Consider the following 49510-nt stretch of genomic DNA (forward strand, 5'->3'; position numbering starts at 1 on the left):
AGCTTTTTATGAACAGGCTTTCCGGCCTGTTCCACAAGAAAATTCACTCTTTGTGGAACAGGCCGGAAAGCCTGTTCCTGAGAATGGTGCAAGATGTGATATTTAACGGATTTAACAGAAGGAAATCTATCCAATTCTACTTGCCCAAACAAAAAGCGCCCCTATTTCTAGGAGCGCTTTTTGTTAATCAAAAGCTAAATTTAGCCATTGATAGAAGGAGCAACCATTGCTACGGGAGTTGTTTCACCAGCAGCCAAGTCGAGGGGGAAGTTGTGAGCGTTGCGCTCGTGCATTACTTCCATACCCAGGTTAGCGCGGTTGATGACATCAGCCCAAGTATTGATCACGCGACCTTGCGAGTCGATAATCGATTGGTTGAAGTTGAAACCGTTGAGGTTAAACGCCATCGTGGAAATACCCAAAGCGGTAAACCAGATGCCGACAACAGGCCATGCACCTAACAAGAAGTGCAGAGAACGGCTGTTGTTAAAGCTCGCGTATTGGAAAATCAAACGACCGAAGTAGCCGTGGGCTGCAACGATGTTGTAGGTTTCTTCTTCTTGACCGAATTTGTAACCGTAGTTCAAAGATTCAGTTTCGGTTGTTTCGCGAACCAAAGAAGATGTTACCAAGGAACCGTGCATGGCGGAGAACAGAGCACCGCCGAAGACACCAGCTACTCCCAACATATGGAAGGGGTGCATCAGGATGTTGTGCTCGGCTTGGAACACGATCATGAAGTTGAAGGTGCCGGAGATACCCAAGGGCATACCGTCAGAAAAGCTGCCTTGTCCGATCGGGTAGATCAAGAATACTGCGGTTGCTGCTGCAACTGGTGCAGAGTAAGCGACGCAGATCCAAGGACGCATACCTAAACGGTAGGACAGTTCCCATTCACGACCCATGTAGCAGAAAATGCCAATCAGGAAGTGAAATACTACCAATTGGTAAGGGCCGCCGTTGTACAACCACTCATCCAGAGAAGCTGCTTCCCAGATGGGATAGAAGTGAAGCCCGATCGCATTCGATGAAGGAACAACAGCACCAGTAATGATGTTGTTGCCGTACATCAAGGAACCAGCAACTGGTTCGCGGATGCCGTCGATGTCTACTGGAGGAGCAGCGATGAAGGCGATGATGTAGCAGATGGTGGCACTCAGCAAGGTAGGAATCATCAAGACGCCGAACCAACCGATGTAAATCCGGTTTTCCGTGCTAGTTACCCACTCGCAGAACCGTTCCCAAACGTTGCCGCTTTCGCGACGCTGTACGGTTGTTGTCATTTGGTTTATGATGGCTTAATTGAATTTTCAAGGTTCGTTGTGGGGATGCCCCACGCTTATATTAGTAACACCATTCCCTAAAGTTTGCCAAGGGATTTCTGCTGACAATTTAAACATTTTACAAACTTTTACAAAAACTGGATTATTGGTAAATATTTGTAGTTTTTTACAAAGCAATATTACCCACATAACAGGTTAAATATAGCGACCTGAAGAACTGAATTTATTAGCTGTAGATGGGTTCAGCAGTTTTAGTAAATTATTTTTGTTCAGGTCGATTCTCTTTCTGTTTAAATATCTCTTAATTACGTCTGGGGTAGAGAATTTTTAATATTTATTCACATATACCCTGTGGATTCTGCGAGGAAAAATTTTTATCGGGAGAATAGTGAAAACCGGGTTTCTAGTGCGGGCTGCATTCTCAATAATCTCCAATCAACCGGGTTTATTGACGAAAAAAGAAACCCGGTTTCTGAGGCGCTTGGCAATAGAAATCAACCGGGTTTCTGAGGATGAGTCCGCAAGTTCGGCGTAAAAATTAGGATTTAGCCTGGGGGCCAGTTCATCTGCCGACCGCCGAGAATGTGAAGGTGCATGTGGTCTACAGTTTGGCCGCCGTCGCTCCCGCTATTAATGACGACGCGATAGCCGTTGCTAAGTCCGAGTTGTTGTGCTACCCGCTTGACAGTCAGCAGCAGGTGTCCCATGAGAGCATGATCTTCCGACTCGGCATCGGCTAATTTGGCAATAGGCTGTTTGGGAATGACGAGGATGTGGACGGGTGCTTGCGGATGGATATCGCGGAACGCGAGGGCCAAGTCGTCTTCATAAACGATGTCTGCGGGAATCTCTTTGCGGATGATTTTGCTGAAAAGCGTTTCTTGAGTTGTCATGGGTGTTAATGAAGTTCGGCAACGGATTGTGTAACGGATGTAACGGATTTAACGGATGGAGTTTGACGGAAGAGGGCAGAAGGAAGAGGGCAGAAGGCGGAAGGGAGAAGGGGAAGAGGGAAGAGGGAAGACTCAGCAGGAGAGAGGGAAGAGGAGAAAAAGAAGAGGCAAGGAAAAGTTTTTCTTGCCTCTCCCGATATTCATTAGTCATTGTTAATCATAATAGATGATGAATCAAGGACAGGCAAATTAAGGATAAAGAAAAATGCTTGCTAGGGTTTGGAGTGCATCGATCGTTGGAATTGACGCGGTAAAGGTGGGTGTTGAGGCTGATGTGTCAGGGGGGCTACCGAAAATCGTCGTTGTGGGGTTGCCCGATTCTGCGGTGCAAGAAGCTAAAGAAAGGGTTAAGGCTACGCTGAAAAATTCTGGATATGCTTTTCCGATGCGGAGTATTGTGATTAATTTGACTCCGGCGGATTTGCGGAAGGAGGGGCCGAGTTTTGATTTGCCGATCGCCATTGGGATTTTGGCAGCATCCGAACAAGTCAGCGCTGAACTTTTGGGAGATTATTTGTTTTTAGGGGAACTTTCTTTAGATGGGAGTTTGCGGCCTGTGGCTGGGGTTTTGCCGATCGCCGCTGCTGCTCAAAAAATGGGTATTTCAGGGTTGGTTGTACCGGCTGGTAACGCGCAAGAAGCGGCTTTGGTGCACGGAATATCTGTTTATGGTTTTGAGAATATTTTTGCAGTTACTGATTTTTTGAACAATCCTGAAGTTTATTCGCCTGTAGAAGTAAACGGTCGAGAAGAGTTAGCAAAAACGCGGTTTTCGGGTTTAGATTTAAAGGATGTAAAGGGGCAAATTCACGCGCGGCGGGCTTTGGAAATTGCGGCGGCGGGGGGGCACAATTTAATTTTTGTGGGGCCGCCAGGGAGCGGTAAGACTATGTTGGCGAGGCGTTTGCCTGGTATTTTGCCGCCGCTGACGTTTGATGAAGCTTTGGATGTGACTCAGATTCATTCGGTGGCGGGGTTGTTGAAGGATAAGGGAAGCTTGGTGGGCGATCGACCTTTTCGCAGTCCTCACCATTCGGCATCTGGCCCTTCTTTGGTAGGTGGCGGCAGTTTTCCCCGTCCGGGTGAAATTTCTTTAGCACACCGCGGCATTCTTTTTTTGGATGAATTAACTGAGTTTAAAAGAGATGTTTTGGAGTTTTTGCGGCAACCACTGGAAGATGGTTATGTGACGATTTCTCGGACTAGACAATCGGTGATGTTTCCGGCTCAATTCACTTTAGTTGCAAGTACGAATCCTTGCGCTTGCGGTTATTACGGGGACTCGATTCAACAGTGTACTTGTTCGCCGCAAAAGAGGGAGCAATATTGGGCAAAACTTTCGGGGCCTTTGATGGATCGGATTGATTTGCAAGTGGCGGTTAATCGTTTGAAACCCGAAGAAATTACGCGACAGCCGACGGGAGAGGAGTCGGAACCGGTGCGGGTGAGGGTGCAGCGGGCGCGAGAGCTCGCAACTCGCCGTTTTCAGTCGGAATCTAGTTTGCGCTGTAATGCGGAGATGCAAAGCAGTCACATTAACAGATGGTGTCAGTTGGATGATGCTTCTCGGAATTTATTGGAGATGGCGATTCGGAAATTGGGGCTTTCGGCGAGGGCTAGCGATCGCATTTTGAAGGTTGCTAGAACTATTGCTGATTTGTCGGGGGATGAAAGCTTGAAAACGAATCATGTGGCGGAGGCGGTGCAGTATCGGACGATCGATCGAATGCAGTAAGTCAATCGATTTTAGATTTTAGATTTTAGATTTTAGAGGCGACCCCACGGATAAATGCTCTTTCTTGAGGATTTTCGATTTTCGATTTGGGATTGATTCCACGGATAAATCACGTGGCGGGTACCACCTTTGAAATTCGCTTGTCAGCAGCGGCTCAAAAGACACAATCCCCCGATCCCCGACTTCTTAAAAAAGTTGGGTATTTAACAGTTGATTCGGCGATTTAAATTGCTTCTAAACATACGAAGTCGCAGCAGAGGGGGACGAAGGGATTAAGGGGGTATTGAAGCTCGATTGATGTTGTCCCATTATTTAATTGAGCCACTGAAACGCCCCGATGTTCCCATGTTTATTGTCTGATTTTGTGCTGCATGGTGCCAGTATCACTTGTGACCGAAAGCATCCAGGATACCCGCCACGTGATTCATCCGTGGAGAAATCAAAAACGTGTATCCGATAAGCAAGCCCCCGAATTTATCTCGCGCAAGTCAATGCTTCAATCTAAAATCTAAAATCTAAAATCTAAAATCGATTGACAGTTGCGTAAGTTCTGTTAGTGTTAGATTGGGTGAGGCGACAGCAAACCAAGGCAGCAGTTAAACTGGCGATCGCGGCAGCTTTAGACCAAGTACCCGAAAGCTAATCAACTGAAGTGTATCAGCCCAAATATCAAGAGGTTTATCAGCACGTCTAGGAATCTTATTCTGAGGCCACACGCAGTATTTAGACCACCGCAGCTTGAAGCTGGTGTCAATGCCACCCACCCACAGCTTTTGTCAAAAATCCCTCATAATTTCCTCAAAAATTCATCAAGTTTTTACCCACTTTTTGTCATTTTTACTGTAATTTATGATACCGATCGCCCAAGTTGCCCGAATCTCCACAACGGCAGAATTTTTAATACTTAATTTCCCGCTCTCGCTCTCCCTCGCTCTCCCTCGCTCTTCCTCCTTCTTTCTCTTTCCCTCGCCCCCTCTCTCTGTTTCACCCTAAAATTTGAAATTTTTGAGTGACGAATTATGGCACGATCGCAGCGCGTTTTGATACCATGCAATCAAGCGCAAGACAATCAGGGAATGCACTGGAGGTGTGTAAATGGAGCTTTTCGCAGAACAAAAACGGTGCTTGGATTGCTTGGTAAGCTCGATCGAGCAATTGGGAGGTCGAGTAGACATTCCAAAGCTGGAGCAGATAGCTGAGCTAATTATTCAAACGATGAGAGGGCCTTGGCGCTACTTTCACACGTCGGAACACATTTTTGAGGTCGGGGGGTCAGTCGATCCGATCGAGGTGCTGGCTGCCCTGTTTCACGACCTCGTGTACGTGCAAGTCGATCAGGGGGTTAGTTTCAATATTAGCAGCGCCCTTTGTCCTTTTGTCAAAGAAGTGCGATCACAGTTAGTTATTAGAGATGAAACCGAACTGCCCGACGATGCCATGTATCACCTAGTGGCCTCAGTATTTGGGTTTATTCCCGGCAAGACTCTCTCTCCGTTTGGCGGCCAAAACGAATTTTTGAGTGCCGTTATTGCTGCCAAATCTTTGGAGCCTTTTTTGCCAGCTAGTACGATCGCCGAAATCGCCGCTTGCATCGAAGCTACTATCCCTTTTCGCCCCGTTTCGCCCAGCGGTTTGAGTGCGATCGAACTTTTGTACCAGCGTTTGGTAAGTGCGAACCGCGATTTTAACTTGGGATGGAGCGATGCCCAAACCTTAGAAATTGTCAAGCGTGCAGTCAGGTTAGCAAATAGAGATGTCGAGAATTTTGCATCTCCAAATTCCTCTAATTTCTTAGACAATACCTGGAATTTGATGCCAGAAACCAACCACGAATTGACCAATGTTAATTCCTATACTGTTGCCGGATATCGCAGGTCTCTGCAAAAAATGGAAGGATTTTTGAACTTCCTCAAACCCGAGCTGGTTTTCCAGCAGTTTATGCAAGAGCCGGACGATGCAACCTACGCTAACCTGATTGCCCGAACTCGCAAAAATATCGAAGTTGCTAAACTTTATCTGGGTATCAAGCTAATTACCATCGCCATTTTAGAAGCTCTTTCCTACCGCTTGGGGCGCGATATTCCGCTTTCTACTATGATGGGAGAATTGCGCGCACCCGGATTTAAGACCTCAGTTTTGGAGGATTACTTGCCCAACAAACAGATTGCCTACCCATTAGAAACTCAGTTGGAAAAAGAGGTTTTAAATTTGTTAGCAATAGGACGAAATCAAGAATCTCCCTATGATATTAAAAACTCTCCCGTAGCTACGTTTATTATCAAATCTATCGGTTTTGCTGAAACTGAAAACTTTTTGAAGAAAGCTCAAGAGTTTTTTGCCGGTCATATTTCCTCGGAAGAGTTTCTCTCTTACTGTTCTCCCGATGTCATCGAGACCATCTCCTCCGGGGTGATGAAACTATTTGACAGCAGAAAGACGGCTTTAGGGAAAGTTAAATTAGTTCACCAAACAGTTTCTTAGGATAGGTTGGCAAAATCTTAAAACGTTTTCCATCGCAGAAACCTGGTTTCTTGAGTTCAGCCACAATGTGCGGTTAGTCTGAGATGTTGCATTATTCTCGCTTAACAGGCTTTCGAGCCTGTTCCACAACAAGTGCATTTTCTTGTGGGGAGTAGGGGTTGGGCAGGATATCCCGCCTATAGCAGGCTTATTGATAATGGTGCAAGATTTCACTTTAAACCCTAAAAAAAGTCCTCTTTAACTAATATGTTGCACCATTATCAATAAGCCTTTTATGAACAGGCTTTTCGGCCTGTTCCACAAGAAAATTTATATTTTGTGGAACAGGCATCTTGCCTGTTCTTGAGAATGGTGCCAGATATCAGCTTTAAAGGACTTTAGCTATGAGTCTGGGGTTTGAACCCCTGGCGGACTAATTCGACATCAAACTTTTATTGTGGTGAACCAGTCGCACCCTCTGCGCCGGAGTTGCTATCAGGTACAGCCGTATCCGTAGGATTAGAATCGCTCTGGCTTTCGGTATTAGTTTCGCCGCTGGTACCTGCTCCAGAAGCACCATCATTTTGAGTTGGAGATGGAGTAGCTGAACTCTCAGGTGCTGGAGTTGTTGGAGTGGAATCTGGCTCATTCTGCGGAGTCGGAACCGTAGTATTGGTATTATTTGACGGCGAAGATGGAGACGGCGCTGCTTCCTGAGCGGGTGCATCTTGCTGCTGTGAATTTGGAATTGTAATATTGATATTGGGAGCCGGACTTGTTTGAGGAGCCGGAGTTGCGTTTTGAGCTGGACTTGGTTGAGGATCAGGCGTAGCGTTTTGAGCTGGACTTGGTTGAACCGGAACCGGAACAATCTTTTGAATGATCGTTTTTTCTCTCTCTATAGTCCGAGTCGGAGCAGGTGTTGCTGAAGGCTGATTCGCTTTCGGTACAACAATCACAGGAGCAGAAGCCGGAGTAGGAGCCTCCTCACCCCGATTGAAGTAATATACACTGCCCAGAACTAAGCCTGCCAAAGAAGCAAGAAGAATTCCTAACAGTAACCCGCGACCAGCATTCTCATTATCGCGGACTTCTTGGACTCCAACTTGGCGGTGATTTTCCGCCATTTGACCCTGTACATAACCTTGGTGATGAGCTGCTTCTTTAGAAGCCTTCCCCGTTGTACTCGGAACACTTGTAGTGGTTCGCGTTGTACTGACGTGACCGTTAGTTGCATCAGTGTGAACTTCTTGATGAATTTCACGGCTAGAGCTATTTTCTTCGTTAGGTTTCATAATTATCTTCGCCACAACTATTCAAAAAATATTGTCTGTAGGAGATGCCCTTGTTTGAAAACTTGAGCTAAGCTGTTGAGCATTTAAATCACTTATTTCGATTTACTGTCAAGATTCAGGTGTAAGCGTTGGGTGTTTCGCTCATGAGTTTAAATGCTTAACAGCTTTTAGCTTAGGGAGTTTAGAGAACTTTTGGTTTTTCCTTCATTTGTATCCAATGTAACTCGTTAAGGTATTAACCAGGCTCTACCCTCAGAGTGATTCCCAAGTCCCCAAAGGCATAGAATTAGCCGTACTTCAACAAAGAATATCGGCTAAATGAGTTATTTATAATGCTTACTGTGCAAGCATATAGCAATCCTTGCAGGAGTCGTAAAAAATCACGACTCCTGCAAGGATTGCTATAGTAGTTGTAGGTTGCGTTGAGGAACGAAACCCAACTTGTTACTTTCATAGAGAGTTGGGTTTTGCTTAGCTCAACCCAACCTAGGAATAAGTACATAAATGACCGATCGCACTAAAGACAATTACCCACCGATTTGAGACATGGTGCGACTGTAATTTCCTTGAGTAGTTCCCGAATCCCGCTGTTTGAAATTAATTTCCGGTTTCATCTCTAATATGTGCCGCACTCGATCGCGCAATTCAACCGTAGACACCCCATTCCGCAAAGCAGTTTTCAAGTCAATTTGCCCGGTTTCGTTCAGCAGACAAGGCCGCAGCCACCCGTCAGCAGACAAACGCATCCGGTTGCAGCGATCGCAAAAACACTCGGACATTTGGCTGATAAATCCTAAAGTGCCCTTCGCCCCCGGAATTTGAAACACATCCGCCGGCCCATTTCCGCGAACACCCGACTCCGCTAACCCGTATTTGTCGCTAATTTGTTGCCGCAATTCGGCCGAAGCTACCCAACCTTTATCGCCAAATAAATCCCCATTGCCGATCGGCATAAACTCAATAAATCGAACGTGCCAATTCCGGTTAATTGTTAACGCCGCTAAATCCAATATTTCGCCGTCATTCACACCGGGAATTACCACAACATTCAGTTTCAGCGGGTCAAATCCAGCTTGATAAGCAGCTTGAATTCCCTCCCAAACCTGCGTCCATCGCGATCGTCCCCGACTACCAATTATCTTATCAAAAGTCTCTGGTTCCAAGGAATCCAAACTAATATTAATCCGGCGCAAACCAGCATTGTAGAGATTTTCCGCCATTCCCGCCAGCAAAAAGCCATTAGTTGTCATTGACAAATCTCGCGTTTCCGGCATCGAGGCGATCGACCTTACCAATTCCACCACCCCAGGCCGCAGCAGCGGTTCCCCTCCAGTCAAGCGAAACTTGGTAAATCCCACGGGTATAAAAACTTCCCGCAGCAGAGTTAGCAATTCCGAGTGAGTTAACAACTGCTGCTGCAATACATAGTCCAACTCGCTACCTTCCGGCATACAGTAGAGACAGCGGAAGTTGCAGCGGTCTATCAAGCTAATCCGAAGGTAGTCTACGGTATCCATGTCAATAGTTTGTAATATTATTTAATTATAAATGCTGACTCGATTTTCTGCAATTATTGATAGAGAGCAATAAACCTGCATCAAATTCTCTCTCTTCTCTTACTCTGCGCCCTCTGCGCCCTCTGCGGTTAATAAAAAAAATCTCATTCACAAATTTGTATATTTATGTTCTTTGAATTTGAAGCCGATTTTGTAGAAGCCCTGCGCTGCATCCCGATGCAAGTACGTCTCAAATTAGATACTTGCGGCATTAAATTAAAGTTGCAGGATTGGAATCATTTTAACCAAGCAGAACGTCAAATCCTTGTAGAGTTACCTTGCTTGACAAAAGCAGAAATTATTGATTACCGAGAACAGCTAAATCAAATATTAATTCAACAGACAGGCAAACCGGGAACTGATTTGGCGGTTGATGAAAATCCCCCGTGGATGGATGCTGCAACTGTACCAGAGTCGGTTTCTGCAAAAGCGCAAGAGCTCGGCGTGACAATTTCTTTGGCACAGTGGGCGAGTTTGCAGCCTCTACAGCGATTTGCTTTGATTAAGCTTAGTCGATCGAGCCACGAGAATAAAAATTTCATCCCGGCGCTTCAAGAGTTTAAGGTTATTGAATGAGCTCGAATTTGAATTAACTCTTGTAGCGCGCAGAGGCAGACAAGGGAGAGTTACCTCATCGATTCGGGCGATCGTCCTCTGTGACTTCTCACTAAGTGAGGCTTACTCAGTGAGAACAAAGAGAACAATGTGTAACCAAGTGCAGTGTGGCGGTGGGAGAGGTAGGGTGAGGTCGATCGGACATTTAACGGCTTGAGGTTTCCGAAGCGCCCGACACCAAATTCCGAAAATATGATTAATTTTATTTTAAGTATTGTTACCGCAGCGTGGTATTATTTTTCTGAGTTTGCAAAGCACTCGCCTGCTACCTGCATTAGTTTCTGAGCTTCGTGAACACGCAAAACACACCCACCGAACCCACACCAGCAACCGAGGATATTCCTCAAGCTGGCACTGTCTCGACAGTCTCGTCCGAGACAACGAATCCCATGCAAGACTTTTATCGCCTCCAACAAGAGTTGTTGGCGTACACCCTTGCTTTTACGGCGATTATTTTTATCTCCGTTTGGATTTTTTACTCCCTCAACATTGCCCTGAATTATTTGCTTGGGGCGGTCACAGGTGTGGTTTACTTAAAGATGTTGGCTAGAGACGTTGAACGAATCGGCAGCCAAAATCAACGCATCAGCAAGACAAGGCTCGGTTTGTTTTTCGCGGTGATGATAGTAGGAACACAGTGGAATCAGCTACAGATTTTACCGATATTTTTGGGATTTCTGACTTACAAAGCTGCGCTGATGGTTTACGTGATCCGAAGTGCATTAGCACTAGATTACAGGTAAGTCAGGTAAGAAGAGCAAAACTCAACTCATCGATTTGTATGGGGAAGCCCGTTGAATGGCAATGCTTGACGTTCTAAACACCTTTAATCGTTTCCCCCTCGCCAAATTGGAAGTTGGCCAGCAGTTGTACTGGCAACTGGGCAATCTGAAAGTGCACGGGCAGGTTTTTCTAACCTCGTGGTTTGTAATTGCCGTTTTGGTCGTAGTTTCGATTTTAGGAACCAGCAAAATCCAGCGAATTCCCAGCGGAATGCAAAATTTTATGGAGTATGCGCTGGAATTTATTCGGGACTTGGCTAAAAACCAAATTGGGGAAAAAGAATATCGCCCTTGGGTACCGTTTATTGGTACATTATTTCTGTTCATCTTTGTGTCAAACTGGTCTGGCGCTCTAATTCCTTGGAAGCTGATTAAGCTGCCATCAGGTGAATTGGGAGCTCCTACCGCTGACATCAACACGACGGTAGCATTTGCACTGCTGACTTCTCTAGCATATTTTTATGCAGGTCTCAGCAAAAGCGGCTTGGGGTATTTCGCCCACTATGTTGAACCGGTGCCTTTCATGTTGCCGTTCAAAATCATAGAAGATTTCACTAAGCCTCTGTCCCTGAGTTTCCGTTTGTTTGGCAACATTCTTGCGGACGAATTGGTGGTCGGAGTGCTAGTCTTGCTAGTGCCTTTATTTGTTCCTCTGCCAGTGATGGTTCTGGGACTATTTACCAGTGCAATTCAAGCTTTGATTTTTGCAACCTTAGCCGCAGCCTACATAGGTGAAGCTCTAGAAGGCGGTCACGGCGAAGAACACCACGATTAACTAACGATAAACGGCGAAGAATGAAGGAGGAAAAAAAAAATTCTGAACTCAAACTTTCTCCCGTTAAATCGGACAATTCTGTAGACTATCTGTTCTCAATTTTGTACTTTAGATAAGGAAAATCATCATGGACTCAACAGTTGCTGCCGCTTCCGTAATTGCCGCCGCTTTGGCAGTAGGTTTAGCCGCAATCGGCCCTGGCATTGGTCAAGGTAATGCAGCAGGTCAGGCTGTAGAAGGGATTGCCCGTCAGCCGGAAGCAGAAGGTAAAATTCGCGGCACCTTGCTGTTGAGTTTGGCGTTCATGGAAGCGCTCACAATTTACGGTTTGGTCGTAGCCCTAGTGCTGCTGTTTGCCAACCCCTTCGCATAATAATTTGAAATTTTAGATTTGAGGTTTTGGCGATTCTAATCCAAAATCTCAAATCTAAAATCGATTAAGCGAATTAGATGGAAGCCGTCAAAAAATCATGATGCACTGGACAGTATTACTAGCAGTTGAAGAAGCGGCTAAGGAAGGGGGACTGTTTGATATAGATGCTACGCTGCCTCTGATGGCGGTGCAGTTTTTAATTCTAGTCGCAGTCTTGAATGTAATTTTTTACAAGCCGCTCAGCAAGTCAATTGACGATCGCGCCGATTACATTCGCAACACTCAAGTCTCCGCCCAAGAACGCTTGGCAAAAGCTCAGCAACTAGCGCAGCAGTACGAGCAAAAACTGGGAGAAACTCGCAAACAGTCTCAATCAGTAATTGCTGCTGCTCAAGCTGATGCCCAAAAAATTGGGGCAGCAAAAGTAGCTGAGGCTCAACAAGAAGCTCAAGTCGCGCGAGAAAAGGCTGGGCAAGAAATAGAGCAGCAAAAGCAAGAAGCAATGCGCTCACTAGAACAACAAGTAGACGCGCTCAGCGGCCAAATTCTCGAAAAGCTATTAGGGCAGTCGCTGGCCAAATAGCGAGACCGAAGAGTTTTAGATTTTTGATAGAATCTCAAATCTAAAATAGCTTCACCCAATCTGCACGCGCAATTATGGAAGAGTATCATGGGGACTGTTTTATTGCTAGCCACAGAAGCTAGCGGCGAAGGTGGTTTCGGTTTAAATTTCGATATTTTAGAAACCAACCTGATTAACCTGGTCATTATTATTGCAGTGCTGTTTTATTTCGGGCGCGGATTTGTAGGTAAAATCCTGACAGAGAGGCGTTCGGCCATCCAAGAGGCGATTCAAGATGCAGAAAAACGCCAAAAAGATGCAGCAGCAGCTCTAGCAGAGCAACAGCAAAAATTGACTCAAGCGCAAGCAGAAGCCGAACGAATTCGTGCCGCTGCTGAAGAAACTGCCAAGAAAGCAAAAGAAGCAATTCTAGCTCAGGCGGCGCAAGACGTTGAACGGATGAGAGCAACAGCAGGTCAAGAGTTGGAAGCGGAGCGGGAAAGAGCGATCGCCCAACTGCGATCGGCGGTTGTATCTCTGGCATTAGCAAAGGTGGAAAGCCAGCTAAAAACTAGCTTGGACGACGGCGCTCAACACCAATTAATCGATCGCAGCATTGCGTTACTGGGAGGCTAAAACGTGAGTACAGTCAGCACAGAAGTCTTACAGCCTTACGCATCTGCCTTGATGTCACTGGCTCAGTCCAACAATCTCTCAGAGAAGTTCGGCGAAGATATTCGTTCCTTGCTGAGCCTGCTAGAAGGTTCGGAAGATTTGCGTCAATTTTTAGCCAATCCGCTGGTAAAACCGGATGCTAAAAAAGCCGTGATTCAGCAAATAGCGGGTGAAGAAATGAGCCCCTTGATGCACAGCTTTCTGAAGCTATTAGTAGACAAAGGAAGAATTCTTTTTTTAGAAGGGATTGGCAAACAATACTTGGCAAGGCTCCGAGAACTAAACCAAACAGTATTGGCTGAAGTTACATCGGCAGTCCCGCTTTCAGACGCTCAACAGCAGACTGTTCGCGAGAAAGTGCAGGCGATGACCAGCGCTAGAAGCGTAGAAATTGAAACCAAAATAGACGCAGATTTAATCGGCGGTGTGGTAATCAAAGTAGGCTCTCAAGTAATTGATGCCAGCCTGCGGGGACAATTGCGCCGTCTAGGAATTCGCTTGAATTCCTGAGAGTTAATAGCTGATGACTATTAGCTAATTTAATTAGCAGTTAACGGTTGGTAGTTTTGAACAACTGATAACTGACAACTGACAACAAACAACTGACAAAAAACAACTGACATGGCAGCAATCAGACCTGACGAAATTAGCAGCATTATTCGCCAGCAAATTGAGCAGTACGACCAAGACGTAAAAGTCTCTAACGTCGGTACTGTTCTGCAAGTAGGCGACGGCATTGCTCGGATTTATGGCTTGGATAAAGCCATGTCTGGGGAATTGCTAGAATTTGCCGACGGCACCGTGGGCATTGCACTGAACCTCGAACAAGATAACGTGGGTGCAGTGTTGATGGGCCAAGGCCTCGGCATTCAAGAAGGTTCGGCAGTTACTGCTACTGGCAGAATTGCTGAAGTCCCCGTGGGTGAAGCAATGTTGGGACGGGTAGTTGATGCTTTGGCCCGTCCGATTGACGGCAAAGGAGAAATTAAAACTACTGAATCTCGCTTGATTGAATCTCCGGCACCGGGCATTGTTTCTCGCCGTTCTGTTTACGAACCGATGCAAACAGGAATTACCGCTATTGATGCGATGATTCCGGTGGGAAGAGGACAGCGGGAACTGATTATCGGTGACAGACAAACCGGTAAAACTGCGATCGCGATCGACACAATCATCAACCAAAAATCGGAAAACGTGATCTGCGTTTACGTGGCGATCGGTCAAAAAGCTTCTACAGTAGCTAACATCGTCAACGTCCTGCAAGAAAAGGGCGCGATGGACTACACGATCGTAGTAGCAGCCAACGCTAGCGACCCCGCAACCCTGCAATACTTGGCTCCATACACAGGTGCTAGCTTAGCCGAGTATTTCATGTACAAAGGCAAGCACACTTTGGTCATTTACGATGACCTTTCCAAACAAGCACAAGCTTACCGCCAAATGTCCTTGTTGCTGCGCCGTCCTCCCGGTCGCGAAGCTTATCCCGGAGACGTGTTTTACCTGCACTCTCGCTTGCTAGAACGCGCTGCTAAATTGAGCGACGATTTAGGCGAAGGCAGCATGACTGCTTTGCCAATTATCGAAACCCAAGCTGGCGACGTTTCTGCTTACATTCCGACGAACGTAATTTCGATTACCGACGGTCAAATCTTCCTTTCTTCTGACTTGTTTAACGCTGGTTTGCGTCCTGCTGTAAACCCCGGTATTTCGGTATCGCGGGTAGGTTCGGCGGCTCAAACTAAGGCAATGAAAAAAGTAGCCGGTAAGGTGAAATTGGAATTGGCGCAGTTTGAAGAACTGGCAGCATTTTCTCAGTTTGCTTCTGACTTGGATAAAGCTACTCAAAATCAATTGTCGCGCGGCCAGCGCTTGCGGGAACTGTTGAAACAGCCCCAAAGTTCGCCTCTGCCGATGAACGAACAAGTGGCTGTAATCTATGCCGGTATTAACGGCTATATGGATGACATCCCAGTGGAAAAAGTCAGCAAGTTTACTGTTGGTTTGCGCGACTATTTGCGGACTAGCAAGCCGAAGTACGGCGAAATTGTTCAAGGCGGAAAAGCTTTGACTGATGAAGCTGAGAAGCTGCTGAAAGAAGGCATCACTGAATACAAGCAAAGTTTCTTAGTTTCTGCGTAATTAGCACGAAATCTGTAGGGACACGGCAATACCCCTTGGTATCAACTTAAGGTAAAACCCACATTCCGGCAGGGGTTGAAACCCCTGCCTCAAAGCGAAAGTCCTCTTAAGAGGACTGAATACCCAGAAGAATAATTTTTCAACTCATTAGTCCTCTTTTAGAGGACTTTAGCTATTAGACAGGGGTTTCAACCCCTGGCGGACTAGCGGGTGAGCGGAAAGACTGGCGGACTCAAAGCTTAAGTTGACACGCTTTGGGCTCTTGGAGTGTCCCTACTACCGCTGAGAACTCAGAATAAAGGCTAAGAAAAAAGGAGAAAATTATGGCAAATCTGAAAACTATTCGCGATCGCATTAAGTCGGTCAAGAACACTAAAAAGATTACAGAAGCAATGCGCTTGGTGGCCGCTGCAAAGGTGCGCCGCGCTCAAGAACAGGTGACTGCTACTCGGCCTTTTGCCGATCGACTGGCAGAGGTATTATACGGTTTGGCGGAACGGTTGCAGTTTGAAAACCTGGATTTGCCGCTGCTGAAAAAACGCGAAGTGCGATCGGTGGGACTGTTGGTAGTTTCGGGCGATCGGGGTTTGTGCGGCGGTTACAACAGCAACATCATCAGATACGCCGAAAATCGCGCTAAGGAAATCAAAGCTGAAGGCTTAGACTACAAATACGTGTTGGTAGGACGCAAAGCTACTCAGTATTTCCAGCGCCGCGAACAGCCGATTGATGCTACTTACGCTAACTTAGAACAAATTCCCACAGCACCGGAAGCCGCGCAAATTGCTGACGAATTGCTTTCTTTGTTCCTGTCAGGAACTGTGGACAGAGTTGAGCTAATTTACACCAAGTTTGTGTCGCTAATTAGTTCGCGTCCGGTAATTCAAACTTTGCTGCCCCTCGACCCCCAAGGTTTGGAAACTCCCGATGATGAAATCTTCCGCTTGACATCGCAAGGCGGACAGTTTCAAGTATCGCGCGAGAAGGTTGCTTCACCTACGAAGAGTTTGCCCAGAGACATGATTTTCGAGCAAGATCCGGCGCAAATTCTGGAGGCTCTTTTGCCCTTGTATTTGAACAACCAATTGCTGCGGGCTTTGCAAGAGTCTGCTGCTAGCGAGTTGGCAGCGCGGATGACTGCGATGAACAATGCTAGTGAGAATGCTAGCGATTTGATCGGTAGTTTGACGCTAACTTATAACAAGGCGCGGCAAGCGGCAATTACTCAGGAAATCCTGGAAGTTTGCGGCGGTGCTGAGGCTTTGAATGGTTAGGTTAGGGTTGATAATTTGTTGATTTTATGGTATGCGTCTGGGAGAGCTCAGGCGCTTTTTTTATTTATAAAGTTGTTACAATTGACCACAATGTACTAACAAAGCCAAACTCAAGATTTTTTGCAGAAACCGGGTTTATGAGCGTAAATCATACCTAAAGGACTTAAATTAACGCTCTGTAGCGTTTTTCGCGGAAAACGGCATTTTTTGCACTATTGCATTAGTATGCACTAAAGCATATAGTTACAACAATGCACCTGTATGCAAAAAGCTGGTTTTTAGGCAAACTACATAAAAATGTAAAAATGTATATGTTGTAAAGCCTTGAGCCTGTATGGATGAAAACAAGACTGTGGCTATTAGAGTAGAAATGCCGCCGGAGCTGCGGAACCGATTTAAGTCGGCTGTTGCTAGGGACGGTAAAAATATGAGGGATGTTTTGCTGGAATTTATGGAGCAATATGTCATGAAGGCTGAGCAACCAAAAATAGAAGCAAGTCAAAACCAAACCAACACATAGCTGCTGTGTGCAGTGGTGGAGCGATCGCATACAGGGCAAGACATTTAGTTTTTAAACTGTAAGGGAAGTCTGAAGTGAGGAGCGATCGCGTACCGAATCCAAAGCCAGAAAACGTACACCATGTTACAGATCCCGAACTCTGCGAAAAGATGGGCGAAAAATACCACTGGCGGTTAAAAGAAATCCGAGTGACTCGTAACACCCCCCCTGATGTGGCTTGCGTGTTTGACGGGGAACAAACCTCGTTTCAGGATATGTGGCAAGATTACCAAGATTAAAGGAAAGGGAGGAAAAATGGCAAAAAAAATCTGGATTGTCTACAAAACCGAAAGCATGAGTGCTCCGGGCTGGGAAAAACGTCAGCTTATGCCGAGGGGCGGTCTCACTAATATACTTTGGGAAAATTGGACTTGGGAAGAAAACCCAGAAATTCCTCAAGTAGGGGACAAAACCCGCGATTATGAAAATCTATCTGACCCCGGTAATGGAGTCACCCACGGGAAAGATGGAGATTGGGTAGTTACTCGCGTTCAGCAGTTTTCTGCTTCCGATACTGAGGAGCGAATTGTGGTGTGTTACTGTTCTTACCAACCTGTTACATCTGATTGGGAAGCGCTACAACGGGGTGAGTCTGTCAATCAGATGCTAGCAACTGTCGAGCAATATTGAGTGGATAATTAGTTCCTAAAAGCGATCGCTCACTCCTGCACAATTTCATACAAATCTTCGATCGACAAATCAAAAGTCCTTGCCAACTTATGCAAGGCTGTCACGTCAACAGTTGCTAATCCGGGCGATCGGGCATAGGTTCTGAGCGTACTGTAGACTACGCCCGATCGCTCAGAAACCTCTTTGATCGTCCAACCTTTCTCAGCAGCCAACTCTCGAACCCGCAATCTAATTAAACCCATTGACAAAAAACTAGATTTAGTCAGGGATAAAATTTTATCGTAACAAGCGATCGCTCACTCCTGCACAATTTCCACCAAGTCTTCAATCATTACATCAAAGGTGCGAGCCAATTTGTGTATAGAAATAAAGTCAATGGTGGACACTCCCGGACAGCGGGCGTAGTGTCTGACGGTGCTGTAAATTACTCCCGATCGTTCTGAAACTTCTTTCAGCGTCCAGCCTTTCTCGCTAGCTAGTTCTCTGACTTTTAATCTGACTAAACCCATACTTGACAAATGATGGTACACCATCATAAGATGGTTTTATCGTAAAAAGCGATCGCCCCAACGTCTGGAAAACTTAAAGACGATCGCCTATTCAAATCAAATTCCCATCAAGTGGGATGTATCAACCATTGAAAATTCCCATCAAGTGGGATGTATCAACCATGTTAGCAAGCTTTCGACCAAAATCAACCCCCAGACACAGATTGAGCCGGTTTGTGACGAAAGAGGCGATCGCGCGGCTGCTGAAAATCAAGGTAGAACAAATATATCGCTTCGAGTGCTGGGCGCATATCCTGTACGTGCACGCCAAAGGCATGAGTCGGTTTGTGAGTTATGCCGACTTTCCGCCAGTTTTGGGAGTGGAATCGCCCTCTGGTTTAGATTTTGGTTATTGGAAGCGCCGGATGGCGAGTCAGAAAGAGAGACACGCGCCGGATTTTTGGGTGGATTTCTATGCGGATAGATTTCACAAAGCTGTTTGTGTTTCTGAATTGTTGGAGTGGGGGGAATTGGTGGGGGTGATTAAATTGATGTTAAGTGCGATCGGGCTGGAGTCGCTGCGAAAGGTTTACGCCCAAGAAAAATCTCTGCTGCAACATTTTTAAATTATGACTAAAACACGGGTGATTAGAAACCGGGTTTTTTTGCGAAAATACGGCATCCCAGCCTTTAACTAAGTGAAAAACCCGGTTTCTTTGCTGTGCGTAACTCTCATAAATCCGATCTCTGCCACAAATATTCAAAAATTGGTTCAAGCTCGACTGCAACAGTTATAATTTCTCCATGCGTTTCCCTCTCTATCCCTTGTTAAGCCCATGAGTAACCTTTCAAACATCCCAGGCGATCGCGGGAATTACAGGCTAAGTCCGATCAGTCTGCGGTTATGCGTTTGGTGGGGTTGCCGCCGTCGGAGTCGAAGTAGGCTTTGATTGAGTTGGCTGATTATGTTTTTAGTCAACTTTATTGCGATCGCGCAGTTTTAGGGAAGATAATCGTGGTTTACATCTTACCTAAAAAGTTTTATATCAATTAATTGGAGTAATTTACAATGAGTGTTATTAGAAAATTTGTAATTTTGGAAGACCGTCAAAAAAGCTTGGAAACGACAATAGATTTTTTATTAAATTGTAAAGAATACTCTTGGGATAAAATTTATCTGTTTTCTGCTTTTGTTAGTGATGATGGGGTGAAAAAAGTAAAAAAGATTCTTGAACACCCTTATTTAAATGAAAATACGGAAGTTGTGATTGCGATCGGAACAAAAAATTATTTTAATAAACCTAGTGATATCGAAAATTTAATAAATTTTCTCGATAAAAAATCAATGAATGTTAAAGCTAAGTCTGTTCGTTTTATATGTCCCCCAAATAACTTTCATGTCAAAGCCTATTGTTTTTTAGGCCGTCATGTTAGAGACAATGACAATAGAGAAATTGGGTTTTCTATCATAGGGTCATCTAATCTAACCAAGGTAGGTCTTGAATGTGAGGGAGAATTATGTATTAGTATCCATAACTTAAATTTAACAAAAGGATTGATTGATCGTTGGTCAAATAAATATAAGAGTGAATCGCATCTGTGGAATCAACTAAGAATTAAGGAGTATGAAAGACAATATAATAAAGAACACTCTCGTAAAGATCAAGATGAAGTTATCCCACCGTCTCAAGAAAACTCTACGCCTGTAAATCAAGATCAACCGAGACCAAATGGTAAATTCATTAAACTAGGTGTCTTGAAAGATAATGATCCTATTACCAAGGCAATTAATCTCGCTAATGATAGTGAAAAGATAGATTGGTTTCACTTTTCACACAAAACTATAGAGCAAGCGAAAGTGGATTTTCCCGAACGTTCTTTATGCCTCTTATTAACAGAAAACAAGATATTCCAAATTGGTGAAATTAGGTCTCACAGTTCCTATCAAGAAGGATGTTTTGTAATATATACAAAAAAAGTAACTCATGAGCTTTCTGGTGATATTCGTGAAATCCTTGAGAAAGAAGAGTATAAAAAGATAAAAATAGCTGAGGAAGAGTATGAGGAATATATAGAAAGGTATCAATACCCTGAATTAGAGTATGCAACTCTAAATATGTTGGAAAACGCAGTTAAGGAATATCAGGAAATGCTGAAAGATCCCAATTATAAAAAAGGGCTAGAAAAAGCTAAGAAGATGCAATCAAAAATTGACATACTATTAAAAGAAATAGAAAAAATAGAAGAAATAGATCCCATCATTTTAAAGAAAAAGCTAAAAGAAATCAGAGAATCCATTTAATGTGCCATCATTGTGTTCTCAATACCAACTTAATTTTACAATGGTTATGGGATAAAATCATCGTCTTTACCGGCCATAATAGTAATAGCAGGCTACTTGCAAAAGTGCCATTAATTGTCAAAAAATCAAAGAGAATTTATTGTTTCAGAGTGTATACTTATCTTAAGTCTTTGCTAAAAGTTTAAGTAACTTCTTTGCTGGTAAGCCTGTAATATGGGATATAGAAGGAACTAGAGATAGTGTTAGTATTAGGGTAATAGTAGAACCTGATGGGAGAGGAATCATTGTATTGACTAAGTGAGAAACCCGGTTCTTTTTCTCAAGTGACTTGGCTCATAATGTGCGATAATTCACCAAAATTTTAAATAACCAAAAATGGTGAATAACGGGACTAAACAAACCCCTGAGCAAAATTCGCTTAATTGTGGCAGTATTGATGAATCAGAAAGAGCTTTTGGTGAAACCGAAAGAGCGATTGCTGAATTTCTGGAAAGAGAGGGAAAGAATGTTAAAGCCTTGGTAGAAAAAACCGATGGAGGTAGAAATCCCGATGCTGAGGTAGATGGAAAATTCACTGAATTCAAAAGTCTAGATGCCGGTGCTACAAGCGCGACAGTAAAAAATCAGATCAACAACTCGATTAGACGAGGCGGACAGGCTAGGGATATAATTATAGATGCTAGGGTGTCTGGGTTGATAGAGGCTGAGGCTGAACGAGGTTTGCAGAGGGCGAAAAATATTACACGCGGAAAAATTGATAGCGTCCGAATTATTGGCGATATCTATGACATCACTTTTACTGAGTTTCAATAAAGGAGATTTTTATGTCTCGCACACTAGATATTTTTGTAGACTTTCCACAGGACATCGAACATTTAATCAAAGAATTAGAGTTTATATTGGCTCTTAAATTAGAGCTGGTTTCTGATGGCATTGACCACTGGTATGAGTTTCGTAACTCAACAATCACTCTTACAGTAGGAAAGCATGATTTTGAAAATGATAAAGAGCTCAACTTTGAAGAATACCCTTACAACCTATCAATCAGAGCGCTGAACATCTCGAATGAACTTGATAGAAAAAAGTGGCGAGAGGAGTTTGCTAGTTATGTTCTCCACAAGTTGAAAACTACCGAAAGGTATCGTTTAATGCTGGTGGATGACTTACAAGTGAAGTTAGAGGAGTTTGCGCCATTGGTGAAGGTTTGATCGAACATCATACAGGCAAGTTCTGAAACCGATTTGTAAAAACGAGGAAATGACTATGGTCACTGCTACTGCTGTACAAGATAATTTTACTTTAGAAGAGTTCATCACCGAGCCGCCCGATAACATGGAATTGGTAGACGGCCAACTTGTGGAGAAAAATGGCATGACACTAAAGACGGGTAAAATTCAGTTAAGCCTGGGGGATGCTTGGAAAAATTACAAAGATTCTAGCGGACAAGGTGGAGAGGCTTATGTCGAGGTTCCTTGTCGCACTAACCGACAAATTCGCCGCCCTGATGTCGCTTATCTCACACCCGAATTCGTTGCACAGTTTGGCAATCTTGCCACTTTACCCCAAAGTTTTCCTTTAGTTGCCCAAATAGTTTCACCCACCGATATCGCTGAAGATGTCTTTCTCAAAGCACAGGAATATTTAGAATCTAGCTGTCAGGAAGTCTGGTTAGTTTTTCCCGAAAGTCGTTTAATATTCGTGATGACTCAAAATCAAATATTGACATTTAGATCCGGGGATACCGCCAGCACCCAACAAATCCTGATCGGTTTTAGCATCGAAGTCGATCGATTGCTAGCTTAAACTAAATTATACAACCTTTCATGTAGCAGCACGCCACACAAAACTCTCCTCTACCCGTTGCACCAGTTCTGAAATCAAATTGCTACAATATGTTGAATAATCCTCAGTCCGCCTTCGCGGACTTCGTTTGTAGAGCATCGGAATTCTATTCGGTGGTATTGAATTAATATCCCACCATTATCGGAGCAAACCGCCATGTCAGACGACTTTTCCTTAGACGAGCTTTTAAATAGAAGTTATTACGCCTTCAAAGACGCAGAAGACCAAGTGGGACAGTGCAATGTTTTAGTCATCGGCAAAACTGGTGTCGGCAAAAGTACCCTGATAAATTCCGTTTTTCGCCAACGCTTAGCAGAAACCGGAGTCGGCCGCCCCATAACTCAAGGCATTCGCCAATATACAAAACCGAATTGCCCAATTACAGTCTACGACACTCCCGGACTCGAACTCAATGCCGAACAAATTAAAATTATTCAATTAAACGTTGCTAAACTAATTGAAGACCAAAGACTTCTGCACCCCAAAGAACACATTCACGTCATCTGGTACTGCATCAATCACGGTGCAAATCGAATAGAATCCGTGGAGGACAACTGGCTAAAAGAAATGGAAGTCAAAGATGTACCAGTTCTTTTAGTGCTGACTCAGACGACATCTAAAAAGCCCAGCGAGTTTTTCAAGCAACTGGAACACATGAATTTACCAGTCAGTCAAATCATCCCCGTCATGGCTGAGCCGGAAGAAATAGATGAGGATTATACAGTAAAATCTCACGGTTTAGACAAGTTGGTAGATGCAACTTTTCAACTGCTGCCGGAAGTAGCTAAAAAAGCTTTTGTTAAAGAACAAATTGCAAATATTGCGCTCAAATCAGATATGGCATTTAAGTATCTAAGTGCTTATGTTGCAGGTTCTGCAATTGTCGGTGCGACTCCTGTACCGTTTGCTGATGCGCCGATTTTGATGACGATGCAAACGGCAATGATTGCTAATATTACTGTGATTTTTGGAATGCCCTTTGATAAGGGGTTTATTTCGGCGATGCTGTCTGCTATTAGCGGCGCTGGCGGGGTGACTGCTGTCGGTAGAAGTATTGTGACTAATTTGATTAAAATGATTCCTGGTGCTGGTACGGTTGTGGGCGGTGCTATCTCCGGTGCAACGGCAGCAACTCTCACGCTTGCCCTCGGTTTGGCTTACATTGAAGTGCTTAAAGCTTATATGAAATCTCAAATTAATGGGGAACAACTTTCTTTGCAGCAGTTAACCAAAATGTTTGTGGATTTTTATAAGGATTATGCGAGTTCGGGGCGCAAAACTTTGAAGGATGACAAACAGAATCAACCTAAGCCGCCGAATCAAATTAATATTGAGTAAATTGGGCATGGGCATAGGGCATTGGGTATGGGTTATTTTTTTACTCCAACTGAGATATTGCACCATTCTCAATAAGCCTTTTATGAACAGGCAAGATGCCTGTTCCACAAAGATATGGATTTTCTCGCTTCACAGGCATCTTGCCTGTTGCTGAAAATGGTGCAATATTTCAGTTCCAATCAACTCATTTCCAATTCCCAATTCCTAATTCCCAATTACCCATTACCAATTGATTGCTACAATATGAGTGAATTCTGCAAAAGGGAGTAAATGGCTATGGTAATGGCAGCCGTTTTATCAGAAAATGTTTCTCTAGAAGACTTCATGGCTAATCCCCCGGACGATATGGAATGGGTGGACGGGCAAATTGTGGAGAAAAATGGCATGACAGCAAAACACAGTCTAATTCAATCCAAACTAGATTATTCTTGGAGAAGTTACAAGATATCTAGCGGACAAGGCGGCGAAGTTTATACAGAAGTTCCTTGTCGTACAGACAGGCGAGTGCGCCGTCCTGATGTAGCTTATCTGACTCCTGAACTTGTTGCTCAATATGGCGATGTTCCTACTTTGCCTCAAAGTCCGCCGTTAATTGCAGAAATAGTTTCTCCTACTGATATTGCGGAAGAAATATTTCTGAAAGCACAAGAATATTTAGATTCGGGTTGTCTGGAAGCTTGGATTGTTTTTCCAGAAAGTCGCTGGATATTGATAATGACTCAAACTCAAAAGTTAACTTTTAACTTGGGTTCTACAGTCAGCACTCAGCTAGTGCTGCCGGGTTTTAGTCTTGCGGTTGATGAGTTGTTGGCTTGAAGGCAAAAAATTAATTAGGTATAAGTGCTTTGTGGCACAGTTCCGCCGTGAGGTTTGTAATAATTTGTGAAATAGTGATTGACAAAATGCCACTCGCTCGCCCAGCCAATTAATAAAAAAAATTATCAATAAAAAATGGAGTTGTAAAATTGCACAAAAGCACAAACAGCGGTAAAATACTGATTGCTTTGTTTCCAAATCTAGCGTAAATTCCAATTGGGGAATTAAAACCAATAATTGAAATATGTCTAAGACTTACACTGTTGAATTGATCCACCAAGGCTCTACCTATACCGTAGAAGTACCCGAAGATAAACAAATTCTTCGCGCCGCCAACGCCGCCGGCATTGAGTTGCCGAGTTCATGCAATGCGGGGGTTTGTACTACTTGCGCTGCTAAAATTATTGAGGGTCAAGTCGATCAAGTTGATGGCATGGGCGTTAGTCCCGAACTTCAGGCAGAAGGTTATGTGTTGCTGTGTGTTGCTTATCCCCGATCGAACTTGAAGATAGAAACAGAAAAAGAAGACATTGTGTACGATCGCCAATTCGGTAAATCCTAGCACTAAGCTAAAATTGACCTAAGTACCGTTAGCGGTAAAACCACTATGGATCGCCCTATGACCACCCATTTCATTTCCGCAGAAGTTGACCTCCACGAGACCGCCGAACAACTGCACTCGGCTATTGAAATTGAACTGCAAAAGTACGGCGAACCGCTGCGGTGGGCAGTCACAGATGTGGATGTCGATCGGCAAAAGGCTGTGGTAGAAGGCTACGTGCTCGTGGAAGCATCCCCCGCAACACCGTGAACCCCCGCCCTTTGACAGTGGTTTTGATAGTCCCCACAGGCGTTGGAGCCTCGATCGGGGGGTTTGCAGGAGATGCGCTGCCCGTGGCTAGGGCGATCGCCCAAATTTCTGATACCCTGATCACTCACCCCAACGTCCTCAACGGCGCTCAACTTTATTGGCCGATACCTAACGCTCTCTACGTTGAAGGTTACGCCCTTGACAAATTTGCTGCCGGATGCTGGGGACTGCAACCAGTACATCAAAATCGCATCGGCTTAATCCTCGATGCCGGCATTGAACCAGACTTGCAGTTGCGCCACTTGCAAGCGGCTGATGCAGCGAGAGCTACATTGGGTTTGAATATAACTGATTGGGTTTTAACCGATCGCCCTCTGCAAGTAGAATTGCGTATTTCTGAATCAGGGGCATCCTGGGGGACGATCGGCAATCCCGACAGTTTATTGCGCGCCGCAGAAAAATTGATCAAACAAGCAAGAGTAGAGGCGATCGCAGTTGTAGCCAGATTTCCCGACGATGAAGGCAGCCTCGCCCTCGAAAACTACCGCCGCGGCAAAGGAGTTGACCCCCTCGCCGGCGCGGAAGCTGTCATCAGCCACCTCGTCGTCAGGACGTTTAAAATCCCCTGCGCCCACGCCCCCGCGCTTTCCCCACTTCCCCTCGATCCGCACCTGTCCCCGCGATCGGCTGCTGAAGAAATCGGCTATACTTTCCTACCTTGCGTCCTTGCCGGCCTCAGCAAAGCTCCCCAATTTGTCACTCCTACTGTGGGACAGGCATCTTGCCTGTCACAGTTTGTCACTCCTACTGTGGGACAGGCATCTTGCCTGTCACAGGTATTGGGCGGGCAAGATGCCCGCAGGCAGCTATTGGGCGGGCAAGATGCCCAACCCCTACTCCCCACAAGAGAGAACTTCGCAAACAGGCGAGATTTCGAGTCCCAGGGTTTGTGGGCAGATCGAGTCGATGCGGTGGTGATACCCGCCACAGCCTGCGGTGGCAGTGCTATTCTGAGTTTGAGCGGGCGATCGTCCGTGCAAATCATCGCTGTCGGGGACAACAAAACCCAGATGCAGGCGACTCCAGAAAAACTCGGAATCAAAGCTTTGCAGGTAAACTCATATTTAGAGGCGATCGGAGTTTTGGTCGCTTTGCGAGCCGGCATCAGTCCAGCTTCCTTGGGTGCAGACATCTCCTCCCTGCGTTGTTTATCTGACTAAACCCAACAAATCTCAAATCTCAAACCTCAAATCTAAAAGTGATTAAGTGGCAGAAAAACTTCCCGGAAATCCTGAAATTGAACCCTTGACGCGCACCCAAGTTTTAGTAGCAATGGGCGTGACAGCAATTATGTTGCTGGCGGTAGCTAAATTGTGGTTGCTATTTGGCTCGGTATCGCTTTTGCCAGTCAAATTGATAGGAATCGACTTGCTCAACGGATGTGCGATCGGATTGGCAATTACAGGCGGTAGTGCGATCGTTTATCACCTCTGGCCCGGTTATCGCCGGAGTGCGGATGTTTACTTGGAAGTAGTGCTCAAACCTTTGTTTTGGCCTGATTTAATTTGGCTGGGACTCCTGCCGGGACTTAGCGAAGAATTGCTATTTCGAGGCGTGATGCTGTCTGCTTTGGGATTGAATGTTACCAGTTTAGTTTTATCGAGTTTTTGTTTCGGCATTCTGCACTTGGGAGCCCTGGATCAGTGGCCTTATGCTGTTTGGGCAACGGCTGTCGGATTGCTGTTGGGTTACAGTGTTTTAGCTACTGGGAATTTGTTAGTGCCAATTACGGCTCATATCTGCACAAATTTGATTTCGAGCTGTGTTTGGAAGTGGGAACACAATCTGGTGAAGCGTTAGCTCGATCGCACTACAATATCGAGGTTGGGGCGGGTTTAATGAATCTCTCACTGGATTGGAGAGATGGGTGAACCCGCCCCCACCCAGCGACACGATTTTATGAGGGTCACACTTACCGGAAACGAGAGTTGAAAACTTTGTTAAGGCAGTTTGTAGCTGCTCGAACGCACAATCAATTGACCTTGACTGGGGTTACGACTGAAAATAAAAGCTCCTTCTTGAGTTTCGCCGCTTGACAAAAAATCAATTTGTTGATCGCCGGATTCCAAGACTTCGCCGTTGACGCGCAATTCGGCAATAATTTGCACTGATTCGGCTGTTTCACCGCCCGTGTTTGTCACTGTAAACGGCACGTAAAATTGCCCTTGAGTTTCGCGAATAGGCGTGTTCCGAGTGACAGAAATAATCGGAGGTTCCTCTTTTTTAGTCACCCAGTTGTAGATTACCAGTCCGGTGAGGGAAAAGAGGATCGAGCAGGCGATCGCAAATGTCACCCATTCAGCAGGACTTCTTTTTTGTTGTTGTTCGTTATTACTTTGACTCATACCGCCAACCTCCCCGCCGCGCCCCCAATAGTCGCCGGCAATCCCAATACTAACGTATAGTTCAACCAAATCGACCACGGATCGTCAAAACTGAGTTTGTGGAAGAAAAACATCATAAATGCAGAAGCCGCCAGCGACACTAAATAGGCCATGACAGTTTCGCTGAGGGGACGCTGAAAAACCCCTTGCTGCTGCTGCCGTTTTGCTTGATAAGTAAAGCCGGCTACAAATACAATACCGTAGGAAATTAGCAGCGAGGCGGCGATAATTGCTAATTGCCAAGGCGGCGAAATACCTGCCGCTAGCATGGGAATTTCGTCTGTTGGGGCGATGTTGAAAGCAATGATCATCGCGCCGATTAAAGTAGCGCCGATATCTGCTAAAGTTGGGTTAATATTAGGTTCGCTGTCGCTGTCGGAACTTTGATAGCGATCGCCACTCAAGAAACCGTTGGCCAGGGCTACTCCTAACGCAAACGGCAGGCCTTCAAAGATGATTTTCCCCAAAGTTTCTTGCAGCGGAGTCTCCGGAGTAATTTCCCTGAGCAAAAACAGGATAAAAGCCGCGCAGACAATGCCAAGGGCGATCGATTCTACGGTATCGATTGCAGCATCTAGCCAGCGGATATCTTGAGTTTGGCGAAAACCTTCCGTGCGAGTCAACAAGAAAACGACGATAAAGGTAGTTGCGATCGCGATCGACATTTCCGCTGGTTTAGTATGGGAACCGATCCACCAAACCTCCATCGTATAAAGCAGGGGAATCCCGAACAAAAAGCCACCCGATGCACCTCGGATGATGTCGTTTAGTTCATTTTTCCACGGATTTTTGCGCTGTTTTTTTCTCTGGTTCATTTTTCAGTTAAAAGGTCCATTAAAAATTATACAAAATTTCCCGTGCTTATAAATCCCGTTGCCAAATCTTGATAGTTTTGTTATCACTTCCACTAACCAGAGTCTGCCCATCCGGGCTAAAAGCCACAGAGTAAACTCCCCATGAATGCCCCAAGAGACTGCAAATTTTATCTCTGGTATCGAGATTCCAAAGTTCGATAATACCAGGTTCCGTACTATCCTCTTCGCTGCCAGAATCCCACCCGCCACTTGCTAAAATTTTCCCATCAGGGCTAAAAGCTAAGCAGAAGTCCCCCATTGAATTTTCCGCAAGAGTATAGATTTCTATTCCCGTGTAGAGATTCCACAGCTTAATAGTTCCCACACAGTGCAAAGTCGCAAAAGTTTCTCCATCGGGGCTAACAGCGATCGCATAAACAGAGTCCATACCCTCCTGCCAATGCTTTGTCCAGATTTCATCTCCAGTGGTTAAATTAAAAGCTACTGCACTTAGAGAAACATAATCATCTGCACTGCTACTAAGTAGAATCTTTCCGTCAGGGCTGAATAAAATAGCCAAACTATAAAATACTTCTACTGGCCACTTTAAAGTCCGAATTTCTTCTCCATTTCTAAGGTTCCAAAGTTTGATAGTTGTGTCTTCACTGGCACTTGCCAGACTCTTCCCGTCGGGGCTGATAACTACAGAAGTAATTATGTCTGAATGTCCGGTGATGGTCTAAATTTCCTCTTTAGTGCTGAGATTCCAAAGCTTGATAGTTTTGTCCTTACTGCCACTAGCAAGAGTTTGTCCATCAGGGGCGAGAGCAATGGATGTAACCCCTTGTGAATGTCCTGATAAAGTGTGAAGTTCTTGCCCTGTGTTGAGGTTCCACAGCTTAATTGTGCTATCAGAACTTCCGCTAACTACAGTCTGTCCGTCTGGAGTGATGACAACAGAAGTTACCGAACATGAATGTCCGTGAAGGGTGTGTACGCATTGCCAGTTAGTTTGAATCATTTGATATTACTCCTAGCATTCATCCAGCAACCACATTTTTACTGATTGTTTTCAATGCCATTAAAGTGCAAGCTGAATTTCGGAATATTCTCCTAAAGCTTCGTTGACAACAATCAGTTTTCCTTGACTATCTGCCCCTAATTGTTGATTGGCATTGAGTAATTCAATTCCATAAATAGTACCGTCGGGGGCAATGTCCACATTCATTTGATCGCTAACCTGGATAGTGTTTACCTGTGCGGTTTTTTCTTTCAGGTATATATAAGCTACGTTGTATCTTGGATCGTAAGTCAGTTTCACGGGAACCTCCTGCTCAAAAGAATTTGACAATTACAGTGATAATTATCCAGTCTTCGCCTTCTGGGGCTGCGATCGCCTCCACTTTCTTCATAGCATAAACTTTTCCCTGCCACTCAGCATTGAAGGAAAAGTTGCGCCTAAATCCGGTTCGGCCAAATTGAGCCGGAAAAGTTGTGCCACTTTCAACAGTAGCAATTACTTCTGCCTCAGTTGCACCTCGCTCAATCGTGCTTGAGCATGGGGATGTAATCTAACGCTCACGTTGCTATTACCTCCTTTTTGCCTCTTTCTTTTTGCACTAACTTAATTCACCACAGCCGCACATAAGCATCAAAATAAAGGCATGAGTGTCCAACAACAGCCTTATTCCATGTACTCCTTAAACTCTTCTAGCGGTTCGTCAAAATCATCGGACATCCAAACCATTCCTTTAGCAGTTCCTGCTTGTCGATTGGGTTTAGCTTGTTTGGGAATTACTACCAATTTTACAACAGGCTGGTTATCTTGAGTAATCGCCACTTCTTCCCCTCTCATCGCCGCTGCGATTAATTCCAGAAGCTTTTCTTTTGCTTCAATAATGTCTACTTGATACATAATTCGTGCCTCCTTACTATCAATTTATAACATCACAATTCTAACTCAATTAAACAAATCCTCTTCCTCCAAATCAACAGACTGTAATTCCATATCACCAGACTGCAACTGAGCGGGAGTAGCCGGAATCGCCGCAATTATTGCATCAATTACCTTCGCCACCGGAATAATCTCCATCCCCAACTCTGGCACCGGTTGATTCTTAGGAATAATCGCCCTTTTGAAACCCAATTTCGCTGCTTCCCTCAGCCGCAATTCTAATTGGGAAACCGGCCGCACCTGTCCCCCCAAACCCACTTCCCCAAGCAAAACTGTGCGTGCATCAACCACCCGATCGCGAAAACTGGCCACAACGGCGATCGCAACTGCCAAATCCGCCGCCGGTTCATCCACCTTCAAACCGCCCACCGTCGCCAAAATCACATCTAATTTAGATAAAGGAATCCCCACCCTTTTCTCCAAAACAGCTAAAATTTGCTGCAATCTAGCATTATCCACACCAGTAGTAGTACGGCGCGGCGAACCAAAACTTGCAGGGCTGACTAATGCTTGAATTTCCACTAAAATCGGTCGAGTTCCTTCGCAAGTAACAGTCGTCGAAGTACCCGGAGAAAATTCATCTCTATTGCCTAAAAATAACTCCGACGGATTATCTACTTCTCGCAAACCGTTGGCTACCATTTCAAAAACACCGATTTCGTGAGTCGCGCCAAAACGGTTTTTCATCGATCGCAAAAGTCGATGAGAAGCAAAGCGATCGCCCTCAAAATACAGTACAGTATCTACCAAATGTTCCAAAACCCTCGGCCCGGCCAAAGCTCCATCTTTCGTAACGTGACCGACAATAAATAAAGTAATATTTTCCCTTTTCGCCACCTGCATCAAAGCAGACGTACATTCCCGCACCTGAGCCACCGAACCCGGAGCCGATGTTAAACTAGCAAAATAAATAGTTTGGATGCTGTCAATCACCGCCACATTCGGTTTCAGCGCTTCCAACTCCCGCAAAACAACTTCTAAATCCGTCTCTGGAAGCAAGTAGAAATTCTCCGCTGAATTGTCCTCCGAATCCTTTTTAGCTTCCCCGTTACTGCCAGATTTATGCCCGCCGTTGCTTGACAATTCAACCGGATTAGCCACCCCCAAACGCTGCGATCGCAACTTCACCTGCTGGCCGGACTCCTCCGCACTGACATACAGTATCCGATCCTTGCGGGCCAACATATTCGCCACCTGCAACAGCAGCGTCGATTTCCCGATTCCCGGTTCCCCCCCAATCAACACCAGCGAGCCCGGAACAATCCCGCCTCCCAAAACTCGATCGAGCTCCCCGTAACCAGAAGGCCAGCGAGACTGAGTTTGGTCGGAAATCTGCGATAATCTGAAAGATACCCTGGGTTGACCCTTCGACTTATCAGGGGGCGAACCGCCCACTGTCTTAGTTGTCACCCCTGTTAAACCAGCCCGCGACACACCAACAGTAGGTTGTTCTAACTGCTCGTCAAAAGAATCCCACTTCTGACAGCTAGGACACCTGCCAAAATATTGTGGTGAATCATACCCGCATTCCCGACAAATATATTGTATTCGAGGCTTAGGCATTGTTTACTATGATAAATAGTCACCCTAACATTTAGAAAAGTCTGAGTTAAAGCAATTATCAAGCTTTCAGACCGATCGCCGCCCATGATTCAATTTGTGTCTTCTATGATAGGGTACAAAAAAATAACATTATCTGAAATGTAACTTAAGGAGTGCTCGGTAACTTGGAAAACCATAAAGAAAAAATTCTGGTAGTCGATGACGAAGCCAGTATCCGCCGCATTCTGGAGACTCGCCTTTCCATGATTGGCTACGATGTCGTCACCGCTGCTGACGGCGAAGAAGCTCTTGAAACATTTCGCAACACCGAACCCGACTTAGTGGTTTTGGACGTGATGATGCCGAAGCTAGACGGTTACGGCGTCTGTCAGGAGTTGCGTAAAGAGTCAGACGTGCCTATCATCATGCTAACTGCTTTGGGAGACGTAGCCGATCGCATCACCGGTTTAGAATTGGGCGCCGACGATTACGTCGTCAAACCCTTCTCTCCCAAAGAACTAGAAGCCCGTATCCGTTCGGTATTGCGCCGGGTAGACAAAAACGGCGCATCGGGAATTCCCAGTTCTGGAGTCATCCACGTCACCAACATTAGGATTGACACCAACAAGCGCCAAGTTTACAAAGGCGACGAGCGAATTCGCCTCACGGGCATGGAATTCAGCCTGTTAGAACTGCTTGTCAGCCGTTCTGGAGAGCCTTTTTCGCGATCGGAAATTTTGCAGGAAGTCTGGGGATACACGCCAGAACGCCACGTAGACACCCGCGTAGTGGACGTTCACATCTCGCGGCTGAGGGCAAAGTTGGAAGACGACCCCAGCAATCCCGAATTAATTCTCACCGCCCGCGGCACCGGCTATCTCTTCCAGCGAATTGTCGAAATTGGGGAAGTAGGATAAAGTCAGTTGGCAGTTGGCAGTTGGCATTACTTAAATTACCAACTACCAATTACCAATGACTAATGACTAATGACTAATGACTAATGACTAATGACTAATGACTAAATCTGATCCCAATAAAGTTTTGCGGCAATTGCCCTTAGTTGCAGGAGGGTTAGCAGGTACGCTGCTAATGGTAAACCGGTTGCTGACAGAGCAAATTACAGATTCTCAAGCTCGATCGGACGCTTTGGGAGTAATTATCAGCGCTTTGCTGATTTTAACAGGTTTGCTGTGGCAGCAGGTGCAAGCGCGATCGCCCGATTCCGTAAAACTTATCGGCGAAGAAGGTTTTGAATTTGCGCCGGATTTGCCGGAGGCTGTGAAAATAGAATTAGCCTGGGCGTCGCGTTTGCTGTTGACAAATACCGCCACAAGGTCGATCGTAATTGTGTATCAGGGAAAAGTCCTATTGCGGCGCGGTATTTTAGGCATCAATCCCGAAGTCAAACCGGGGCCGATTTTGCAGCGAGTGCTCGACAAAAACAAACCAATTTATTTAGTAAATCTCAATATTTATCCCGGCAAAATTGAATTTGACTATTTGCCAGAAAATACCCAAGGAGTCATCTGTCAACCTATCGGCACCCAAGGCGTTTTAATCTTAGGCGCTAACGCGCCCCGCAGCTATACAAAACAAGATGAAAACTGGGTAGAAGGCATTGCCGACAAACTAGAAAATACCATCAATCGATTTTAGATTTTAGATTTTAGATTTTAGATTGTGGATTTTAGATTTTAGATTGTGGATTTTAGACTTGAGATTGTGGATTTGAGATTTTAGATTTTAGATTTTAGATTGTGGATTGCACAATGCCAGCACTTTGACACTCCTCGACTATCAGGTACGAGGATTCTTCCTTCACCGGGATTCCGACGAATTTACTTGCAAGAAAGCATCTTGACCGTATGCCCTACGGCTGCAAGTCCTCTAATAAGAACTACTTGAGCTGCTGCAATATCCCTATCAGTTGTGTAGTTACAACTTGAGCAGGTGTGGGTGCGCTCTGACAATTCTTTTTTGCCCGTTTCTACACCACAACTAGGACAAATCTGACTTGTTTTATGAGCGCTTACTTTCTGGAAGTACACGCCATGCTTAAAACAGGTTTGCTCTAATATTGTGAAGAACTGACCCCAGCTTGCCTCTAAGCAATGTTTACCTAGTATTGCTCTAGACAATCCTACTAGGTTCAAGTCCTCAACAAATATCATCCCCACATCTTTACAGAGTTGGTGAGACAATTTCCAGTGCCAGTCTTGGCGACAGTTTGCAATGTCCTCGTGCAGTTGAGAAACTTTCTTCTGAGCCTTTTTCCAATTATTTGAGCCTAACTTTTTCCGACTGACGCGCTGTTGCAGCAATTTAAGCTTGCGTTCGGCCTCAACAAAAAACTTTTGGCGCTTGACTAAAAGACCGTTAGAAGTTGCTATGAAATTAGTTAAGCCAACATCAATCCCAATCCCCTCGCCGTGTGGCATAACCGACGGCACTGACACGTCCCATTGTAGGGTTAGCATTACATACCAACCGCTGGCTCTCTTGACGATTCTGGCTTGTTTGATAGTTGCCCCATCAGGAATAGGACGCGATTGGTGAAGTTTAACCAATCCAATCTTGGGTAATTTTACTTTTCCATTCTGAACCGGATCAACCCCCAATTGAGGGAAGACAAAAGACCGCATTGTTCCCGCTTTTTTAAAGCGAGGAAAACCGTGCTTTTGTTCCCACATACTGACAAACGCTTTTTCAAGCCGTCTCAATGTTTGTTGCAAAACGTGTACGGCAACGGCACCCAAAGCCGATATACTTGCCCTGGCTGCGGTTAAGTTCTTGCACTGACTAGCATAAGTTGGTCGTTTTGTTTCGGCCCCAATAATAAATTCAGAGCGGATAGAGCAAGCGTTAACCTGGCAACTACGAGAATGAAACCAATGCTTGCGCTCTGCCAGCGCGTAGTTATAAACGCGACGACACTGTTCCAGCCAATCTTCAAAAATGGCTGCTTGCGCTGGCGTTGGTCTTAATTTGTACTCGTAGGTTAAGTTAAACACTTGCTCTATCCTCCTACTCTGATTATACAGTCGTGAAGAAAGGCCGGAACGCTTATTCACAAGTTTTAACTAAAGTCGCCCTAAAAGGGCGAGGCTTGTACCCAGTTTCTTGGTCAAGGTGCGTTCCTCTTCGAGGGCTGCGCTAACAACCGATTTGCCTCATTCTCGGTGTTGGCTATCGGCAATAAACAAGATTTATTACCGATAATATCTTTTGAAAAGAAGAAGAGGGAGCGCTGCCCCCAACGAAATTTCCAGGGTTTGAGGGTCTTTTTAACCACCAAGACGCGGGCTGCATGTACAGGGCAGGGCGCACCTTAGTCCTCAACAAGTCTCTCCGGGTGCGCTAGGCGCACCTTACTAGCTCAAAACTCGCAACTCAAAACTCAAAACTACTACCGAGCCCAGTCAGTACCGCGCCACAGCGTAAAAAACAAAACACTAGAAATCAGCGCGCCCAGCAGCCACTTAACAGCATTTTTAAATAACCCCACGCGCTGACTTTGCTGAACCGCAGCACTTTGCGTCTGTAACCGTTCCTTAGCCGGAGTAATTCTCGAAAGAATTTGCTCTTTCAATTGCTGTGGGTTTTGTGTATCCGCTTGTACCCCCAAACGGGTAAGTTCCCCCGCCAAATTCCTTAAATCTTCAGGACTACCCTTATTCAGCCGTTCTTCTACCTGCTGCAACTGAGCTAATTGTTGGTTTGCTTGAGTAGTAATTTGCTGGTTGTTTTGATTGTTGACGTAGATAGTGCCAAAAATTCCCAAAGGTAGCATCAACAGAAAAACCAGACCTAGCAGCAGACAAACCCAAGACAAAACCTTCAAAAAAAGGTCTTCCAAACCTCTGCGGTCGTACCCTTCTCCAAAAAATATCAGCGCCATTGCCAGTAAAGGAACTGGCACCCGTTCCACTACAGCCCCAATCGTTTGCAATTCCCAGAGGCGATTGCCAAAATTGGCTGGTATAAGAACTGCAATCGTATCTAATACAGACAAAATTAATAGACCGTAGCCAATCCAACGCAGTCTGTAGATAGAAAAACCTTGTTCGCCTTGTAAGTCATTCATAAAATAATCAGAGTTGTTGTTAAGAAAAATCTCTCTTGACGCCGCCCAAGAACGGATACAAGCCCCCGACCAAAGTCGTGGATAGTCAAACATTTTAGACTTTTGTTCAAGCTTCCAGATTCACCTGTGGATTAAATCTAAAAGCTAAAAGCTAAAAGCTAAAATCGACTGAATCGAGTCAAGGTTCGGGGAATCGCGGCTGCCACCACTCATACCAAGAAACCCAAGCATTCTCTAGAATTTTTTTGGCATCTTCTGGATTTGTTTTATCCAAAGGCACAGACATCTGAGTCCACAAACAGCGCCGGTCTTGAATATTTCCCCTACCCAACAACCAAAACAGAATACGGTTTGGCTGCCAATCTCGAGTATTTCGATTATATCTAAACTGTTGGGAAGTTACTGTAGCACTGCCATTAGGATTGATACACGAACTCAAATACAGTCGATTTTGCTGTTGCAAAATTCCGTGAAACCCCGCGCCTTGAGTGTTTGCCAATGCTAGTTTACCAGGAGACGACTTGAGAACAGTATGTCCCCTCATCATACCTTCCACATCCCCAATGGTGTCTACTGCATAGCGCATCTCTATTTCTAGAGCCATGCTATTTTTTTGATATTCATATTTCCTGGCAGCTTTGAATTCTGAATTTTCCTTGATTTCCAGAAGCGCGCTCTTGTTTAGTTTCCAATCGGCTAGAGGCACCGACTCGGGAAACTCAAACGGGGTTGCCACATTCTTGCCGTCCGATGGATAGAAAACCAACTTTCCGGCAACCAACAAAACCCCTCCCAAAGTAACAGCCAACAGGGAAAGCCTAAGTGGTTTCCAAGAGGTAATAGCCATTAGCAATTCTGTCCTTCCTGATTTGGGGGTTGGTCTTTCAAAATTGCAAACCAGCAGAATAACCCGAAAATAAATACAGCAATCATGGAAAATATTACCGAACCATTTCCTTCGTGCCAGTATTTAAATGCTTCGGGTTGAGATAGCGATACCAGCACGGCCAGGAGACCAACTCGCGCGGCATTCACTACAAATGCAGTAATTATTGCCACGAATGGCAATACCATTTTCTGACCCGTAGTGGTAGGAAACATCAGTAAGAAAACCAGAGATAGTCCTAACAATTGTAGCATCGCATTCACCCCGGAACAGCCGTGATTCACTTCCACGCTTCCCTTTTCTAGGATTAGAAAAACCCCTTTCCGCACTACTTCAAATCCTACATAGTGCAGGATGAAAGCTGAAAATTTAGCTGTTAATTTTGGAACATCAACAAATACTCCGATCAATCCGGGAGGAATAGCTGTATACGCAAGAATTAGAAGTTCCTGCCAATATTGTTTCAGTCCTTTTGTGCCGGAAGCCAGCAAGGCGAGACTGATTCCAGACAAAAAAGGCGTTGCTCGGATAAAAAAGTCGTATCCCGATATCGACGAACTTTTGAGCAATATTAAAGCAATTAACGCTGTCCCAAAAAAGCTGGCGAAAATTCCGCTTTCAAAATTTAAAGACTCGTGCCTTTCCCAAATTAGAAATGCTACGACTCCCCAAAACAGTAACATTGTACCGAACAGGTCAGTGTCGTTTGTTCTGGAAGTCAGAGTTAGGTGTATGGCAATCAAACCGGAGGCGATGCCTAACAGCCAGTATTTAGGTTCTTGGATGTGCTTGAGCGAGTTTATTTCGGTCATTGCTGCTTTTTGTTTTTCCTAAAAGCTTCTAAAATGCTTAAGCTTGTAACTCTATTAAAATTATCAGCTACAAACACTTAAATTTATGCGTTTGGGATGATTTTTCACTAAATCTTCACAAAGATTGACAAGAGCAAATATGTGTGATATCTACCTTCACCTAATTAAATCTGAAGTTAGGAGCAAAGACAAAAGAAAACAGGTTTTTTAACTCAGATCGATCGCACTCAACTAAAAATTTTCCTTTCTCTAACCCGGTTTCTGCGGCGAGAGTTTAAATGTAAAGCTTGAAGGCAAGACAGAAACCTTTGTTGGACGCACTCTTGAGCTGGAAAACCAGTTTTTTACTGGTTCTGGTTTTTTGTAGCCGGTGCGTCCAGGAGGAGATTAGTTAGAGTAGACTTTCCGGTAGTAAGTTTGATATTCCTCCGAAAGCAGGGGTTCCCACCACTCCCGATGGGCTAAGTACCATTCTACAGTCTGTCGCAAACCTTCTTCAACTGTTACTGAGGGAGTCCAACCTAACTCTGTTTTAATTTTGGTGGCATCAATAGCATAACGCCGATCGTGCCCGGCTCTGTCTTTGACAAATGTGATCAATTGTTCGCAAGGACGGGCGGGTAAATCAGAAGCTAATTCGTCCATTAGCTGACACAGCATTTTGACTAAATCGAGATTTTTGACCTCGTTGTTGCCGCCAACATTGTAAGTTTCCCCAGGCTGACCACGGTGAATAACGGCATCTAAAGCGCGGCAGTGGTCGAGAACGTAGAGCCAATCTCGCACGTTTTGACCGTCGCCGTATACTGGCAGCGGTTTGCCCAATAACATATTGATGCACATTAATGGAATGAGCTTTTCTGGGAAGTGATAGGGGCCGTAATTGTTGGAACAGTTGGTGATAATTGTCGGGACGCCGTAGGTGTGGAAATAGGCGCGGGCGAGGTGGTCGCTACCAGCTTTGGAGGCTGAGTAGGGACTGTTGGGCGAGTAGGCCGTTGTTTCTGTGAAGGCTGGGTCATCGGGGCTGAGACTGCCGTAAACTTCGTCGGTAGAAACGTGGAGGAAGCGCATTTGGGTTTTGAGAGATGCCTCATCAATGGCTTCAAAATGCTTGCGGAAGGCTTCTAAAAGTGTGAAGGTTCCGACAACGTTGGTTTGAACAAAGGCGGCAGGCCCGATAATTGACCTGTCAACGTGGGATTCTGCGGCAAAGTGGGCGACTGTGGTGATGTTTTCTTCTTTGAGCAAGGTATCGACTAAGGTACGATCGCAAATATCCCCCTGCACAAATCGAAAATTTTCGCCTCCTTCCAAAGTTGCCAGGGTTTGTCTGTTTCCGGCGTAGGTTAAAGCATCGAGTACGACTACTCGATCGCCCGGATAGCTGCTGCACCAGTGATGCACAAAATTCGAGCCGATAAATCCAGCCCCGCCCGTCACCAACAATCGGCGAGGAGCTCGGTCAATGCCTTGATTCGCGCTGTCTGTCATAAAAATAAGAGTTTTTCCAATAACTAAGCCTTTACAAAAGTAGCCTTAAAAGTAGTTTGTCACCAAGTGTTTGCCGCTCTGTAATTAAAATTTCTACTGTCTCACCTCAGATTTTCTAATTTGGGCGCGCTCCAAGTATGGGTTCACAAAACTTGAACTTCTACCGATCTGTTAGCCCAAACGCTTACATATCAAGCATTGCAGATTTTTAAGCTGGCAAGTTTAAATTTGAATTGCGTGAGGCTATAGCTGACTTTTGCGATCGATCCGCGATATGGACGGCGCGCAGAGTTGATAGATTTGTAAAGAGCTGTTACCATTAATTTTTTAATTATCCTTTACAATCTCCCAAGCATCATGAAGAAGTTTCAAGTGTTAGCTGGCATTGCTTCCGTCGTCGCGATCGCAAGCAGCATCGCCATAGGTGACGCCGCATCTGCTTTCCCCTGTTCCTACAGCAAATCTAGCGCGTCTAAATCTGGTTCTGCGACAACCCTCCTAGGTTCCGGCGGCTCGGAGCGCATTAATCCGTGGAAATCCTACAAAACAGCAGCTCTCGGTTTCCTCGGTTTGGCTGGAGTTTTGGGTGGCGGTGCTGCTTACATGAGCTACCGTGCCGGCAAGCGCGCTTCTGCTGCTTGCGCTGCGATGACCGATAATTTTGAAGTTTTTGAAGAGTCGGCTCCGATCGCAGATGCAGGTGTTTCTGGACACTTGGAAGTTCCGGCGTTGCTCGATTTGGCGGCGGCGGGTGCTGTAGCTGAGTCAGCAAATGCGGTTGCAGTCGTTCGCGAACACCCAGAAGCTCCAGGTGGCGAGCTGGATTTGCCGGTTTCGCCAGTTGCTGAGTTGAGTTCTGAAATTGCGATCGAACAAGTCCAAAGCGCGATCGTCAAATAGTTATCTCAAACCAACGTATTCGCTTAGCGCACCTCCAATCTTGCAAGATTGGAGGTTTTTTGATTTGAAATTATCTACCCCTACAATTTCCTGTCATTGCGATCGCGAAGCACTGCAAACAATAGACAGATGAATCGATCGCACCAATATCATATTCCGGCTCAGCAAACGAGCGCTGAATTAATATCAATTAAAAAAACTCTTGCTACCATCATCAATCTCATAGCAATTATTAAAAGTCGCTGCTCCCGGTCAGGACAAGGCTGTGCGGTTTTCCTACTGTATTTTAACTGTATTTGATCCGATTGAAAACTGCTATAAAATTAGATGAGTCAAAGCGAGACAGTACGCTGCCGAGGCGATCGCTAAAAATACTCTTCAGATCAATCTGAGGGTAGACGGCAAGAGTTCAAATCCCCTGCTATCGTTGGAAATATAGCCCTACAGATTACAACTATTAGGTTATGAATGCTTGGCGCGATCGATTCAATCAATTTACAGGTAAAACTCGATTGGCAGTTTGCCGGGTGTTCGTTCACCTAACAGGCGAAGATGTTGCACCGCTGTTAGGAGTTCTCAACCGCACCGCCAGACAAGCAATTGATGCCGATGGCGACATAGCAGTTTTAGGAGAAGGTCTTGTAGAAATTTGCAATCACCTGTTGCAGTACGACAACTACTGGCAAGCAGCCGCCAATGAAGGCGATGTTTTTTGGAATGAAGGCGAAGCGGGCGATTATGTGGATGAACTTTTCATTGATTCAGCCGATCGCTATCTCAGCGAGCCTCAATACAGTACATCTGTTTACGATAAAAATTCCCCCTTGTCTTTGCCGGTAACTAGAAATGTGGTGGTGATGCTGACAGTTGCCTATGAAGGCGAAGTTCCGGCCCTAGAAACTGACCTTGCGGACATCAGCGCGCTGAAAGTCGGTTTAAAAGCACTGATTAATTTACATTACCAAGAAAGGCTCCGAGCTGTGCAAGTTCACTTTTCTCCCGCACAGTTGGGAGACGAACTTACCAACGACCAAGTGTTGGTCAATTTCCCCGAACTTATTCCCATTTAAGGAAAGAAGAAGGAAGAGGGAGAAATTACCAATTACCAATTACTACAGCACATTCCATGTATATCTAGTACACGCAATTTTCTAGTAAGCATCGGTGCGTCGCCACCCGTCAATCTGCAAGTTTTATCCAAGAGATCGCAGCGACGCACCTTACAGATTAACATCACACAATATATCTGCTACTGTATTTGTTCAAGATGGAATAGGCCGTATTTACTCATTACCAATTACTATTTATGATGCTGCGAAAACTGACAATTTATTTAATGGCTTTAACTTTTTTGTGGACGGCAACCGGCTGCGGTTCACCTCGCACACAAACTTCTACAAATCCTGCGGGAAATCCGAATATTAACACTGTGCGCCCTGCACCAAACAATAACTTGGCTCAAGGCCAATATCCCGTACAGCAAGTTACCTACAACGATGCTGATGGCGAATACAGTTTGATGTTGCTGAATACTCCCCCCGGCAGTCCCCCAGTTTACCGCACTAGGGATTTGCAAATGGCTCGCTTAACAAATGAAGAAATATCGGCAGGCAAGAAAAGTTATCTAAATGTGGAGAACAATCAAGCGGTTTTGCATTTGACAGAAGATTTTAAAATTGAGTACGTTCACAACGTTACCCAAACTGTTCCTAATCCTCAAACAGGTCAGCCACAAACCGTAGTAGTGCGGCAGCAATCTGGCTTCTGGGCACCGTTTGCTGGAGCTGTGGCCGGTCAGGCGATCGGCAGTTTGTTATTTAGACCGCGATATTATATGCCGCCAGTCTATCAGCCGGGGATTATGACAGGATATGGCGGGTATGGTAATACTTACAACCAAGCTGTTCAGCAATATCAAACTCGGTATCGAACTCCGCCTCCGGCTGTGAGAAACCGTCAAGTTTTAAGGACGACCGGCCGCTTGCGATCGCCCACCTACAACCAGCCAGTAAGACCCTCAGTACGTCCAAATGGCAATCGATCGACCGGTTCGGGCTACGGTGGCAGCACTTTGAGGCGATCGCCACAGCCACGTCAAAATCCAAACAAGCGGCAGCCAAGTTTTGGTAGCGGCAGAAATTCTCGTCAACCGAGTCGGAATCGCTCTTTCGGGGGCAGAAGGCGCTGAGTTGAAGAGTACAAAAATTAGCAACTGACATCGGTAAAAGTTGATTTTATCTATAGCAATCCTCGCATCATTTGTGTAATTTTTGTAGGGGCCAACCCCCCGTGGTTGCCCCAGGAGGCTGGGGTAGGCACTTAGCACTACCCCTACATCTTTTTACAATTCATTTAAGATTGCTATATCCTCCCGATGCCCCGTCGCCGCAAGTATTGACAGTGAAAACTTTGGAATAATTGATTTAGCCTTCTCTGTTTCCCCCAGACCCAAAAAATATGTGATTTAATTTCTACAGTGATATGTAGGTGACAATATGTCTTCTTCACAACCCCCGTCAGGGGAAAGAAATCCTCTAGGATTGGATGAATTGATTGCTATCTTGGTTGCCTTCGGCACGATGGGAGCAATTTTATTTTGGGTAACAGGTAAAAATCCCGATCGATTGAATGCCAGAAATTGGCAATTTCCAGCCGTTTTCTCTCAGCCTGCTGTTACTCCCGCGACTCCGGGAATATTAACGCCAGAATCGCCAAGTTCGGATTTGCGATCGCCCGCGACAACCCCCCTTCCGTCAAAACCGGATGTCGCACCTGTGGCACCTTTAGGGCCGATTTTACCGGCAACTCCTCCGGTGGGTGTAATCGTTGTTCCTCCGAAGCCAATTGCGCGATCGACTCCCAATCCAGCAATTACCAAACCGAAAGCCGATAAACCGAAAGCCGATAAACCAAAAGTTGGGCCCGTTATATTATCCGATGTTCCAGACAAATATTGGGCGCGTCCGTTCATTGTAGCTTTAGTCGATCGCAAAATCTTTACTGATTTCACCGACAGCAAATTTCGTCCCGACGAACCGATGACGCGAGCCGAACTAGCGCGCTTAATTCAGCGAATGTCCGACGACAAAAAGCCGATCCGAAAACCCATTGATTTTAAAGACGTAAAAGACAAAAGTCCTGTCGCTCCGGCGATCGACCACACCGTCACAACTGGATATCTTAAAGGATACCCAAACAATGAGTTCCGTCCCGACAAAAATATTCCCCGTGTCGAAGTCATCGCAGCTTTAGCCAGCGGTTTGAGCCTGAAACCATCAACAAAAACAACCAAAACTTTACAAGTTTATACAGACAGGAAAAAAGTGCCGAAATGGGCAGTTAACAAAGTAGCAGCAGCCACGGAAGCTGGCATTGTGGTCAACCACCCGAAGCGCGCACTTTTGCAGCCTAATAGAACAGCAACTCGCGCTGAAGTAGCAGCCATGATTTACCAAGCTATGGCCAAAAAAGGCCAAGTACCTGCTAAGTCTTCTGAGTATGTTGTGCGGCTTTAATTAGAGGAATGAAGCCCTTCTTTTTTCTATGAGTCAGACTTGGGCTTGCGGGTAGTCAGAAACCGGGTTTTTTGCGACAATACTTCCTCATAGCTGACAGAATCAGCCAAAAACCCGGTTTCTTGGGCTTTCGAGCCGTCAGAAACCGGGTTTTTTGCGACAATACTTCCTCATAGCTGACAGAATCAGCCAAAAACCCGGTTTCTTGGGTTTGCGGGCAGTTGAGATCGATGTTAAAATCACAGGAATCATGTCAAATCATCATTCCACACTCATTGATTCGATTTGAGGCAATTATTATGTATCATCAGATAAGACTTGGGGATAATCAGCTCGATAGCAGCCATATTCAAGAAACAGTAGTTATTGATACTGATGGAGAAGTGCTCTTCTATCCCAATTTTTTTAGCATCGAAGAAAGCGATCGTCTTTTTTCAGATTTATATTCTAGTATTAACTGGAAACAGGATATTATTCATTTTTATGGAAAAAAGATACCTTTACCCAGACTTACAGGTTGGTATGGAGATGAAGGCAAATCATATACATATTCCGGCATCGAACAGCATCCCGATCCTTGGACTCCCACACTCAAATTAATTAAATCAAAAGCTGAAGAGATATCAAAAGTTACTTTTAATAGCGTGCTTCTCAATCTATATCGTGATGGTAAAGATAGCGTTTCCTGGCATAGCGATGACGAGCCAGAATTAGGAAAAAATCCGATTATAGCCTCAATTAGCTTTGGGGCAACTCGCCGATTTTCCTTAAAGCATAAAATCTCAAAAGACTACAAAATTGATATTAATTTGCTCAATGGTAGTTTGCTGTTGATGAAAGGTGAAACCCAGCATTGCTGGCAACATCAAATTCCTAAAACTTCTAAATTTGTGGGACCAAGAATAAATCTAACTTTTAGAATCATCAAACCCGTTTAAAATAAAGAAAATAAAATTTCAGCGCTGCTATCAAATCAGGGTTAATTGAGTTATGAAAAATCTACTTTTATTAGGAACCTTAAGCTTTAGTATTGCTTTTTGTTTGGGTATAGCAGTAGAAAAAAATATTCATAAAAGTGCTGCCATAGGTGGTATAGCGACAATTAGCACCCTTAGTAGTGCCTTCCTTTTAAGCAAAAAATCTGACCGAGAACTTGAAAATATCCGCAGCTATACCGAAAACTTAAAAACCCTTGAAAATCAGATTTTAAGCCTGAAAAATAAAAGAATAAAACTTGTACAGGCAATTGATAGCAACACTAAATCAAAAGCCACGATTGAAGCAGAATACAACTCAATTGCGATTGAAGTCGAGCGGCTTAAAGAAGAAGTTAAATCTCTCAATTTACAGCGAGAAAGTCTGCACAATGTAATTGCTAAGCATAAAAATCAAGACCTAAAAATTAAACCTAAAATTCCTGTTAAAACTGAAGTAGCAAAACCCATCAAAAAGACAAAAAAAACAATATTGTACAATTGCATTTTAGATGGATTAGAAAATTCGACAGACTTTTATCACAAAAACAACCAGGGAACCTTTGAAAACTATTTACAATCATTACAAAAACCCGCAGAAGCATTGTGGTATTCTTATAGATCGAATCAGGTTAAAGTAAATTATTCGGAGCCGTCAATTCAAGCAGTTTATTTGATGCGTTATTATCCCCATTATGCGTACATGAATTTTCAAATATTAGAAATGATACACGCTCAAAATTTATTAAATAATCTAACAAATGAAACGCTAGAAGTATGCTTATTTGGTGCAGGGCCATGTCCAGAAATCGTAGGTTTAAGTAAATACTTATCAGATAAGTATCAAAACATTAAAAAATTAACTGTTAATGTATATGATATTGCTTCTGAGGAATGGACTTTAAGCAGAAATATTACCGAAAAATTTGTGATACCGGAATACTGGTTCGGAGATTTAAAGCTAAATAGTAATTACCTAGATTTATGCGAATCTAATTCTCTTCACTCAATCAAAACAACAATTCAAAAAAGCCAAATGTTCATTTTTCAAAATTGTTTGAATGAAATTTATAATATATCTACAGTTCAAACAAATCTCAATTTTTTGCTTAATGAAATACCTGTAGGTGGTGTAATAATAATTATTGATTTATGTAACTATAACCAAAACACCACCATAATCGATCGATTGAAAGAACAAGTAAGTAATCGAGATGATTTTGAAATTTATTGCCCTCAAGCTAAAGATACTAAAATTAAAGCTTGCTTTCCCATTCCACCACTAATCACACAACATCTCTTAACTGGAAAAGATAAGTTAGTACCTCGTAGTAAAGATATCGATTGTCTTTTTATAAGTTTGCACAAAATTAATCTAAAAGCTTCGTAATTGATATGAAATTCGGTTGCAAAGGCATCGTTACGTTTGCTACCGCCTTAATTCTGAGGACTAAAGTTCTCACTCCGAACCAGTTTGTAGTAAGGACTTTAGTCCTTCTTTCTTAGTCCACGCTTGAGTGAACATAGAAACAAGCTAAATTAATCTTGAAACACCATAATACTGCCCGAATAGCAAGCTACCCAAACCTGATTAGTTTCTGGATCGTAGGTAATGCCGATTGGGCTTGAATTAACCTTCACTGTTTGCAGCACTTTCATATCGCTCGTCCTAACTTTGCTAACAGTATTCGAGAAATAGTTAACTACATAAAGCAGTTTTCCCTGATCGGAAATTGTCATGCTGCGAGGTGCTCTTCCTGTCGAAACTTTGTCCACCACTTTACCAGTTTTTAGGTCAATTTTTGCCACATTTCCTTCACTATTTAGAGTGGCATAAAGATACTTTCCGTTGGGATCTATCGTCAAATGACGCGGCGCCTTGCCAATATTTTTCAGCCATTCTACCGAAAAGTCTATGAGATTGACTTTCGCAATATTGGAAGAACCCATGATGGCAACATAGGCATTTTTTGAGTCGGGAGTAACAACAATACCGCGAGGATAGGCACCCAGTTTCACCCGCTCGATTTCGCTGTTTTTATTGATATCAACTATGCTCAAATCCCAACTGCACCAATTGCTAGCGAGGGCGAAGCGATTGTCAGGCGAAACAGCATTGAATTTCGGCACTGCACCGACAGGAATTACCTTTTCTATTTTTAACGTTTGGGTATTGATGCGGTACAGAAAACTTTGGTCGTGTTTTGCGGCTGGAGAACACCTGTCGGTTCCCGGATTGCTAAACCCAGAACCGTACATTTTGTAGTTGGAGACGTAGGCATATTTGCCATCAGTTGAAAAAGCGGCTTCTACGGGAGAGCCTTTATAATTGCCTTTGAATTTAGAAAATCCGAACTTCGACAAGTTTACTGTATCGGGAATAGTCTTGACTAATTTAAAGTTCCTGTCGTAAACTGTGATTGTGTGACGGTACATCATGTTTTGAGCAAAAAACAAGCCGTCTCCCGAATAAACTATTGATTTTGGCGAGATGTTGCCGTAAATTGTTTTTTTCAAGGTCATTTTTCCTTGAGTGTTGTCGGGAGGATTTACTAGCCTTGTGGTTGGTGATTCACTTTTTTTATCCTCGGAATTTTCAGCTTTAAAAGGTGGCAAAGATGGTTCTTGAAATAGAGGTTCTGGGGGCTGAGTTTTAGTTTTATCTTCGAGTTCGTTTGTGTTTTCTGTGGCGGTAGGAGATGGCGAAGGTCGATCGACAGTTGGCGCGATTTTTTCCGCAGCTTCAATACTCCCCTCTTCCGGCTTACCTTTCAGCGCTGACAAGGTTTTAGGGCCGACAATTCCGTCAACTTTCAGATTGTTGTCTGCTTGAAACTTTTTCACTGCAGCCTGGGTGATAGAACCGTAAAATCCTGTAGCCTTACCGCGAAAATAGCCTGCGTTTTGTAGAGTTTTCTGAAGTTGGGCTACTTCCGGGCCTGAATCACCTTTTTTGATGGCGAGTGCGGGATTGACTAAATTTAAAATTGTGAGAGCGATCGTAAAGAAAAGTAAAGGAGCAGAGGCTAACTTTAGGTGCATTTTTGAGTTAGTTCTTTGAAGCAGACATCTTGTACCATTTTCATGAACAGGCAAGATGCCTGTTCCACAAGAGTTTAAGTTGTTGTTTGTGGGGAGTAGGGGTTGGGCATCTTGCCCGCCCTTGAAAGCCTGATTTGTAGCCGTTTCCCAAGTTTTAGCTAAATGTAGGTAGGCTAGTCCGTCCATAGTTTTTACCGGGTATTTTTGGTGCTATGATACACCAGTTAATACCATTTTAGATTTTAGATTTTAGATTTTAGATTTTAGATGGGGAATGACTTATGGAATATGGGTTTGCAGCTTGCCGACCGTTGCATTCTTTTTTCAAACTTGTATAACATTGATTAAAGGAAAAATCTTATAATCAAACTTAGGGTAAAATATCCTAGCAGTTTTGAGAGCAGTTTTTAATGGTGTAAGCAAGTAGGAGCGATCGACAATGTGGAGTGGGGAACAAACAACCGCAGAATCAACGACAAAAGAATCCCGCCAGACGTTGCTGGGGGACGGTTACGGGGGACTATGCCAGCGGGCTTGGGTAGAAATCGATTTAGCAGCTTTAACTCACAATGTAAAACAGCTTAAAAAGCTCTTATCTCCTCACACACAACTGATGGCAGTTGTGAAAGCGGATGCTTACGGGCATGGTGCTGTTGCAGTCAGTCAAACAGCATTGCAAGCAGGTGCTAGTTGGCTGGGAGTGGCGACAATTCCCGAAGGAATAGAATTGCGAGAAGCTGGGATAGAAGCGCCGATTTTGTTGTTGGGGGCAACCCATACAGCCCCACAGGTAAAGGCGATCGCCCATTGGCACTTGCAGCCCACTATTTGTACTGCCAAACAAGCCTTAATTTTTTCGGAAGTTCTCGCAGGCATTAACCAATCTTTGCCAGTTCACGCTAAGTTAGATACGGGAATGTCTCGCTTGGGTACGCCCTGGCAAGAAGCAACAGAATTTGTGCAATTAGTCAAGCGGTTGCCCAATTTAAAATTAGCCAGTATTTACTCTCACTTGGCGACTGCAGACAGTCCCGACCCCACAGTTATGAGAGAGCAACACCAGCGGTTTCAACAGGCGATCGAGCAAATTAAAATAGCAGGAATTAACCCCCCTCGCCTCCACTTGGCAAACTCTGCTGCAGCCCTCGCTGACCCGGATTTGCACTACGATTTAGTGCGAGTCGGTTTAGCTACCTACGGTCTTTATCCAGCTCCTCACTTGCAGTCGAGATCCAATTTGAAGCCCGCAATGCAGGTAAAAGCTAGAGTAACCCAGGTGAAAACAATTGAAGCAGGAACCGGCGTCAGTTACGGCTATCAATTTATAGCTGAGCGGCAGACACAGATTGCCGTAATTGGTATCGGCTATGCAGATGGTATTCCGCGCAATCTTTCTAATAAAATGCAGGTTTTAGTCAGGGGTCAGTTCGTGCGGCAAGTGGGCGCGGTGACGATGGATCAATTAATGCTGGATGTAACTGATATTCCCGATTTAGAAGTCGGTGAAGTGGTGACTATTTTGGGCAAAGATGGGGAATATTACATTAGTGCTGACGATTGGGCCGCGACTTTAGGAACTATTTCCTGGGAAATTCTCTGCGGTTTTAAACACCGATTGCCCCGCGTAGCGGTACACTATTAACAATAGTCCGGCAGGGGTTTAAACCCCTGCCTCATAGCAAAAGTCGGTTGAAACCGACTCAAGAGTTTGAAGGATAAAATTATCGACAGTCCGGCAGGGGTTTAAACCCCTGCCTCATAGCAAAAGTCGGTTGAAACCGACTCAAGAGTTTGAAGGATAAAATT

54 protein-coding genes and 1 pseudogene are annotated in these 49510 nt (G+C 44.7%); 35 read left to right on the forward strand and 20 right to left on the reverse strand.

Going from position 1 to position 49510, the window contains the following annotated elements; translation table 11 throughout:
- Window positions 1–200 precede the first annotated feature (200 nt).
- Both psbA and QUB20_RS12850 read right to left on the reverse strand, forming a co-directional pair.
- Window positions 201–1283, reverse strand: coding sequence for a photosystem II q(b) protein (gene psbA / locus QUB20_RS12845; protein ID WP_333246561.1), 1083 nt, complete (start codon window positions 1281–1283; stop codon window positions 201–203).
- 545 nt (window positions 1284–1828) lie between these two features.
- Window positions 1829–2176 carry a histidine triad nucleotide-binding protein gene (locus QUB20_RS12850; protein WP_333246562.1) on the reverse strand — a complete coding sequence of 116 codons (348 nt, stop codon included), beginning with the start codon at window positions 2174–2176 and terminating at the stop codon, window positions 1829–1831.
- 265 nt (window positions 2177–2441) lie between these two features.
- Here QUB20_RS12850 and QUB20_RS12855 point away from each other — a divergent pair, with 265 nt between their 5' ends.
- Both QUB20_RS12855 and QUB20_RS12860 read left to right on the forward strand, forming a co-directional pair.
- Complete coding sequence (locus tag QUB20_RS12855) at window positions 2442–3971, forward strand: YifB family Mg chelatase-like AAA ATPase (RefSeq protein ID WP_333246564.1); 1530 nt, start codon at window positions 2442–2444, stop codon at window positions 3969–3971.
- 1095 nt (window positions 3972–5066) lie between these two features.
- A complete protein-coding gene (locus tag QUB20_RS12860; protein WP_333246566.1) occupies window positions 5067–6452 on the forward strand; it encodes a hypothetical protein in 1386 nt (461 codons plus the stop codon).
- Window positions 6453–6883: 431 nt separating this feature from the next.
- Here the strand turns inward: QUB20_RS12860 and QUB20_RS12865 are convergent, their stop codons facing one another.
- Both QUB20_RS12865 and moaA read right to left on the reverse strand, forming a co-directional pair.
- On the reverse strand, window positions 6884–7726 hold the full coding sequence (locus tag QUB20_RS12865) for a hypothetical protein (protein ID WP_333246568.1): 843 nt from the start codon (window positions 7724–7726) through the stop codon (window positions 6884–6886).
- Between the two features lie 527 nt (window positions 7727–8253).
- Entirely contained in the window at window positions 8254–9243 is a 990-nt protein-coding gene (gene moaA, locus QUB20_RS12870) for a GTP 3',8-cyclase MoaA (RefSeq protein ID WP_333246570.1), read from the reverse strand.
- 165 nt (window positions 9244–9408) lie between these two features.
- Between moaA and QUB20_RS12875 the strand changes: the two genes are divergently transcribed.
- The 12 genes from QUB20_RS12875 (at window position 9409) to QUB20_RS12930 (ending at window position 17666) form a co-directional block, all read left to right on the forward strand.
- On the forward strand, window positions 9409–9858 hold the full coding sequence (locus tag QUB20_RS12875; RefSeq protein ID WP_333246572.1) for a nitrate reductase associated protein: 450 nt from the start codon (window positions 9409–9411) through the stop codon (window positions 9856–9858).
- A 329-nt stretch (window positions 9859–10187) separates the two neighbouring features.
- Window positions 10188–10640, forward strand: coding sequence for an ATP synthase subunit I (locus QUB20_RS12880; protein ID WP_333246574.1), 453 nt, complete (start codon window positions 10188–10190; stop codon window positions 10638–10640).
- A 55-nt stretch (window positions 10641–10695) separates the two neighbouring features.
- The gene (atpB, locus tag QUB20_RS12885) at window positions 10696–11454 is read left to right on the forward strand and encodes a F0F1 ATP synthase subunit A (RefSeq protein WP_242717111.1); all 759 of its coding nucleotides are present in this window, start codon (window positions 10696–10698) and stop codon (window positions 11452–11454) included.
- Window positions 11455–11581: 127 nt separating this feature from the next.
- Window positions 11582–11827 (forward strand): ATP synthase F0 subunit C, encoded by a 246-nt coding sequence (gene atpE, locus QUB20_RS12890; RefSeq protein ID WP_242717122.1) that lies wholly within the window; start codon window positions 11582–11584, stop codon window positions 11825–11827.
- A gap of 97 nt (window positions 11828–11924) precedes the next feature.
- Window positions 11925–12410, forward strand: a complete 486-nt coding sequence (locus QUB20_RS12895; RefSeq protein ID WP_006631106.1) for a F0F1 ATP synthase subunit B' — start codon at window positions 11925–11927, stop codon at window positions 12408–12410.
- An 87-nt stretch (window positions 12411–12497) separates the two neighbouring features.
- Window positions 12498–13025: a F0F1 ATP synthase subunit B gene (locus QUB20_RS12900; RefSeq protein WP_190657386.1), complete on the forward strand. Its 528-nt coding sequence runs from the start codon at window positions 12498–12500 to the stop codon at window positions 13023–13025.
- Between the two features lie 3 nt (window positions 13026–13028).
- Window positions 13029–13574 carry an ATP synthase F1 subunit delta gene (gene atpH / locus QUB20_RS12905; RefSeq protein WP_333102795.1) on the forward strand — a complete coding sequence of 182 codons (546 nt, stop codon included), beginning with the start codon at window positions 13029–13031 and terminating at the stop codon, window positions 13572–13574.
- Window positions 13575–13685: 111 nt separating this feature from the next.
- A complete protein-coding gene (gene atpA / locus QUB20_RS12910; protein WP_333037344.1) occupies window positions 13686–15203 on the forward strand; it encodes a F0F1 ATP synthase subunit alpha in 1518 nt (505 codons plus the stop codon).
- A gap of 323 nt (window positions 15204–15526) precedes the next feature.
- On the forward strand, window positions 15527–16477 hold the full coding sequence (locus tag QUB20_RS12915) for a F0F1 ATP synthase subunit gamma (RefSeq protein ID WP_006631110.1): 951 nt from the start codon (window positions 15527–15529) through the stop codon (window positions 16475–16477).
- A 334-nt stretch (window positions 16478–16811) separates the two neighbouring features.
- Window positions 16812–16997, forward strand: coding sequence for a hypothetical protein (locus QUB20_RS12920; RefSeq protein WP_333246575.1), 186 nt, complete (start codon window positions 16812–16814; stop codon window positions 16995–16997).
- A gap of 74 nt (window positions 16998–17071) precedes the next feature.
- Complete coding sequence (locus QUB20_RS12925) at window positions 17072–17275, forward strand: hypothetical protein (protein WP_190657376.1); 204 nt, start codon at window positions 17072–17074, stop codon at window positions 17273–17275.
- Between the two features lie 16 nt (window positions 17276–17291).
- A complete protein-coding gene (locus tag QUB20_RS12930) occupies window positions 17292–17666 on the forward strand; it encodes a hypothetical protein (protein ID WP_333227483.1) in 375 nt (124 codons plus the stop codon).
- 29 nt (window positions 17667–17695) lie between these two features.
- On the opposite strand, the gene QUB20_RS12935 is transcribed toward QUB20_RS12930, so the two are convergent.
- Entirely contained in the window at window positions 17696–17908 is a 213-nt protein-coding gene (locus QUB20_RS12935) for a helix-turn-helix transcriptional regulator (RefSeq protein ID WP_333210174.1), read from the reverse strand.
- A 54-nt stretch (window positions 17909–17962) separates the two neighbouring features.
- A complete protein-coding gene (locus QUB20_RS12940) occupies window positions 17963–18175 on the reverse strand; it encodes a helix-turn-helix domain-containing protein (protein ID WP_190735550.1) in 213 nt (70 codons plus the stop codon).
- Between the two features lie 116 nt (window positions 18176–18291).
- Here QUB20_RS12940 and QUB20_RS12945 point away from each other — a divergent pair, with 116 nt between their 5' ends.
- From QUB20_RS12945 to QUB20_RS13000, 12 genes are all read left to right on the forward strand, one after another.
- Window positions 18292–18780 carry a hypothetical protein gene (locus QUB20_RS12945; protein ID WP_333291394.1) on the forward strand — a complete coding sequence of 163 codons (489 nt, stop codon included), beginning with the start codon at window positions 18292–18294 and terminating at the stop codon, window positions 18778–18780.
- 443 nt (window positions 18781–19223) lie between these two features.
- The gene (locus QUB20_RS12950; protein ID WP_333246579.1) at window positions 19224–20456 is read left to right on the forward strand and encodes a phospholipase D family protein; all 1233 of its coding nucleotides are present in this window, start codon (window positions 19224–19226) and stop codon (window positions 20454–20456) included.
- Between the two features lie 375 nt (window positions 20457–20831).
- A complete protein-coding gene (locus QUB20_RS12955; RefSeq protein WP_333246581.1) occupies window positions 20832–21269 on the forward strand; it encodes a CdiA C-terminal domain-containing protein in 438 nt (145 codons plus the stop codon).
- 11 nt (window positions 21270–21280) lie between these two features.
- Window positions 21281–21664, forward strand: coding sequence for a hypothetical protein (locus QUB20_RS12960; RefSeq protein ID WP_333246583.1), 384 nt, complete (start codon window positions 21281–21283; stop codon window positions 21662–21664).
- Window positions 21665–21719: 55 nt separating this feature from the next.
- A complete protein-coding gene (locus QUB20_RS12965) occupies window positions 21720–22259 on the forward strand; it encodes a Uma2 family endonuclease (protein ID WP_333246633.1) in 540 nt (179 codons plus the stop codon).
- A gap of 195 nt (window positions 22260–22454) precedes the next feature.
- The gene (locus QUB20_RS12970) at window positions 22455–23636 is read left to right on the forward strand and encodes a GTPase (RefSeq protein WP_333246586.1); all 1182 of its coding nucleotides are present in this window, start codon (window positions 22455–22457) and stop codon (window positions 23634–23636) included.
- Window positions 23637–23731: 95 nt separating this feature from the next.
- Complete coding sequence (locus QUB20_RS12975) at window positions 23732–23869, forward strand: hypothetical protein (RefSeq protein WP_333291395.1); 138 nt, start codon at window positions 23732–23734, stop codon at window positions 23867–23869.
- A gap of 37 nt (window positions 23870–23906) precedes the next feature.
- The gene (locus tag QUB20_RS12980; protein WP_333246588.1) at window positions 23907–24452 is read left to right on the forward strand and encodes a Uma2 family endonuclease; all 546 of its coding nucleotides are present in this window, start codon (window positions 23907–23909) and stop codon (window positions 24450–24452) included.
- Window positions 24453–24696: 244 nt separating this feature from the next.
- Window positions 24697–25014 carry a 2Fe-2S iron-sulfur cluster-binding protein gene (locus QUB20_RS12985; RefSeq protein WP_333054544.1) on the forward strand — a complete coding sequence of 106 codons (318 nt, stop codon included), beginning with the start codon at window positions 24697–24699 and terminating at the stop codon, window positions 25012–25014.
- 57 nt (window positions 25015–25071) lie between these two features.
- Complete coding sequence (locus QUB20_RS12990) at window positions 25072–25263, forward strand: hypothetical protein (RefSeq protein WP_015175652.1); 192 nt, start codon at window positions 25072–25074, stop codon at window positions 25261–25263.
- Window positions 25260–26483, forward strand: a complete 1224-nt coding sequence (locus QUB20_RS12995; protein WP_333246590.1) for a DUF3326 domain-containing protein — start codon at window positions 25260–25262, stop codon at window positions 26481–26483. The genes QUB20_RS12990 and QUB20_RS12995 overlap by 4 nt, the downstream gene beginning before the upstream one ends.
- 46 nt (window positions 26484–26529) lie before the next feature.
- Window positions 26530–27123: a CPBP family intramembrane glutamic endopeptidase gene (locus QUB20_RS13000; protein ID WP_333246592.1), complete on the forward strand. Its 594-nt coding sequence runs from the start codon at window positions 26530–26532 to the stop codon at window positions 27121–27123.
- A gap of 140 nt (window positions 27124–27263) precedes the next feature.
- Here QUB20_RS13000 and QUB20_RS13005 read toward each other — a convergent pair whose 3' ends face one another.
- The 8 genes and pseudogenes from QUB20_RS13005 to radA all read right to left on the reverse strand — a co-directional run bounded on the left by QUB20_RS13005 (window position 27264) and on the right by radA (window position 32018).
- Window positions 27264–27668 (reverse strand): TIGR02588 family protein, encoded by a 405-nt coding sequence (locus tag QUB20_RS13005; RefSeq protein WP_333246594.1) that lies wholly within the window; start codon window positions 27666–27668, stop codon window positions 27264–27266.
- Complete coding sequence (locus QUB20_RS13010) at window positions 27665–28522, reverse strand: TIGR02587 family membrane protein (protein WP_333246596.1); 858 nt, start codon at window positions 28520–28522, stop codon at window positions 27665–27667. The genes QUB20_RS13005 and QUB20_RS13010 overlap by 4 nt, the downstream gene beginning before the upstream one ends.
- A gap of 46 nt (window positions 28523–28568) precedes the next feature.
- Window positions 28569–29081 carry a hypothetical protein gene (locus QUB20_RS13015; protein ID WP_333246598.1) on the reverse strand — a complete coding sequence of 171 codons (513 nt, stop codon included), beginning with the start codon at window positions 29079–29081 and terminating at the stop codon, window positions 28569–28571.
- Window positions 29082–29150: 69 nt separating this feature from the next.
- Window positions 29151–29237 (reverse strand): annotated as a pseudogene (locus tag QUB20_RS28695) (hypothetical protein); the annotation flags it as partial.
- Window positions 29238–29240: 3 nt separating this feature from the next.
- Entirely contained in the window at window positions 29241–29522 is a 282-nt protein-coding gene (locus QUB20_RS13020) for a WD40 domain-containing protein (RefSeq protein ID WP_333246600.1), read from the reverse strand.
- A 60-nt stretch (window positions 29523–29582) separates the two neighbouring features.
- Entirely contained in the window at window positions 29583–29852 is a 270-nt protein-coding gene (locus QUB20_RS13025; protein WP_333246602.1) for a DUF2283 domain-containing protein, read from the reverse strand.
- 333 nt (window positions 29853–30185) lie between these two features.
- On the reverse strand, window positions 30186–30416 hold the full coding sequence (locus QUB20_RS13030) for a type II toxin-antitoxin system prevent-host-death family antitoxin (RefSeq protein ID WP_333246604.1): 231 nt from the start codon (window positions 30414–30416) through the stop codon (window positions 30186–30188).
- 45 nt (window positions 30417–30461) lie between these two features.
- Window positions 30462–32018 (reverse strand): DNA repair protein RadA, encoded by a 1557-nt coding sequence (gene radA / locus QUB20_RS13035; protein ID WP_333246606.1) that lies wholly within the window; start codon window positions 32016–32018, stop codon window positions 30462–30464.
- 164 nt (window positions 32019–32182) lie between these two features.
- On the opposite strand from radA, the gene rpaB reads away from it, so the two are divergent.
- Together rpaB and QUB20_RS13045 are read left to right on the forward strand one after the other, a co-directional pair.
- Window positions 32183–32914 carry a response regulator transcription factor RpaB gene (rpaB, locus tag QUB20_RS13040; protein WP_071587789.1) on the forward strand — a complete coding sequence of 244 codons (732 nt, stop codon included), beginning with the start codon at window positions 32183–32185 and terminating at the stop codon, window positions 32912–32914.
- 97 nt (window positions 32915–33011) lie between these two features.
- A complete protein-coding gene (locus QUB20_RS13045; protein WP_333246608.1) occupies window positions 33012–33653 on the forward strand; it encodes a cofactor assembly of complex C subunit B in 642 nt (213 codons plus the stop codon).
- Window positions 33654–33835: 182 nt separating this feature from the next.
- On the opposite strand, the gene QUB20_RS13050 is transcribed toward QUB20_RS13045, so the two are convergent.
- The 5 genes from QUB20_RS13050 to rfbB form a co-directional block, all read right to left on the reverse strand.
- Window positions 33836–35008, reverse strand: coding sequence for a transposase (locus tag QUB20_RS13050; protein WP_333246610.1), 1173 nt, complete (start codon window positions 35006–35008; stop codon window positions 33836–33838).
- Between the two features lie 395 nt (window positions 35009–35403).
- A complete protein-coding gene (gene hpsJ-A / locus QUB20_RS13055; RefSeq protein ID WP_333291398.1) occupies window positions 35404–36081 on the reverse strand; it encodes an HpsJ-like protein, cyanoexosortase A-associated in 678 nt (225 codons plus the stop codon).
- A 178-nt stretch (window positions 36082–36259) separates the two neighbouring features.
- Entirely contained in the window at window positions 36260–36928 is a 669-nt protein-coding gene (locus tag QUB20_RS13060) for a cyanoexosortase A system-associated protein (protein WP_333058145.1), read from the reverse strand.
- Window positions 36928–37779: a cyanoexosortase A gene (crtA, locus tag QUB20_RS13065; RefSeq protein ID WP_333236747.1), complete on the reverse strand. Its 852-nt coding sequence runs from the start codon at window positions 37777–37779 to the stop codon at window positions 36928–36930. Before crtA ends, QUB20_RS13060 begins: the two co-directional genes overlap by 1 nt.
- Before the next feature lie 387 nt (window positions 37780–38166).
- Window positions 38167–39273 carry a dTDP-glucose 4,6-dehydratase gene (rfbB, locus tag QUB20_RS13070; RefSeq protein ID WP_333246615.1) on the reverse strand — a complete coding sequence of 369 codons (1107 nt, stop codon included), beginning with the start codon at window positions 39271–39273 and terminating at the stop codon, window positions 38167–38169.
- A 357-nt stretch (window positions 39274–39630) separates the two neighbouring features.
- Here rfbB and QUB20_RS13075 point away from each other — a divergent pair, with 357 nt between their 5' ends.
- From QUB20_RS13075 to QUB20_RS13100, 6 genes are all read left to right on the forward strand, one after another.
- Window positions 39631–40173, forward strand: coding sequence for a hypothetical protein (locus QUB20_RS13075; RefSeq protein ID WP_333236752.1), 543 nt, complete (start codon window positions 39631–39633; stop codon window positions 40171–40173).
- A gap of 464 nt (window positions 40174–40637) precedes the next feature.
- A complete protein-coding gene (locus QUB20_RS13080; RefSeq protein WP_333058150.1) occupies window positions 40638–41243 on the forward strand; it encodes a DUF1517 domain-containing protein in 606 nt (201 codons plus the stop codon).
- A gap of 236 nt (window positions 41244–41479) precedes the next feature.
- Window positions 41480–42361, forward strand: coding sequence for a hypothetical protein (locus tag QUB20_RS13085; protein WP_333236754.1), 882 nt, complete (start codon window positions 41480–41482; stop codon window positions 42359–42361).
- Window positions 42362–42668: 307 nt separating this feature from the next.
- Complete coding sequence (locus QUB20_RS13090; RefSeq protein WP_333246617.1) at window positions 42669–43688, forward strand: S-layer homology domain-containing protein; 1020 nt, start codon at window positions 42669–42671, stop codon at window positions 43686–43688.
- Between the two features lie 230 nt (window positions 43689–43918).
- Window positions 43919–44626, forward strand: coding sequence for an alpha-ketoglutarate-dependent dioxygenase AlkB (locus QUB20_RS13095; protein WP_333246619.1), 708 nt, complete (start codon window positions 43919–43921; stop codon window positions 44624–44626).
- 52 nt (window positions 44627–44678) lie between these two features.
- Window positions 44679–46052 (forward strand): hypothetical protein, encoded by a 1374-nt coding sequence (locus QUB20_RS13100; protein ID WP_333246621.1) that lies wholly within the window; start codon window positions 44679–44681, stop codon window positions 46050–46052.
- A 149-nt stretch (window positions 46053–46201) separates the two neighbouring features.
- On the opposite strand, the gene QUB20_RS13105 is transcribed toward QUB20_RS13100, so the two are convergent.
- Window positions 46202–47890, reverse strand: a complete 1689-nt coding sequence (locus QUB20_RS13105) for a peptidoglycan-binding protein (protein WP_333246623.1) — start codon at window positions 47888–47890, stop codon at window positions 46202–46204.
- A 253-nt stretch (window positions 47891–48143) separates the two neighbouring features.
- On the opposite strand from QUB20_RS13105, the gene alr reads away from it, so the two are divergent.
- Entirely contained in the window at window positions 48144–49346 is a 1203-nt protein-coding gene (gene alr / locus QUB20_RS13110; protein WP_333246625.1) for an alanine racemase, read from the forward strand.
- The last annotated feature ends 164 nt before the right edge of the window (window positions 49347–49510 follow it).

It is taken from the genome of Microcoleus sp. B4-C2 (assembly GCF_036705265.1).
GTDB lineage: Bacteria > Cyanobacteriota > Cyanobacteriia > Cyanobacteriales > Microcoleaceae > Microcoleus.

Excerpts from the sequence above, each read along its gene's own strand:
- psbA (WP_333246561.1), bottom strand. The coding sequence starts at position 1,283 with ATGACAACAACCGTACAGCGTCGCGAAAGCGGCAACGTTTGGGAACGG.
- QUB20_RS12850 (WP_333246562.1), bottom strand. The coding sequence starts at position 2,176 with ATGACAACTCAAGAAACGCTTTTCAGCAAAATCATCCGCAAAGAGATT.
- QUB20_RS12855 (WP_333246564.1), top strand. The coding sequence starts at position 2,442 with ATGCTTGCTAGGGTTTGGAGTGCATCGATCGTTGGAATTGACGCGGTA.
- QUB20_RS12860 (WP_333246566.1), top strand. The coding sequence starts at position 5,067 with ATGGAGCTTTTCGCAGAACAAAAACGGTGCTTGGATTGCTTGGTAAGC.
- QUB20_RS12865 (WP_333246568.1), bottom strand. The coding sequence starts at position 7,726 with ATGAAACCTAACGAAGAAAATAGCTCTAGCCGTGAAATTCATCAAGAA.
- moaA (WP_333246570.1), bottom strand. The coding sequence starts at position 9,243 with ATGGATACCGTAGACTACCTTCGGATTAGCTTGATAGACCGCTGCAAC.
- QUB20_RS12875 (WP_333246572.1), top strand. The coding sequence starts at position 9,409 with ATGTTCTTTGAATTTGAAGCCGATTTTGTAGAAGCCCTGCGCTGCATC.
- atpB (WP_242717111.1), top strand. The coding sequence starts at position 10,696 with ATGGCAATGCTTGACGTTCTAAACACCTTTAATCGTTTCCCCCTCGCC.
- atpE (WP_242717122.1), top strand. The coding sequence starts at position 11,582 with ATGGACTCAACAGTTGCTGCCGCTTCCGTAATTGCCGCCGCTTTGGCA.
- QUB20_RS12895 (WP_006631106.1), top strand. The coding sequence starts at position 11,925 with ATGATGCACTGGACAGTATTACTAGCAGTTGAAGAAGCGGCTAAGGAA.
- QUB20_RS12900 (WP_190657386.1), top strand. The coding sequence starts at position 12,498 with ATGGGGACTGTTTTATTGCTAGCCACAGAAGCTAGCGGCGAAGGTGGT.
- atpA (WP_333037344.1), top strand. The coding sequence starts at position 13,686 with ATGGCAGCAATCAGACCTGACGAAATTAGCAGCATTATTCGCCAGCAA.
- QUB20_RS12915 (WP_006631110.1), top strand. The coding sequence starts at position 15,527 with ATGGCAAATCTGAAAACTATTCGCGATCGCATTAAGTCGGTCAAGAAC.
- QUB20_RS12920 (WP_333246575.1), top strand. The coding sequence starts at position 16,812 with ATGGATGAAAACAAGACTGTGGCTATTAGAGTAGAAATGCCGCCGGAG.
- QUB20_RS12930 (WP_333227483.1), top strand. The coding sequence starts at position 17,292 with ATGGCAAAAAAAATCTGGATTGTCTACAAAACCGAAAGCATGAGTGCT.
- QUB20_RS12935 (WP_333210174.1), bottom strand. The coding sequence starts at position 17,908 with ATGGGTTTAATTAGATTGCGGGTTCGAGAGTTGGCTGCTGAGAAAGGT.
- QUB20_RS12940 (WP_190735550.1), bottom strand. The coding sequence starts at position 18,175 with ATGGGTTTAGTCAGATTAAAAGTCAGAGAACTAGCTAGCGAGAAAGGC.
- QUB20_RS12945 (WP_333291394.1), top strand. The coding sequence starts at position 18,292 with ATGTATCAACCATTGAAAATTCCCATCAAGTGGGATGTATCAACCATG.
- QUB20_RS12950 (WP_333246579.1), top strand. The coding sequence starts at position 19,224 with ATGAGTGTTATTAGAAAATTTGTAATTTTGGAAGACCGTCAAAAAAGC.
- QUB20_RS12955 (WP_333246581.1), top strand. The coding sequence starts at position 20,832 with ATGGTGAATAACGGGACTAAACAAACCCCTGAGCAAAATTCGCTTAAT.
- QUB20_RS12960 (WP_333246583.1), top strand. The coding sequence starts at position 21,281 with ATGTCTCGCACACTAGATATTTTTGTAGACTTTCCACAGGACATCGAA.
- QUB20_RS12965 (WP_333246633.1), top strand. The coding sequence starts at position 21,720 with ATGGTCACTGCTACTGCTGTACAAGATAATTTTACTTTAGAAGAGTTC.
- QUB20_RS12970 (WP_333246586.1), top strand. The coding sequence starts at position 22,455 with ATGTCAGACGACTTTTCCTTAGACGAGCTTTTAAATAGAAGTTATTAC.
- QUB20_RS12975 (WP_333291395.1), top strand. The coding sequence starts at position 23,732 with ATGCCTGTTCCACAAAGATATGGATTTTCTCGCTTCACAGGCATCTTG.
- QUB20_RS12980 (WP_333246588.1), top strand. The coding sequence starts at position 23,907 with ATGGCTATGGTAATGGCAGCCGTTTTATCAGAAAATGTTTCTCTAGAA.
- QUB20_RS12985 (WP_333054544.1), top strand. The coding sequence starts at position 24,697 with ATGTCTAAGACTTACACTGTTGAATTGATCCACCAAGGCTCTACCTAT.
- QUB20_RS12990 (WP_015175652.1), top strand. The coding sequence starts at position 25,072 with ATGACCACCCATTTCATTTCCGCAGAAGTTGACCTCCACGAGACCGCC.
- QUB20_RS13005 (WP_333246594.1), bottom strand. The coding sequence starts at position 27,668 with ATGAGTCAAAGTAATAACGAACAACAACAAAAAAGAAGTCCTGCTGAA.
- QUB20_RS13010 (WP_333246596.1), bottom strand. The coding sequence starts at position 28,522 with ATGAACCAGAGAAAAAAACAGCGCAAAAATCCGTGGAAAAATGAACTA.
- QUB20_RS13020 (WP_333246600.1), bottom strand. The coding sequence starts at position 29,522 with ATGATTCAAACTAACTGGCAATGCGTACACACCCTTCACGGACATTCA.
- QUB20_RS13030 (WP_333246604.1), bottom strand. The coding sequence starts at position 30,416 with ATGTATCAAGTAGACATTATTGAAGCAAAAGAAAAGCTTCTGGAATTA.
- radA (WP_333246606.1), bottom strand. The coding sequence starts at position 32,018 with ATGCCTAAGCCTCGAATACAATATATTTGTCGGGAATGCGGGTATGAT.
- QUB20_RS13045 (WP_333246608.1), top strand. The coding sequence starts at position 33,012 with ATGACTAAATCTGATCCCAATAAAGTTTTGCGGCAATTGCCCTTAGTT.
- hpsJ-A (WP_333291398.1), bottom strand. The coding sequence starts at position 36,081 with ATGAATGACTTACAAGGCGAACAAGGTTTTTCTATCTACAGACTGCGT.
- QUB20_RS13060 (WP_333058145.1), bottom strand. The coding sequence starts at position 36,928 with ATGGCTATTACCTCTTGGAAACCACTTAGGCTTTCCCTGTTGGCTGTT.
- crtA (WP_333236747.1), bottom strand. The coding sequence starts at position 37,779 with ATGACCGAAATAAACTCGCTCAAGCACATCCAAGAACCTAAATACTGG.
- rfbB (WP_333246615.1), bottom strand. The coding sequence starts at position 39,273 with ATGACAGACAGCGCGAATCAAGGCATTGACCGAGCTCCTCGCCGATTG.
- QUB20_RS13075 (WP_333236752.1), top strand. The coding sequence starts at position 39,631 with ATGAAGAAGTTTCAAGTGTTAGCTGGCATTGCTTCCGTCGTCGCGATC.
- QUB20_RS13080 (WP_333058150.1), top strand. The coding sequence starts at position 40,638 with ATGAATGCTTGGCGCGATCGATTCAATCAATTTACAGGTAAAACTCGA.
- QUB20_RS13085 (WP_333236754.1), top strand. The coding sequence starts at position 41,480 with ATGATGCTGCGAAAACTGACAATTTATTTAATGGCTTTAACTTTTTTG.
- QUB20_RS13090 (WP_333246617.1), top strand. The coding sequence starts at position 42,669 with ATGTCTTCTTCACAACCCCCGTCAGGGGAAAGAAATCCTCTAGGATTG.
- QUB20_RS13095 (WP_333246619.1), top strand. The coding sequence starts at position 43,919 with ATGTTAAAATCACAGGAATCATGTCAAATCATCATTCCACACTCATTG.
- QUB20_RS13100 (WP_333246621.1), top strand. The coding sequence starts at position 44,679 with ATGAAAAATCTACTTTTATTAGGAACCTTAAGCTTTAGTATTGCTTTT.
- QUB20_RS13105 (WP_333246623.1), bottom strand. The coding sequence starts at position 47,890 with ATGGACGGACTAGCCTACCTACATTTAGCTAAAACTTGGGAAACGGCT.
- alr (WP_333246625.1), top strand. The coding sequence starts at position 48,144 with ATGTGGAGTGGGGAACAAACAACCGCAGAATCAACGACAAAAGAATCC.